Here is a 55,616-nt window from a genome sequence, read left to right on the forward strand (position 1 = left end):
CAGTCGTCATGGGCTGTCACCCATGCCTGAACACATAGGGCATGTGGAGGGAACGAGGGGAAGTGAAACATCTCAGTACCCTCAGGAAGAGAAAACAACCGTGATTCCGGGAGTAGTGGCGAGCGAAACCGGATGAGGCCAAACCGTATGCGTGTGAGACCCGGCAGGGGTTGCGCATGCGGGGTTGTGGGATCTCTTTTTCACAGTCTGCCGGCTGTGAGACGAGTCAGAAACCGTATGGATAGGCGAAGGACATGCGAAAGGTCCGGCGTAGAGGGTAAGACCCCCGTAGCTGAAATTCATGCGGCTCGTTTAAGAGACACCCAAGTAGCACGGGGCCCGAGAAATCCCGTGTGAATCTGGCGGGACCACCCGCTAAGCCTAAATATTCCCTGGTGACCGATAGCGGATAGTACCGTGAGGGAATGGTGAAAAGTACCGCGGGAGCGGAGTGAAATAGTACCTGAAACCGTGTGCCTACAAGCCGTGGGAGCGTCGGACATAGCTTGCTATGTCTCGTGACTGCGTGCCTTTTGAAGAATGAGCCTGCGAGTTTGCGGTGTGTTGCGAGGTTAACCCGTGTGGGGAAGCCGTAGCGAAAGCGAGTCCGAATAGGGCGGTTCAGTAGCACGCTCAAGACCCGAAGCGGAGTGATCTAGCCATGGGCAGGTTGAAGCGGAGGTAAGACTTCGTGGAGGACCGAACCCACCAGGGTTGAAAACCTGGGGGATGACCTGTGGTTAGGGGTGAAAGGCCAATCAAACTCCGTGATAGCTGGTTCTCCCCGAAATGCATTTAGGTGCAGCGTCGTGTGTTTCTTGCCGGAGGTAGAGCACTGGATAGGCGATGGGCCCTACCGGGTTACTGACCTTAGCCAAACTCCGAATGCCGGTAAGTGAGAGCACGGCAGTGAGACTGTGGGGGATAAGCTCCATGGTCGAGAGGGAAACAGCCCAGAGCATCGACTAAGGCCCCTAAGCGTACGCTAAGTGGGAAAGGATGTGGAGTCGCAGAGACAACCAGGAGGTTGGCTTAGAAGCAGCCACCCTTGAAAGAGTGCGTAATAGCTCACTGGTCAAGTGATTCCGCGCCGACAATGTAGCGGGGCTCAAGCGTACCGCCGAAGTCGTGTCATTGCAGCAATAAGCCCCAACGGGTGCTGTGATGGGTAGGGGAGCGTCGTGTGCCGGGTGAAGCAGCCGCGGAAGCGAGTTGTGGACGGTTCACGAGTGAGAATGCAGGCATGAGTAGCGATACACACGTGAGAAACGTGTGCGCCGATTGACTAAGGGTTCCTGGGTCAAGCTGATCTGCCCAGGGTAAGTCGGGACCTAAGGCGAGGCCGACAGGCGTAGTCGATGGACAACCGGTTGATATTCCGGTACCCGCTTTGAAACGCCCAATATCGAGCCCATTAATGCTAAGGCCGTGAAGCCGCCCCGGAGCCTTCGGGCAAAGGGGAGTGGTGGAGCCGCTGACCCAAGGTGGTAGTAGGTAAGCGATGGGGTGACGCAGGAAGGTAGTCCAGCCCGGGCGGTGGTTGTCCCGGGGTAAGGGTGTAGGCCGTGTGATAGGCAAATCCGTCACACATTAAGGCTGAGACCTGATGCCGAGCCGATTGTGGTGAAGTGGATGATCCTATGCTGTCGAGAAAAGCCTCTAGCGAGTTTCATGGCGGCCCGTACCCTAAACCGACTCAGGTGGTCAGGTAGAGAATACCGAGGCGTTCGGGTGAACTATGGTTAAGGAACTCGGCAAAATGCCCCCGTAACTTCGGGAGAAGGGGGGCCATCACTGGTGATCGGATTTACTCCGTGAGCTGGGGGTGGCCGCAGAGACCAGCGAGAAGCGACTGTTTACTAAAAACACAGGTCCGTGCGAAGCCGTAAGGCGATGTATACGGACTGACGCCTGCCCGGTGCTGGAACGTTAAGGGGACCGGTTAGCTCTGTTTCGACAGGGCGAAGCTGAGAACTTAAGCGCCAGTAAACGGCGGTGGTAACTATAACCATCCTAAGGTAGCGAAATTCCTTGTCGGGTAAGTTCCGACCTGCACGAATGGCGTAACGACTTCTCGACTGTCTCAACCATAGGCCCGGTGAAATTGCACTACGAGTAAAGATGCTCGTTTCGCGCAGCAGGACGGAAAGACCCCGGGACCTTTACTACAGTTTGATATTGGTGTTCGGTTCGGCTTGTGTAGGATAGGTGGGAGACTTTGAAGCCGTGACGCCAGTCATGGTGGAGTCGCCGTTGAAATACCACTCTGGTCGTGCTGGATGTCTAACCTCGGTCCGTGATCCGGATCAGGGACAGTGTCTGATGGGTAGTTTAACTGGGGCGGTTGCCTCCCAAAGGGTAACGGAGGCGCCCAAAGGTTCCCTCAGCCTGGTTGGCAATCAGGTGTTGAGTGTAAGTGCACAAGGGAGCTTGACTGTGAGACCGACGGGTCGAGCAGGGACGAAAGTCGGGACTAGTGATCCGGCGGTGGCTTGTGGAAGCGCCGTCGCTCAACGGATAAAAGGTACCCCGGGGATAACAGGCTGATCTTCCCCAAGAGTCCATATCGACGGGATGGTTTGGCACCTCGATGTCGGCTCGTCGCATCCTGGGGCTGGAGTCGGTCCCAAGGGTTGGGCTGTTCGCCCATTAAAGCGGTACGCGAGCTGGGTTTAGAACGTCGTGAGACAGTTCGGTCCCTATCCGCTGTGCGCGTAGGAATATTGAGAAGGGCTGTCCCTAGTACGAGAGGACCGGGACGGACGAACCTCTGGTGTGCCAGTTGTCCTGCCAAGGGCATGGCTGGTTGGCTACGTTCGGGAGGGATAACCGCTGAAAGCATCTAAGCGGGAAGCCTGCTTCGAGATGAGTATTCCCACCTCCTTGAGAGGGTAAGGCTCCCAGTAGACGACTGGGTTGATAGGCCGGATGTGGAAGCCCAGTAATGGGTGGAGCTGACCGGTACTAATAGGCCGAGGGCTTGTCCTCAGTTGCTCGCGTCCACTGTGTTAGTTCTGAAGTAACGAACTCGCCCCTCCTATGGGGGTGCGGCTTGAGTTCAACTTCATAGTGTTTCGGTGGTCATAGCGTTAGGGAAACGCCCGGTTACATTCCGAACCCGGAAGCTAAGCCTTTCAGCGCCGATGGTACTGCAGGGGGGACCCTGTGGGAGAGTAGGACGCCGCCGAACAATCATTGTGGGAAAGCCCCGCACCTTATGGTGCGGGGCTTTTCTGCGTTCACGGGCCACCCCTGTGCATCCGGTGGCCATGGCTGAGGGTAAGGTCATGGGGCACATCGTCAACTTGCTCCCACAGGAGGCCCCCGGGTGGAGGTCCAGGAGACTCGCGTTCAGACGGACCGGGTCCTCACCATCCCCAACATCCTCAGCATGGCTCGCCTCGTCGGCGTGCCACTCTTCCTGTGGTTGATCCTCCGGCCTGTGTTCGGCGGACCCAACAGCGACGGCTGGGCGCTGCTCGTCCTGGCCCTGAGTGGTGTCAGCGACTATCTCGACGGGAAGCTGGCCCGGCGCTGGAATCAGATCAGCAACCTCGGCCGGCTGCTCGACCCCGCCGCCGACCGGCTGTACATCCTTTCCACGCTCGTGGGCCTCACCTGGCGGGAGATCCTTCCGCTGTGGCTGACCGCCGTCCTTTTGGCGCGTGAGCTGATGCTGCTGGTCGCTGTGGCGATCCTCCGCCGGCACGGGTATCCGCCGCCGCAGGTGAACTTCCTCGGGAAAGCTGCCACTTTCAACTTGATGTACGCGTTCCCGTTGCTGCTGCTCAGTGACGGAACCGGCTGGCTTTCGTCACTCGCTGAAGTTTTCGGGTGGGCCTTCGCCGGATGGGGTACAACTCTGTATTGGTGGGCAGGGATCCTCTACGTGGTCCAGGTCCGTCGACTCGTGAAGGCGGATACCGCGGCCGATTGAGCCCGTCCGTCCCGTGCCGTGCAGCGTCGCCGGCAGGAACGAGGACGCCTGAGGGCCGAAAGCGGACAGGTGAAGTCGGCAGGACCGTCGTCTCTTCAAGGAGGACGCTTCCGACATGAAGGCCGTCGTGATGGCCGGTGGCGAGGGCACCCGCCTGCGCCCCATGACCTCGAGCATGCCCAAGCCTCTCTTGCCGGTCGCCAACCGGCCGATCATGGAGCACGTGCTGCGGCTGCTCAAAAGGCACGGTCTCAACGAGACCGTCGTCACCGTGCAGTTTCTCGCCTCCCTCGTCCGGAATTACTTCGGTGACGGAGAAGAGCTCGGAATGGAGCTCACGTACGCGAACGAGGAGAAACCGCTCGGCACCGCGGGGAGTGTGAAGAATGCCGAGGAGGCGTTGAAGGACGACGCCTTCGTCGTCATCTCCGGGGACGCGCTCACCGATTTCGACCTCTCCGATCTGATCGCCTTCCACAAGGAGAAGGGCGCGCTCGTCACGGTCTGTCTGACCCGGGTGCCCAATCCGCTGGAATTCGGCATCACGATCGTCGACGAGGAAGGCAAGGTCGAACGATTCCTGGAGAAGCCGACCTGGGGGCAGGTCTTCTCGGACACGGTGAACACGGGCATCTACGTCATGGAGCCCGAGGTCTTCGACTACGTCGAGCCGGACGTTCCCGTCGACTGGTCGGGTGACGTCTTCCCGCAGCTGATGAAGGAAGGCAAGCCGATCTACGGCTATGTCGCCGAGGGATACTGGGAGGACGTCGGCACCCACGAGAGCTATGTGAAGGCCCAGGCCGACGTCCTGGAGGGCAAGGTCCAGGTCGACATCGACGGCTTCGAGATCTCGCCGGGCGTCTGGGTCGCCGAAGGGGCCGAGGTCCACCCCGACGCCGTACTGCGCGGGCCGCTCTACATCGGCGACTACGCCAAGGTGGAGGCCGACGCCGAGATCCGCGAGCACACCGTGATCGGATCCAACGTCGTGGTCAAGAGCGGAGCCTTCCTGCACAAGGCCGTCATCCACGACAACGTCTACGTAGGGCCGCAGAGCAATCTGCGCGGCTGTGTCATCGGCAAGAACACCGATGTCATGCGGGCGGCCCGGATCGAGGACGGGGCGGTCATCGGCGACGAGTGCCTGATCGGTGAGGAATCGATCGTGCAGGGCAACGTCCGGGTCTACCCGTTCAAGACGATCGAGGCCGGTGCCTTCGTCAACACCTCCGTCATCTGGGAGTCGCGCGGCCAGGCGCACCTCTTCGGCGCGCGCGGGGTGTCCGGCATCCTCAACGTGGAGATCACACCCGAGCTGGCCGTGCGGCTGGCGGGCGCGTACGCCACCACGCTCAAGAAGGGCGCGACGGTCACCACCGCCCGCGACCACTCGCGCGGTGCGCGGGCGCTCAAGCGGGCGGTGATCTCCGCCCTGCAGGCCAGCGCCATCGACGTACGGGACCTGGAGAACGTGCCGCTGCCGGTGGCGCGGCAGCAGACGGCACGCGGAAGCGCCGGCGGGATCATGGTGCGGACGTCGCCGGGCGTGCCGGACTCCGTGGACATCATGTTCTTCGACGAGCGGGGTGCCGACCTGTCGCAGGCGCGACAGCGCAAGCTGGACCGGGTCTTCGCGCGGCAGGAGTACCGGCGGGCGTTCCCCGGAGAGATCGGCGACCTGTCCTTCCCGGCCAGCGTCTTCGACTCGTACACCGGCTCGCTGTTGCGGAACGTGGACACGACCGGCATCGACGAGGCGGGGCTCAAGGTCGTCGTGGACGCCTCCAACGGCAGTGCGGGGCTCGTGCTGCCCAGCCTGCTGGGACGGCTCCAGGTGGACTCGCTGACGATCAACCCCGGTCTGGACGAGTCCCGGCCGACCGAGTCGGCGGAGAGCCGGCGGGCCGGTCTCGTGCGGCTCGGGGAGATCGTGGCGTCGGCCCGGGCCGCCTTCGGGGTGCGGTTCGACCCGGTGGGCGAGCGGTTGTCGCTGGTCGACGAGCGCGGGCGGATCATCGAGGACGACCGGGCGCTGCTGGTCATGCTCGACCTGGTGGCGGCCGAGCGGAGGTCCGGGCGGGTCGCGCTGCCGGTGACGACCACGAGGATCGCCGAGCAGGTCGCCGCGTACCACGGCACCCAGGTCGAATGGACGACGACGTCCCCCGACGACCTCACCAGGGTCGGGCGCGAGGAGTCGACGATCTTCGGCGGGGACGGCCGGGGCGGGTTCATCGTGCCGGAGTTCAGCAGCGTCTTCGACGGCGCGGCCGCGTTCGTCCGGCTCATCGGACTTGTCGCGCGGACCCAGCTCACCCTCAGCCAGATCGACGCGCGGATCCCGCGGGCCCATGTGCTGAAGCGGGACATCGCCACGCCGTGGGCGGTGAAGGGCCTGGTGATGCGCCGGGTGGTGGAGGCGGCCGGGGACCGGTCCGTGGACACCACCGACGGGGTCCGGGTGGTGGAGGCCGACGGGCGCTGGGTGATGGTGCTGCCCGACCCGGCCGAGGCCGTCACCCATCTGTGGGCGGAGGGCCCGGACGACGCCTCCGCGCAGGCCCTCCTCGACGAGTGGTCGGCAGTCGTCGACAGCGCAGGTCAGTAGGGGGAGAGGGGACGCGCGGGCCCGCCGGGCCGGGAGGTGCCTGGGGGCGCCGCCCGGCCCGCCGGAGGGGCCATTCGGCGGTAGGCCGTGCGACGTGCGACGATGTGCGGCATGTCGCAGCAGCCCCCCGTTCGGAGCACAGGATCGCCCCCGCCGCGTCCGGACGCGTCCATGTCGCTGCTGAACAACGTGATCGACCACGCGCTGGACGACGGATACGCGGAGGCCTCGGCCCGTCGTGCCGCGGAGGGCGGCGGGCTGCCCCGGACGATCCGGGCCAAGCTGGGTCTCGCGGCCGGCCTGGTGCTGGCGGCGGCCGTGGTGACGCTGGGCGCGGCCGAGGCGCGGGTGTCCGCGCCGGTCGTCGCCAAGGAGCGGCAGGACCTGATCGACCGGATCGAGTCGGAGACCTCGGCGGCCGACAAGCTGGAGCAGGACGTCGAGCGGCTGCGCGGCGAGGTCGGCGAGCGGCAGCGCAAGGCGCTGGAGCAGCACGGCGGCGACCAGGGCGAAGTGGTGGCGCTGCTGTCGGGGGCGACCCCCGTGCACGGCCCCGGGGTGAAGCTGGTCGTGGACGACGCCAAGGGCGCGGACTCGGGTGGCGGCGGTCCCCGTGAGAGTGCCGGCTTCTCGGACACCGGACGGGTGCGGGACCGCGACATGCAGCGGATCGTCAACGGGCTGTGGGAGTCGGGCGCGGAGGCCGTCTCGATCAACGGGCAGCGGCTGACCGCGCTGTCGGCGATCAGGGCCGCGGGCGACGCCATACTGGTCGACAACAAGCCTCTGGTGCCGCCGTACACCGTCCTCGCCGTGGGCGACGGACAGCGGCTGAGCACCGCGTTCCAGGACAGCGCCGACGGCCAGTACCTGCACGCGCTGCAGGAGAACTTCGGGATCCGCACGAGCATCTCGGCCGAGGGCGACGTCCGTCTGCCGGCCGCGCCGAGCCTGATCGTACGTACAGCAGAGCCGAGGGGAGCCGGGGCGGCCAAGGCCACCGGGCGGGCCACGGCCGATACAGGGAAGGGCACATCTTGATCGCCGTACTGGGCCTGATCGTGGGAGTCGTGGTCGGACTGTTGGTCCGGCCCGAGGTTCCGGCGGTGGTCGAGCCCTATCTTCCGATCGCCGTGGTCGCCGCCCTGGACGCGGTCTTCGGCGGCCTGCGCGCCATGCTCGACGGGATCTTCGTCGACAAGGTCTTCGTGGTGTCGTTCCTGTCGAACGTGGTCGTGGCCGCGCTGATCGTCTTCCTCGGCGACAAGCTGGGCGTGGGCGCGCAGTTGTCGACCGGTGTGGTCGTCGTCCTCGGCATCCGGATCTTCTCCAACGCCGCCGCCATCCGGCGGCACGTGTTCCGGGCGTGAGGCCGATGAGCGACAACCACAGCAACGAGGGCAACGAGGGCAACGACCCGGCCGACAGGGAGGAGCGGGCCGACAAGGCCGGCGCCGACCGGGCCGACGGGGCTCCGGTCGTCCCGGGTCCGGACGCACGGCCGCTCGGGGCCGAGGGCGGGGGACCGCGGGACGAATCCGCACCCTCGGCGCCCTCCGCATCCTCCGCGGCTCCGTCCCGGCCGGAGGCGTCCGGACGGGCGCGGCTCGCGGCGAGCCTGTGGCCGCCGCGGGTGACCCGGGCCCAACTGGTGGTCGCGCTGCTGCTGTTCGTGCTGGGTCTCGGGCTGGCCATCCAGGTCCGGTCCACCAGCGACAACAGCGCGCTGCGCGGCGCCCGCCAGGAGGACCTGGTGCGGATCCTCGACGAGCTCGACGACCGCACCCAGCGCCTCGAGGACGAGAAGACCCGCCTCGACAGCCAGCGCTCGGAGCTGGAGTCCAGCTCCGACCAGGCCGAGGAGGCCCGCAAGCAGACCCAGGAGAAGCAGCAGCAGCTCGGCATCCTGGCCGGTACGGTCGCCGCGGAGGGCCCCGGCATCACCCTGACGATCACGGACTCCACGGGCGCCATCGAGTCGGACATGCTCCTCGACGCGATCCAGGAGCTGCGCGCCGCGGGCGCGGAGGCGATCCAGGTCAACGGCGTCCGGGTGGTCGCGGACAGCTACTTCTCAGGAAGTGGAAGCGACATGCGGATCGATGGAACGAAGGTGGCCGCTCCGTACGTCTTCAAGGTCATCGGCAAGCCGGAGGATCTCGAGCCCGCGCTCAACATCCCCGGTGGCGTCGTCCAGACACTGGAGAAGGAGCAGGCCACGGCCACGGTGCAGCGTTCCGGGAAGATCGTCGTCGACGCCTTGCGGCCTGCGAAGCGGCCTGACTACGCTCAGTCGTCCTCGCAGTGAGGCGGGGGGCGATGACGGTCACGCGGCAAGGGCATGACGTTGCGGGGGGTCGCCGCACCACAAGGGTGGTGCGTGGTGGAAACTGTCGAGTGGTTACGGACGTTGTGAAGATGTCCGGGTCGGCAGGTGTGTTGAGTCAGGGTTCGTCCTGCCCCACGGGCGGGTCTGTTTCGGTCAAGGGGAATCGCCCGTGAAGTGGTTTTCGAAGTTGTTCGGCAAGAGCGCAAGCGAGGACGGCGGCAACGCCAGGCACCGCGCGCCGCGCCACGCCCAGAGCGAGGAACAGGGCGGCGAGCGCCCGCTCTTCCGCGACGAGGTCGGCGGCCGGGGCGGTGACATTCCGGGCGCACAGGGCGCGTCGTCTGTTGACCCTGCCGGTGCCGCGCGCATAGGTTTCGGAGAACCATCAACCTCAGGTACGGGTGGAGGGTTTGCGCCCGATCCGTACGCGACGCAGACCTCCGCGGGGCAGCCGCGACAGGAGGACGGCATGCCGGTGTGTACGAGGTGCGGTCACCGCAACACGGCGGACAGCCGCTTCTGCTCCCACTGCGGTGCGCCGCTGCGGGGCGGGGTGGCTCCGGAGCGGGCCTCCGAGACCACCTCGACGATCTCCATCTCGGGTCTCGAGGCCTACGACTCGGAGGTCACCGGACAGACCGCGCTCCCGTCGCTGTCGGCCGAGGCGCTGGCCGCGGTCGAGGCCCTGCCGGGCGGTGCGGCGCTGCTCATCGTGCGCCGCGGCCCGAACTCGGGCAGCCGCTTCCTGCTGGACGGCGAGCTGACCACGGCCGGCCGTCACCCGCAGAGCGACATCTTCCTGGACGACGTGACCGTCTCGCGTCGCCACGTGGAGTTCCGTCGGCAGCCGGACGGCACCTTCCAGGTGTCGGACGTCGGCAGCCTCAACGGCACCTATGTCAACCGGGAGCCGATCGAGTCGGTCTCGGTCGTGCTGTCCAACGGCGACGAGGTGCAGATCGGCAAGTACCGGCTCGTGTTCTTCGCGAGCCAGCGGGGCGTGTGACGCCCCGGAGAACCTTCAGGGAAGGTCCATGCTGCGAACACCGACGGGCGGTGCCGGACACGGCACCGCCGCCGCGGGCGAGCTGGTCAGCATCGGTACGGTGCTGAGCCGGCTGCGCGACGAGTTTCCCGAAGTGACCATCTCCAAGATCCGGTTCCTGGAGGCCGAGGGGCTCGTCGAGCCCCAGCGCACGGCCTCCGGGTACCGGAAGTTCAGCCCGCGGGACGTCGAGCGGCTCGCTCAGATCCTGCGGATGCAGCGGGACCACTACCTCCCGCTGAAGGTCATCCGCGAGCACCTGGACGCGCTGGAGCGCGGTGAGCAGATCAAGCTGCCCTCGCCCAGTCCGCAGCGGGACCTGCTCGACGGGGCCTGGGAGACGGAGGGCGAGCGCCCCACCGCCGCCCGGATCGGCCGCTCGGAGCTGCTCGCCGCGGCGGAGGTCACCGAGGCGGAGCTGGTCGAGTGGGAGTCGTACGGCCTGATCGCGCCGGTCGAGGGCGGCGGGTACGACGCCGAGACCGTCACCGTCGCCAAACTGGTGGCGGATCTGGGGAGATTCGGCCTGGAACCCCGCCATCTGAGGGCCGTCAAGGCGGCCGCGGAGCGCGAGGCCGGGCTGGTCGAACAGATGGTCGCCCCGCTGCGCCGGCACCGCAATCCGCAGACCAGGGCCCATGCCGAGGCGACCGCCAAGGAGCTCGCCGGGCTCTCCGTACGCCTCCACGCGGCACTGGTCCAGACCGCCCTGGGACTGCGGCTGCAGTGATCCGCGGACGGCCCGACTACCCAAACCGGTCGGGCACGTCCTAGGGTTGCTGTGTGAACGAGCTCGACGTTGTGGGTGTCCGGGTGGAAATGCCCTCCAACCAGCCGATCGTGCTCCTGCGTGAAGTGGGAGGCGATCGGTACCTCCCCATCTGGATCGGACCCGGAGAGGCGACCGCGATCGCCTTCGCCCAGCAGGGCATGGCCCCTGCCAGGCCGCTGACGCACGACCTCTTCAAGGACGTGCTGGAGGCCGTGGGGCAGGAGCTCACCGAGGTCCGCATCACGGATCTGCGTGACGGGGTCTTCTACGCCGAGCTGGTCTTCGCCAGCGGCGTCGAGGTGAGCGCCCGGCCGTCCGACGCGATAGCCCTCGCACTGCGCACCGGGACGCCGATCTACGGCAGCGACGGGGTGCTCGACGACGCGGGGATCGCGATTCCGGACGAGCAGGAGGACGAGGTGGAGAAGTTCCGCGAGTTCCTCGACCAGATCTCGCCGGAGGACTTCGAGACCGGCAACCAGTAGGCCCCATGCGGCCGTGGCCGCGGGCCGCCCTCGGCGCATTCGAGTAGCCTTTCCCCGGAGAGGGGCACGTGAAACCACTCTCAGGGTGATTATCACTCGGCGTGCCGAGTGTGGCGATCGTTGACGCACCCCGAGTGACTGCCTACCTTCGAGTGGGCAGGTCAAGGACGGAGGGTCGGCGTGATGAGCAGCGGCGACGGTACGGCAGGGGGCTTCCTGGGGCGTGCCCCCGGGGAGAAGGGCCCGTATCCGCTTCACGGCAGTGTGGGCGACCTCGGCGGGGACGTGAGCGCAGGCCCGGAGGACGTCGGCTACCGCGGCCCCACGGCCTGTGCGGCGGCCGGCATCACCTACCGGCAGCTGGACTACTGGGCGCGCACCGGGCTCGTCGAGCCGAGCGTGCGGCCCGCGTACGGCTCCGGCACGCAGCGGCTGTACAGCTTCCGCGACGTCGTGGTCCTCAAGATCGTCAAGCGTTTCCTGGACACCGGGGTCGCGCTGCAGAACATCCGGGCCGCCGTGCAGCACCTGCGCGCCCGGGGCTTTCGCGACCTCGAGCGGATGACGCTCATGAGCGACGGCGCCACCGTGTACGAGTGCTCCTCGCCGGACGAGGTCGTGGACCTGCTCCAGGGCGGCCAGGGCGTCTTCGGCATCGCCGTCGGAGTGGTGTGGCGGGACGTCGAGGCGGCGCTGTCGCAGCTGCACGGCGAGCGCATCGACACGGGCGAGACGCTGATCGGGCACAATCCGGCGGACGAGCTGGCGCGGCGGCGGCGGGACCGGGCGGTCTGAGTCCGTCTGCGGGGCCGTCCGCCTCCGGGCGGGCCCGTCGCTCCGGTCGGGACGGACGCGTGGCGCGCGTGCGGGGGCGTTGTCAGTGGCGTAGGGCAGCATCGGAGACGTGAGAGCCGCGCCCACGATCCTGCATCTCGACATGGACGCCTTCTTCGCCGCGGCGGAGCAGGCGTCGAAGCCGAGCCTGCGCGGGAAGCCGGTCGTCGTGGGCGGCCTCGGGCCCCGCGGGGTGGTGGCGACGGCCTCGTACGAGGCGCGGCGCTTCGGGGTGCACTCGGCGATGCCCATGGCGCAGGCGCGGCGGCTCGCGCCGAACGCGGCCTATCTGGTGCCCCGCTTCGCCTTCTACCGGGCGATCAGCGGGCAGGTCATGGAGCTGCTCGGGCGGCTCTCCCCGCTCGTCGAGCCGCTCAGCCTGGACGAGGCCTTCGTGGACCTGGAGGCCGGGGGACTCGCCGACGACAGCGCGAGCGCGCGGGCCACGGGGGAGCGGCTGCGCCGGGACATCCTCGGGACGACCGGGCTGACCGGGTCGGTCGGTCTCGCCGGGTCCAAGATGCTCGCGAAGATCGCCTCGGAGGAGGCGAAGCCGGACGGGCTGATGCTCATCGAGCCCGGCACCGAGCGGGAGCTGCTCGGACCGCGTTCGGTGCGGATCATCCCCGGCGTCGGGCCCGCCACCGGGGAGCACCTGCGGCGGGCCGGGATCACGACGGTCGCCGAGGTGGTCGAGGCGGGCGAGGACGAGCTCGTACGGCTGCTGGGACGGGCGCACGGGGGTTCGCTGTACCTGATGGCCCTCGGGCACGACGACCGGCCCGTGGTGGCCGAGCGGGACGCGAAGTCGGTCTCCGTGGAGGACACCTTCGACGTGGACCTGCACGACCGGCTGCGGATCCGGCTGGAGGTGGAGCGGCTCGCCGAGCGGTGCGTGGCGCGGCTGCGGGGCTCCGGGCACTCGGGGCGGACCATCGTCCTGAAGGTGCGCCGGTACGACTTCTCGACGCTGACCCGCTCCGAGACGCTGCGGGGGCCCACGGACGACCCCGTGGTGGTGCGGGAGGCGGCGGCGCGGCTCCTCGACCTGGTGGACACCACGGGCGGGGTGCGGCTGCTCGGGGTCGGGGTGAGCGGGCTCGCCGACTACACGCAGGAGGACCTGTTCGCCCAGGCGGAGGCGGAGGCCCGGGCGGAGGCCGTCGCGGAGGCCGAGGCGGGCCCCGAGCCCGCCGAGCCCGCGCCGCCCGGGGCCGGGGCCGCGGAGAGCGCCGAGCGGCACTGGGCGCCCGGGCGGGACGTGCGGCACGCGGAGTACGGGGCCGGCTGGGTGCAGGGGAGCGGGGTCGGGCGGGTCACCGTCCGGTTCGAGGAGCCGGGGGCGGTGGTGCCGGGGCGGGTGCGGACCTTCTCCGTGGACGACCCGGAGCTGGAGCCCTCGGACCCGTTGCCGCTGGTGCCGGGCGGGGTGACGGGCGCGGCGGCCTGAGGGGCTGCGGGGGCTCCCGGTCTTCGGCCGGGCAGGGGGTACCCCACCCGCGCCCGTCGAGCCGCCGGTGCTCGGAGGTGCGGGTGGTCCCGTGGAATGCCGACGCTACGCGTCCTCCTGGCCCGCCAGACGGCCGAAGTCCCGGGGGGTGGTGTCCGGGGGCGGGGGCGGGAGGGCGAGGCTGTAGTGGCGGTAGAGCTGGAGTTCCTGTTCGGGGGAGAGATGGCGGCCCACGCCGAAGTCGGGGGCGTCCTTGATGAGGGCGCGCTCGTACGGGATGTGAAGGCCGTCGTTCACCAGCTCGCTCGGCTCCAGGGGGACGAACGCGTCGCGGCTGAACAGGCCGGTCCGCACCGCCGCCCATTCGGGGACGCCCGTCGCGTCGTCCAGGTACACCTCGTCCACGGTCCCGATCTTGTGTCCGTTCCGGTCGAACGCCTTGCGGCCGATCAGGCTGCGCGGATCGATGTCGGTCTGCACGGTCCCTCCAACTGGTCGCAACTGCTCTACACCCCTACGAAAGTGCACAACTGGGATGTCGGCCACTTGAGCGACTGCAGGCTCAACCGCGCTGGTAGGCTGGCTGTGGCTGTCGACCCTGCGCGGGAGAGTCCTCCGAAGAAACCTTTCGGAGGCGCCGAAGGAGCAAATCCTCCCCGGAATCTCTCAGGCCCCCGTACCGCGCGGACGAGGTCACTCTGGAAAGCAGGGCGGGCGTCGACGGCATCCGCTCTCACCGACGGTGAAAGCCGGTCCTGCCGTCAGGCATGCCCGGTGAAGCTCTCAGGTTGAGATGACAGAGGGGGAGGCCGTCCGGGCACCCGCGCCGTGGTGCCCCTCGCAGGTCGTGACGACCAGGAGGCCCCCGCAGCATGACCGCCAACCGCATTCCGCTCTCCGAGCTCGAGCAGGGCATTCCCTTCGAGCAGCGGCACATCGGGCCCGACGCCGAGGCGCGGGCGAAGATGCTCGCCCAGGTCGGTTACGGCTCCCTCGACGAGCTGACGGCCGCGGCCGTGCCGGACGTCATCAAGAACGCCGAGGCGCTCGGCCTGCCGGCCGCCCGCACCGAGGCCGAGGTGCTGGCCGAGCTCCGCGAGCTGGCCGACCGCAACCAGGTGCTCGCCCCGATGATCGGGCTCGGCTACTACGGGACCTTCACCCCGCCGGTCATCCTGCGGAACGTGATGGAGAACCCGGCCTGGTACACGGCCTACACCCCGTACCAGCCGGAGATCTCCCAGGGCCGCCTGGAGGCCCTGCTGAACTTCCAGACCATGGTCGCCGACCTCACCGGTCTGCCCACCTCCGGCGCCTCGCTGCTCGACGAGGGCACCGCGGCCGCCGAGGCCATGGCGCTGTCCCGCCGGGTCGGCAAGGTGAAGAACGGCGTGTTCCTCGTGGACGCCGACGCCCTGCCGCAGACCATCGCCGTCATCGAGACCCGTGCCGAGCCCACCGGGGTCGAGGTCGTCGTCGCCGACCTCTCGGCCGGCATCCCCGCCGAGATCGCCGAGCGCGGCGTCTTCGGCGTGCTGCTCCAGTACCCCGGTGCCTCCGGCGCCGTGCGCGACATCAAGCCGGTCATCGACCAGGCCCACGAGCTCGGCGCGATCGTCACCGTCGCCGCCGACCTGCTCGCGCTGACCCTGCTCGCCTCGCCCGGCTCGCTCGGCGCCGACATCGCCGTCGGCACCACCCAGCGCTTCGGCGTCCCGATGGGCTTCGGCGGTCCGCACGCCGGCTACATGGCCGTCCAGGACAAGCACGCCCGCTCGCTCCCCGGCCGCCTGGTCGGCGTCTCCGTCGACGCCGACGGCAACAAGGCGTACCGCCTGGCCCTGCAGACCCGCGAGCAGCACATCCGCCGCGAGAAGGCCACCAGCAACATCTGCACCGCCCAGGTGCTGCTCGCCGTCATGGCCGGCATGTACGCCGTCTACCACGGTCCCGAGGGGCTGAAGGGCATCGCCCGCCGCACCCACCGGTACGCCGCCATCCTCGCCGCCGGTCTGAGGGCGGGCGGCGTGGAGCTGGTCCAGGGCGCCTTCTTCGACACCCTCACCGCCCGCGTGCCGGGCCGCGCCGACGCCGTCGTCGCCGCCGCCCGCGAGGCCGGCGTCAACCTGTACCGCGTCGACGCCGACCGCGTCTCGCTGTCCTGCGACGAGACCACGACGCGCGCGCAGCTCGCCGCCGTCTGGGCCGCCTTCGGCGTCACCGCCGACATCGACGCCCTGGACGCCGCCACCGAGGACGCGCTGCCCGTCGACGCGCTGCGCTCGGACGCGTTCCTGACCCACCCGGTCTTCCACGCGCACCGCTCCGAGACCTCGATGCTGCGCTACCTGCGCCGCCTCTCCGACCGCGACTACGCGCTCGACCGCGGCATGATCCCGCTCGGCTCCTGCACCATGAAGCTGAACGCGACCACCGAGATGGAGCCGGTGACCTGGCCCGAGTTCGGCCAGATCCACCCGTTCGCCCCCATCGAGCAGGCCGGCGGCTACGTCACGCTCATCACCGAGCTGGAGGAGCGCCTCGCCGAGGTCACCGGCTACGACAAGGTCTCCATCCAGCCGAACGCCGGTTCGCAGGGTGAGCTGGCCGGTCTGCTCGCGGTCCGCGCGTACCACCGCGCCAACGGCGACCTGCAGCGCACCGTCTGTCTGATCCCGTCCTCCGCCCACGGCACCAACGCCGCCTCCGCGGTGATGGCCGGCATGAAGGTCGTCGTCGTCAAGACCGCCGACGACGGCGAGGTCGACGTCGCGGACCTGCGCGCCAAGATCGAGCAGTACCGTGACGAGCTGTCCGTGCTGATGATCACCTACCCGTCCACGCACGGCGTGTTCGAGGAGCACGTCGCGGACATCTGCGCCGAGGTGCACGAGGCCGGCGGTCAGGTGTACGTCGACGGTGCCAACCTCAACGCGCTGGTGGGTCTCGCCAAGCCGGGCAAGTTCGGCGGCGACGTCTCGCACCTGAACCTGCACAAGACCTTCTGCATCCCGCACGGCGGCGGCGGCCCGGGCGTCGGCCCGGTCGGCGTCCGGGCGCACCTCGCCCCGTACCTGCCGAACCACCCGCTCCAGCCCACCGCGGGCCCGGAGACCGGCGTCGGCCCGATCTCGGCGGCCCCGTGGGGCTCGGCCGGCATCCTGCCGATCTCCTGGTCGTACGTGCGCCTGATGGGCGGCGAGGGCCTCAAGCGCGCCACCCAGGTGGCCGTCCTCGCGGCGAACTACATCGCCAAGCGTCTGGAGCCGCACTTCCCGGTGCTCTACACCGGTCCGGCCGGCCTGGTGGCCCACGAGTGCATCGTGGACCTGCGCCCGCTGTCCAAGGCGACCGGTGTCAGCGTCGACGACATCGCCAAGCGTCTGATCGACTACGGCTTCCACGCGCCGACCATGTCCTTCCCGGTGGCCGGCACGCTGATGATCGAGCCGACCGAGTCCGAGGACCTGACCGAGCTCGACCGCTTCTGCGACACGATGATCGCGATCCGCGCGGAGATCGAGAAGGTGGCCTCCGGCGAGTGGCCGCTGGAGGACAACCCGCTGAGCAACGCCCCGCACACCGCGGCGGCGCTGGGCGGCGAGTGGAACCACCCGTACACCCGTGACGAGGCGGTCTTCCCGGCCGGCGTCTCGGCCGCCGACAAGTACTGGCCGCCGGTCCGCCGGATCGACGGCGCGTTCGGCGACCGCAACCTGGTCTGCTCCTGCCCGCCGCTGGACGAGTACGACAACTGAGCACGACCCTGAGCACGGCATGAGGGCCGGTCCGGAGCATTCTCCGGGCCGGCCCTCGGCGTTTCGTCAGGGTGGCTCAGGCCGCCGTCGTCACACTGGCCGCCGTCAGCGGCCGGTGCGGGGCGATGATCTGGCCGTCCGGCAGCAGCTCACCGGTGTCCTCGAAGAGCAGGACCCCGTTGCACAGCAGGCTCCAGCCCTGCTCCGGGTGGTGTGCCACGAGTCGTGCCGCCTCACGGTCGGCGGAGTGGGCGGTGGGACAGGCAGGCTGGTGCTGGCACATGGGTGGGTTCTTTCGCTGCGTCGTGGTGGATGTCCTGCGGCTCTTCGGATGCATCGCCGCCCCCGTCGGTCGGTTCGGTTCCGGTCCAGTCTTGCCCCATGGACGGCCTTCCGCAGGTATTTCACGGCAGCTCGTCCTCTCCTGGGAAGACGCATCACCCTCAGGGGCGGTTCAGGTCAACTGCACGGTCTCTTCGGGGGGTTCGGGGTGGTCCGAGCGGGCTAGTCCGAACGGGAGGGGTGCTCGGACAGCAGTGCGCCCCGGGACCGTCGGGTCCCGGGGCGCGGGCTGCGCGTGCGGTGGATCAGGCGGGCGCCGCGGAGCCCAGCAGGGGCGGCGGCGCGAGGCGCAGGCTGAGCACGGGCAGGAGGTCGGCGACCCGGTAGGGGTGGTTGGCCGCGATGCCGGGGGGTGCGGGGGAGAGCGGCACGAGGAGGTCGGCCGGACCGGGGACGGTGGTGTGGCCGTCTGCGTCCGGGTCGGCGTGCAGCCACAGGGTCAGCATGTACAGCTCCGGTACGGACAGCAGCCGCGGCTGGTACGCGGTGCACAGCGCCTCGGCCTGGATCAGGGCCCGCTCGGTGGAGGAGACGTAGGGACCCTCGAAGAAGTGGGAGAAGGACCAGCCGTCGGGAGTGAGCATGGTGTCCGCGGCGGCGATGGCGCGGTCCCCGCTCCTGATCAGGAAGCGCCACCCGGCCAGCCGGGTGCGGGGCCGGCCCGCCGGACCGGTGGCACCGGCCACTCCCAGCACGTGCACGGGCAGGGGCAGTTCGGGGCTCAGCGGTCCTTGCGCGGCTCGCAGTGCGGGGGTGCGGGCCTCACAGACGGCCGTCGGCGAGCCGAGGGCCGTGAGGACACTGCGAAGGGCCGGCGCGGGGGCCGGGGAGGGTCGGAGCATGGTGGGTCGCCTCTCACTCAAGAGACACGGTGACGCATGGGCAGGTACGACGGCGCTGTCGGCGGCGGGGTCAGAGAGGGGGGGCCATGAGGCCATGGCCGGGCGCCAACACTCTGCCTCGTTCGCGGAGTTTATACGACACGTGTTCACACAGTGTTTCCGCTAGACGGCGCCGATATTCCTGACAAGGAGTCATTCGGTCGTATTTCCACGGCGATTCGGTGGAATGCCCGCGTCCGGCGGAACGCCTGCCTGCACTTTCTCGCGGGAGGCGGTCGGCCGAATCCCGATCCCCCGGTGCCGGACAATATGACATTGGTATATGTCGATTGCCCGTTGCTCTCGGGTACTGCCGCTGGAGAGTCGGTCCAGACTATCCGCCAACCCATCCGTACCGCAGGAGTTATGGATCAGTCGGGTGGGCATCATCGTCCGTGACGCTCGCGGCCGTCGTGGCGGCTGCCCACTCGGGGAGGGACCCTTCGATGGGGGAGAAGGTCGTGACGGACGGGTTCGGCCCGTCCGACCGACAGCGCTACCGCCGAAAGCTGCAGCAGTGTCTCGCGGGACTCGCGAGGCTCCTGGCGGAGAAACGATTCGACCGGCCGCGCAATCTCATGGGCATGGAGATCGAACTCAATCTCGCGGGCGAGGACGGCCTGCCCAGGATGCTCAACGCGCCGGTGCTCGACCGTATCGCGAGCCCGGATTTCCAGACCGAACTCGGTTTGTTCAACCTGGAAGTGAACATCACTCCGCACCGGCTCGGCGGCCATGTTTTCGACCGGCTCGCGGAGGAACTCAGGACCGGGCTCGGATATGCCGACCGCAAGGCCGCCGAACTCGGCGCCGGGGTCGTCATGATCGGCATACTGCCGACCCTCACCCGGGACGACGCGGTGCTCGACAACCTCTCCGCCGCCGACCGCTACCTGCTCCTCAACAACCAGATCCTCGCCGCCCGCGGCGAGGACTTCACGCTCGACATCCACGGGGTGGAGCGCCTGCTCTGCACCTCGTCCTCGATCGTGCCGGAGGCGGCCTGCACGTCGGTGCAGCTGCACCTGCAGGTGACCCCGCCCCGCTTCGCGGCGGTGTGGAACGCGGCGCAGGCCATCGCCGGGGTCCAGATAGCCGTCGGCGCCAACGCGCCCTTCCTCTTCGGCCGGGAGCTGTGGCGGGAGTCCCGGCCGCCGCTGTTCACGCAGGCCACCGACACCAGGACCCCGGAGCTCCAGGCCCAGGGGGTGCGCCCGCGCACCTGGTTCGGGGAGCGCTGGGTGGACTCGGCGTACGACCTCTTCGAGGAGAACCTGCGCTACTTCCCGTCGCTGCTGCCGCTGTGCGACGACGAGGACCCGCTGCGCGTCCTGGACGAGGGCGGGGTGCCCAGGCTCCAGGAGCTGGTCCTCCACAACGGCACCGTCTACCGCTGGAACCGGCCCGTGTACGGCTGGGTCGACGGCGTCCCGCACCTGAGGGTGGAGAACCGGGTACTGCCGGCCGGGCCGACCGTCACCGACGTCGTCGCCAACGCGGCCTTCTACTACGGGCTGGTCCGGGCGCTCGCGGACGACTCGCGTCCGGTCTGGAGGCGGATGGCGTTCCAGGACGCCGAGCACAACTTCGACACCGCGTGCCGCCACGGCATCGAGGCCGAGCTGCGCTGGCCCCGCTCCGGCCGCTCGGGCGGCCTCGCGACCGTACCGGCGGTGCGCCTGGTCCTGGACGAGCTGCTGCCGCTGGCCGCCGCCGGGCTCGACGCCTGGCACGTGGAGCCGCGGGACCGCGACTTCTACCTGGGCGTGATCGAGGAGCGCTGCCGGCGGCGGGTCAACGGGGCCTCGTGGCAGGCCGACACCTTCCACCGGGCGCTGGACTCCGGCCTCGGCCGCGAGGCGGCGCTCGCGGCCACCACCCGCCGCTACCGCGAGCTGATGCTGACCGGCGAGCCCGTGCACAGCTGGCCGGTGGGGGTGGAGGCCGCCTCGTAGGTAGGGTTCCCGTACCCGGATCGCCGTGGGGAATGGGAGACAGGTGTGGTGTCTGAGCAACGAGTGGTGGACGCTTCCCTGCCCCCGGACGGGCTGCCGCGCCGGGTCCTGCGCGACGAGACGCTGATCGTCCTCGCGCTGTCGCTCGGCGCGAGCGGGGTCTCCGCCCTCATCAGCTTCATCGGCTCGCTGACCAAGCCGGGCGCGCTCAAGGAGCAGGCCGCCACGCTCAACGGCTCGTACGCGCCGGGGCGGCCCTGGCTCGACCTCGCCTGGCAGCTCTTCGGCATCGCCAGTGCGCTGGTCCCGGTCGTCCTCGTCGCGCATCTGCTGCTGCGCGAGGGCGCCGGGGTGCGCGGGCTGCGGGCGATCGGCTTCGACCGCACCCGGCCGTGGCCGGACCTGGGGCGCGGGGCGCTGGTCGCGGCCGGCATCGGCAGCGCGGGCCTCGCCTTCTACCTGGGGGCCCGGGCGGCCGGGTTCAACCTCACGGTGGTGCCCGAGTCGCTGCCCGACGTGTGGTGGAAGTACCCGGTCCTGGTGCTGTCGGCGATCCAGAACTCCGTGCTGGAGGAGGTCGTCGTCGTCGGCTACCTGCTGCGCCGGCTGGACCAGTTGGGCTGGTCGCCGCGGGCCTCGATGGCGGCCAGCGCGGTGCTGCGCGGTTCGTACCACCTCTACCAGGGCATCGGCGGCTTCATCGGCAACATGGTGATGGGCGTGGTCTTCGTGTGGCTGTACCGCCGCTGGGGCCGGGTGGGGCCGCTGGTGGTCGCGCACGCACTGCTCGACATCGTGGCCTTCGTCGGATACGGGCTGCTCGCCGGGAAGGTGGGGTGGCTGCCGACCCCGTGAGGCGGCAGCCCGGCCGCGTGCGGCGGGTGACACGAGGAGGGGCGTACGGCATCGGCCGTGCGCCCCTCCTCGTGTTCTCGGCCCTGTCCTGTCCGGGCTCAGCCGTGCAGTTCGCCGTCGATGACGGTGACCGCGTGGCCGTTCAGGAGGGTGCGGTCGCCGCGCAGCCGGGTGCGGACGATCCCGGTGCGCGCGCCGCCCTGGAAGCCGGTCAGCTCGTCGCGTCCGAAGCGGGCGGACCAGTAGGGCGCGAGGGCGGTGTGGGCGCTGCCCGTCACCGGGTCCTCGTCGATGCCCACGGCGGGGAAGAAGCCGCGCGAGACGAACTGGTAGGCGCCCTCGGGCCGGTCCGCGATCGCGGTGGCGATGATCCCCCGCCCGGAGAGGACGGCGAGGGCGGCGAAGTCGGGGGCGAGGGCGCGCACGGTCCCCTCGTCGCGGAGCTCGACGACGAGGTCGCCGATGTGGGAGGCGGTGTCGTGGACCGCGACGGGCTCGGCGCCGAGCGCCTTCGCCAGGCCCTCGGGGGTGTCCACCCGGGTCAGCGATGAGGTCGGGAAGTCCAGCGTGAGGGTGCCGTCGGGCTCCGCGGTCGCGCTGAGGATCCCGCAGCGCGCGGCGAAGCGGACCGTGCCGGTGGCGGTGCCCGTGGTGTGCAGGACGTGCGCGGTGGCCAGGGTGGCGTGGCCGCACATGTCGACCTCGGTGGTCGGGGTGAACCAGCGCAGCGCCCAGTCCGCCTCGCCGCCCGGCGGCAGCGGGTGGGCGAAGGCGGTCTCCGAGAGGTTGACCTCGGCGGCCACTTGCTGGAGCCAGGCGTCCTCCGGGAACGAGTCGAGGAGCAGGACTCCGGCGGGGTTGCCGGAGAAGGGCCGGTCGGTGAAGGCGTCGACGATACGAATCCGCATGAGCCGGACCGTACCGGAGCCGCGGAAGCACCGGCCAAGGCCAATCCCGGAGCACTGGACCGGTCGGGGCGGGATGGGAGGGGAGGCCGGGTCGGGAGGGGCTCGCGGCGTACGGACCCCGCCCGGCCGGCAAGGGCCCCTGGTCGGGGCCGCAGGGGGGCCGCCTTTCGTTCGGGTGTTGCTCGACGAACTGTTCCGATATATCGTTGAGGCATCGCGACAGTTCAACGATGAATCTCGATGGAAGGAGCGTTGCGATGCGTACCTACGGACATGAGCACGGACACGGCCACGGAGGCGGGCGCGGAGACTGCGGACCCGGACCTCGTGGTGAATTCGAAGGGCGCCGTGCCGCCTTCGGGCCCTTCGGGCCCGGGTTCGGCGGCGGTGGCCCCTGGGGTGCCGGCGGCTTCGGCGGGCGGGGGCGCGGCGGAGGCCGCGGCCGGGCCCGGCGGGGCGACGTGCGGGCCTCGATCCTGGCGCTGCTGAAGGACCGCCCGATGCACGGCTACGAGATGATCCAGGAGATCGTCGAGCGCAGCGGCGGGGCCTGGAAGCCGAGCCCCGGTTCGGTCTACCCGACCCTCCAGATGCTGGAGGACGAGGGGCTGATCGCCAGCGAGAGCGAGGGCGGCAAGAAGCTGTTCACGCTCACCGACGCCGGGCGCGCCGAGGCCGAGGCGGGGCCCGAGGCCCCGTGGGAGGAGGCCGGGCGGGGCGTCGACTGGGAGGCCGTGAACGAGATCCGGCAGGCCGGCTTCGGTCTGATGGAGGCCTTCGGGCAGGTCTGGAAGACCGGCACGCCCGATCAGCGGCAGAAGGCCGTCGAGGTCATCAACGAGGCCCGCAAGAAGCTGTACCTGATCCTGGCCGACGAGCGCTGACCGGGGCGGCAGGAGCGAGGGGCCCCGCGGCGACGCGCCGCGGGGCCCCTCGTCGTACGGAGCGCGCCGGTCAGGCGACCAGGCCGGCCAGCTTGCGCAGCGACTCGGTCAGCGCCGCCGTGGCCGAGTCCTTGAGCTTGCCCGCCATCAGGGACACGGCCGCACCCGTGAACTCCCCGTCGATCCGTACCGTGGTGGCCCCGCCGTCCGCGGCGAGGGAGTAGCGGGTCCCGACGATCACGCCCATCGGCCCCTTGCCGCGGATCGCGAACACCCGGCCCGTCTCCAGCTCCTCGACCGTCCAGGTCACCTCGGCCGGGAAGCCCATCAGCTTCATGTTCTCGGCGAAGGTGGCGCCCGCCTCGAGCGCGGCCGGGCCGCCGTTCGGGAAGTTGGTGTGGGTGGCGTTCCACTCCCCGTACGAGGCGAAGTCGGTGAGCTGCGCCCACACCTTCTCGGCCGGCGCCTCGATCCGTGCCTCCGCGCTGACTTCGGCCATACGACCACCCCTTCACGCGTACCAGTCGGCTTTCGGTGTCGCGGAACGTAGCCGCAGCGGCGCCAACATTCAATACTGATGAACCGTCAGTTCTGCTGTCTCGTCGCCGATCCACCAGATCTGCGCGGAGTCGAAGAGGTCGGAGACGCGCGGACCGCCGCTCTCGTCGTGGCAGTGGAAGGCGGCCCAGAAGAGGTCGGCCGGCAGCGCCGCCCGCGGTGCGTACACGCGGTAGACGTACTGCCGCCCGTCGAGCGCGAGGAGAGCCACCATCCAGAACATGCCTGGAGGACGATACGGGACGGTCCCGTGGTTGCGTACGGGGCGTATGGCAAGGCGGCGCGCGCCCCTGGGGGAGAACTCGCGCGATCTCATCCGTAAGGAGGAGGAACCGATCGCCCGTGCCCAACTCCGGTGGGATGTGCACATGCTTCTCGCCGGGGATGCCCCGGCTTGTCGGGGCTGATGAGGTGGGAGGGTGCGATCTCCCGTCCCTCCCGACCCCCGCGCCCGGCGTGTCCCGCGGCTCCCGCGCCCCGGAGCCCCGTGCCCCGGAGCCCCGTCGTGCCCCGGAGCCCCGCGGCGCCCTGCCCGGCCCCTCGCTGCCCCGGCTGCCCGCCACCCGCCGCGCCGAGCTGGAGGACGGGCTCGCCGCCGAGCTGGTGACCGCGGTGACGGGCGCCCGTCGGCGGGCGCTGCGGGACGGGGACCGGCAGGTCGACACCGCCCATCTGCTGCACTCCCTCGTCGAGGGCGACCCGGAGAGCGCCGCCGCCCTCGGCGGCCCGGCAGAGCAGGCCCGGGTGCTCGGCTATCTCGTCCAGCTTTCCATCGGGTACGGGCTGCGCTGGCAGCGCTCCGTCGAGGACACCGGGTCGGAGCTGCCCGTCCTCCGGGGCGTCGAGGCCGCCGCCGCGGGCTGGTCGCCGGCCGCGGCCGCCGCCCTCGCCGGGGCCTTCGAACGGGCCGCGCTGCGCGGGGACCACCGGGTCCGCGGCCTCGATCTGCTCGCCGCGCTCGCCGCCGACCCCGCCGGCCGGGCCGCCGAGGTGCTCCGCCGGGCGGGCGTCGACCGCCACGATCTGGCCGTCCGGATCGGGGAGCCGTCTCAACAGGTGTGACGGGGGTTACGCACCTGACCGCGTCCTGTCATGATGGCCCGATGCACGCGTCTCAGGAGAAAAGCGCTGGCCTGGGACTCGCCCTGGTCTCCGCCTTCGCTTTCGGTGGTTCAGGAGTGGCGGCCAAGCCGCTCATCGAGGCGGGACTCGACCCGCTCCACGTGGTGTGGCTCCGGGTGGCCGGCGCCGCCCTCGTCATGCTGCCGGTGGCCTGGCGCCACCGCGACCTCGTCCGTCGCAAGCCCGCCCTGCTCGCCGGCTTCGGCCTGCTCGCCGTGGCGGGCGTCCAGGGCTTCTACTTCGCCTCCCTCTCCCGCATCCCGGTCGGGGTCGCGCTGCTCATCGAGTACCTGGCCCCGGCGCTGGTCCTCGGCTGGGTCCGGTTCGTCCAGCGACGGCCGGTGACCCGGCGGGCGGCCCTCGGCGTCGTCCTGGCCGTCGGCGGGCTCGCCTGCGTCGTCCAGGTCTGGTCCGGACTCACCTTCGACCTCCTCGGGCTGCTCCTCGCGCTGGCCGCGGCCTGCTGCCAGGTCGGCTACTTCGTCCTGGCGGACCAGGGCAGCGACGAGGCCGAGCCGGTCGACCCGATCGGCGTCATCGCGTACGGACTCCTCGTCGGCGCCCTCGTCCTCACCGTCCTCGCCCGCCCCTGGCAGATGGACTGGGCGGTGCTGGGCGGCACCGCCGACCTCAACGGCACCGCCGCCCCGGCCTGGCTGCTGCTCGGCTGGATCGTGCTCGTGGCCACCGTGCTCGCCTATGCCACCGGCGTGGTCTCGGTGCGCAAGCTCTCCCCGCAGGTCGCCGGGGTGGTGGCCTGCCTCGAAGCCGTCATCGCGACCGTCCTCGCCTGGGTGCTGCTCGCCGAGCACCTGGGCGCGCCGCAGATCATCGGCGGCGCGGTCGTCCTGGTGGGCGCCTTCATCGCCCAGTCGGCCACGCCCAAGGCGGCGCCCTCCGGGGCGGTCGCCCAGGGGGGCGGGGCGGGCGCCGGTCACGGTGGTGCGGAGGACGACGTGCGGGTCTCCGCCGGGCGCGCCTCCGGCGGCGACGAAAGCCGGTTGTCGGCCGAGCGGTCCGCCCCCTAGGGTGCCGATCATGCACGCGACCGTCCTCCCGCCTCCCGCCGCCTAGCGCGGGCGGCGAGACTCTCCCCGACGAAGACCGGGCTCGGGCGGGCCGACACAGGCCCCCGAGCAGGTCGTCGACGCCCGCCCGCGGACCTCGGCGACCCCTTCTTCCCCGTCTTCCTCGCGGAGTGCACCACGTGTCGAACACCCCTGTCACCGGCCCGGCCCCTCTCTCGACCGGTCCTTCCACCGGTCCTTCCACCGGTCCGTCGAGCGGTCCTTCCACCGGTCCTTCCACCGGTCCGTCGAGCGGTCCTTCCACCGGTCCGTCGGGCGGTCCTTCCTCTGGTCCCTCGACCGGCCCCTCGACCGGTCCTTCCACCGGCCGGAGCCTCGTCTATCTGATCGTCGCCGGAATCGCCTGGGGCACGGCGGGCGCCGCCGCCTCGCTGCTCTTCCGGGTCAGCGACATCGGCCCCCTCGCCCTCTCCTTCTGGCGCTGCGTCGGCGGGCTCGTCCTGCTGCTCGGGGCGCTCGCGCTGCGCCGCCGGCCGCGGCCCGCGACGCCCGAAGCCCGCGGGCGGCGGCTGCTGCGGATCCTCGGCACCGGCGTCGGGCTCGCCGTCTTCCAGAGCGCCTACTTCGCGGCCGTGGACCTCACCGGACTCGCGGTCGGCACCGTCGTCACCCTCGGCGCGGGACCCGTGCTCATCGCGGTCGGCGCACGGCTCCTCATGGGCGAGCGGATCGGGGCCGGGGGCGCCGCGGCCGTCGCCGGGGCACTGGCCGGACTCGCCGTCCTCGTGCTCGGCGGCGGGGGCGCGGAGGTCCGGCCGCTCGGCGTGCTGCTCGCCGTCGTCTCCGCCGCCGGATACGCGGCGATCACGCTGCTGACCCGATGGCTCGGCCGCGACGGCGGCGGCGCGGACGCGCTGTCGACCACCACCTGGGCCTTCGCGGTCGGCGCCGTCGGACTGCTGCCGATCGCCGCGGCCGAGGGGCTCGTGCCGCACACCGGCGCCCCCGCCCAGGTGCTGCTCCTGCTCGCGTACGTCGCCGCCGTGCCCACCGCGCTCGCCTACGCCCTCTACTTCGCGGGGGCGGCCGTGGTCCGCGCCGCCACCGTCTCCGTGATCATGCTCCTCGAGCCGGTGAGCGCGGCGGTCATCGCCGTCGCCCTCCTCGGCGAACGGCTCACCGCCGCGACCGTCGCGGGCACCCTGCTGCTGCTCACGGCGGTGACGGGACTCGCCTTCGCCGAGGCCCGCTCGGCGGCGGTGGCCAGGCGGCGGGTGCCGGCGGCGGTGCCGGCAGGAGGCTGAGGGCGGGGACGGCCGGCCGTGCGGCGAGCCGGGTGCCCCGCGGGGTGCGGGCTTGCGCGCCCCGCGGGGTGCGGGCCGCGCGCCGGGCCGCCCGCGGGGCTCGGCGGGCCCGCGGGTCAGGCCTCCGGGGCGCGGCGGCGCAGCTGGTGGGTGCGGGCGGCGGTGTCGCCCGGGCCCGCGCGTTCGGCGAGGCGGGCCGCCACCCGGTCCTGGACCTCCTGGGGCTTGTTGCCCGCGTACTTGAACTTCGCCCGCACCTCGGTCACGTCCAGGCACAGCACCCGGAGGCCCGGCAGCATCCGCCCGAAGGGCGCCTCGCCGGGGCGCACCTCGGCGGTGCCGCCCTCCGGCTGGAAGTGCGCCACCTGGCGGTTGAGGAGCTCCGCCTTCTCGGCCGGGTCGTCGACGATCCGGGCGGTGCAGCGGAGCTGGACGGCCGCGTAGTACGAGGTGGGGGTGCCGTGCTCCGCGGGGGGCGCCCTCGGGGGCGGTCCAGTGGCCGGGGACGAAGACGTGGTCGCCGACCACGCTCAGCAGCACGGCGGGGTTGCGCTCCAGGTCGCGCCAGAGCGGGTTGGGGCGCGCGAGATGGGTGATGACCCGGCCGTGCGGGCCGGGCTCCGGCTCGTACCGGAAGTGCGTCGGCTGCACCCACGGCGGTTCGCCCGGCGCGCCGTTGACGGCGAGCTGGCCGAAGTCGTGGGCGGACAGCCAGGTGCGCCACTCGGCGTCGCCGCGCGGGGAGTCCCAGGGGTGGATCAGCACGGTCGTCCCCTCACAGCGCCGCGAGGTAGTCCGGCAGGGCGATGGCCGGGTCGAGGTCCGCGGCCGGGACCGGGGTGCCGTAGCGGCGCTGGACGGGGACGACGCCCGCCCAGTGGGGGAGCGCGGCGTCCTCCGGGTCGTCGTTGGGGCCGCCGGTGCGGACCTTCGCCGAGACCTCGTCGAGGTCGAGGCGCAGGACGGCGGTCGCGGCGAGCTCCTTGGCGTTTCCGGGGCGGGAGTCGTACGAGCGGCCGGGGACGACGTGGTCGACGAGCGCGTCCAGGGCGGTGCGCAGCTCCTCCGGGTCGGTCACCGGGTGGGCGGTGCCGTGCACGACGACGGAGCGGTAGTTCATCGAGTGGTGGAAGGCGGACTTGGCGAGGACCAGGCCGTCCACGTGGGTCACGGTGAGGCAGACCGGCAGGCCGGGGGCGGTCTCGCCGCGCCCGGCCATGCGCAGCGGGCGGGAGCCGGTCGATCCGTGGACGTAGAGGCGCTCGCCTATCCGGCCGTAGAGGGTCGGCAGCACGACGGGCGCGCCGTCGCGGACGAAGCCGAGGTGGCAGACGTAGCTCTCGTCGAGGATCGAGTGCACCAGCGCGCGGTCGTACGAGGCGCGCTGCGCGGAGCGGGTGGGGACGGTGCGGTCGGTGGGGGTGTAGGGACCCGGCTGGGTGTCCGTCTCCGGCATTGCGTTCTCCATTGCACTAGTGCATAGTGGTGTTTGTGCTAGGAGAGTATCGGATCGAAGGCCGCCGCGCATCGGAGATCGCCGCCAGCGTCGAGCGGGGGGTGGGCGGCGGATTCCTCGCCCCCGGACAACTGCTCCCGCCCATGAGGGAGTTGGCGGCATCCCTCGGGGTGAATCCCAATACCGTCGCCGCCGCCTACCGCACCCTGCGCGAGCGCGGGGTGATCGAGACCGACGGGCGGCGGGGCAGCCGGGTGCGGTCCGCGCCCGCGACGACGGCCCGCGGCTCGATCCGGGTCGAGGCCCCCGAGGGCGTGCGGGACGTGAGCGAGGGCAGCCCGGACCCGGCGCTGCTGCCGGCGCTCGGGGAGGCCCTCGCCGAGGTCGCGCGCGGCTACGCCGAGCGGCCGCCGATGTACGGGGAGGCCCCGGTCGACGAGGAGTTCGCGCGGCTCGCGCGGGCCGCCTTCGATGCGGACGGCGTGCCGGCCGGACCCGTCGGCGTCGCATCCGGCTCCCTCGACGCCATCGAGCGGGTGCTCGCCGCGCACCTGCGGCCGGGAGACGCGGTCGCCGTCGAGGACCCCGGCTGGGGCAGCCTCCTCGACCTCGTGCCGGCGCTCGGGCTGCGGCCCGTGCCGGTCGCCGTCGACGACGAGGGGCCGCTGCCGGACGCCGTGGCCCGGGCGCTGCGGGGCGGCGCGCGGGCGGTGATCGTCACCGACCGGGCGCAGAACCCGACCGGCGGCTGCGTGGGCGAGCGGCGGGCCGCGGAGCTGCGCGCGGTCCTCGCCGCCCACCCGGACGTCCTGCTGATCGAGGACGACCACGGGCACGGGATCGTCGCGGAGCCGCCGCACCCCCTCGCCACCGGCGCCGGGCGGTGGGTCTTCGTGCGGTCGGTCGCCAAGGCCTACGGGCCGGACCTGCGGATCGCCGCCTTCACCGGGGACCCGGAGACCGTCGACCGGGTGCTCGGGCGGCAGCGGCTCGGCCCCGGCTGGGTCAGCCGGCTGCTCCAGCGCACGGTCGTGCGGCTGTGGACCACGGGGGCCGTCGACCCGGTGGCCGTATCGGCGGCGTACGGGGAGCGGCGCGACGGCCTCGTCCGGGCGCTCGCCCGGCGCGGGGTCGAGGCGCACGGCCGCGGCGGCATGAACGTCTGGGTGCCGGTCGCCGACGAGACCGGCGCCGTCGCCCGCATGCTCGCCGCCGGCTGGGCGGTCGCCCCCGGTGCCCGCTTCCGCATGGAGACCGGCCCGGCGATCCGGGTCACCGTCTCCGGGCTCACGCCCGCCGACCTCGAACCCCTCGCCGACGCCGTCGCGTACGCGGCGGGGCCCGCGCCGGCCAGGAGTTGGGGGTGACGGCCGTCCCGGGGGCGGGGGCGCGGCCGGCCCGGGCCCCGCCCCCGGGACGGCCGTCCGGGCGGACTCAGGAGACGGTCGGCCGGGACCCCGCGGGCTCGGGCGCGGAGCCTGCGACCGGAGCCACGGCGGCCCCGGCCGCCGGGCTCGGGACCGTGGCCGCCGGGCCAGGGGCGGTGGTGCCCGCGGCCGTCATGGGGCGGGCCGCCGCGGTCGGGGCGGTGGGGGAGGCCGTGCCGCGGCGGCGCGGGCCGCGGGTCTGGGTGAGCGCCGCGCCCGCGAGGACGATCACCGCGCCCACCGGGGTGTTCCAGGCGAGGTGCTCACCGAGCAGGGCGACACCGGCGGCCGTCGCGATCACCGGGATGAAGTACGTGACCATGGACGCCGTCGTCGGGCCGACCTCGGCCACCACCCCGTACTGGAGCAGCATCGCGTAACCCGTGCCCAGGGCGCCCAGTGCGATCACCGCCAGCAGCGGCAGCACCTCGACGTGGGTCGGCAGGCGGGTGAACAGCGGGGTGACCACCGCGAGCTGGAGGGCGGCGAGGCCGACCTGGGAGCCCGCGAGGGCTAGGTTCGACGCGCCGGTGCCTGACAGGGTGCGGCGGACGTATATCCAGCCCACCGCGTAGCTGAACGAGGCCAGCAGGGCCAGCGCCGTGCCCGTCACGTCCAGGCCCGAGAAGCCCTGCCAGGCGCCGAGGACCGTCAGGACGCCGATGAACCCGATGCCCAGGCCCGCCGCCCGCACGCGGGTCGGACGGTCCTCGGAGAGCGCGACGAGCGACAGGAGCATGCCCCACAGCGGAGTCGTGGCGTTGCAGATCCCCGCGAGGGTCGAGGGGATGGTCAGCTCGGCGTACGAGAAGAGGGAGAACGGCAGGGCGTTCAGCAGGAACGCCGCCACCGTCAGATGGCCCCAGGTGCGGGCGCCGCGCGGGAGCCGGTCCCGCTTCACGGCGAGGGCGACGGCGAGCACCGCCGTGCCGAACAGGAGGCGGCCGAAGGTCACCTGGAAGGGGGCGAAGCCCTCCGTGCCGACCTTGATGAAGAGGAAGCTGAAACCCCAGATCAGGGCCAGTACGCCGAAGCGGACGCGCCAGTCGAGCGAGGGCCGGCGGCGGGACGGGGACGGGAGGGCGGGGCTGCTCATGGGGTTCAGCGTGACCGACCCCATCTCTTAGTACAAGTGAGAATTCCTGGACCTGTTGTCTTAGCATTGCTTACATGTGGAATCTGGAGCGCCTGCGCACCCTGGACGCCGTCGCCCGGCACGGCTCCGTCAGCGGTGCCGCCGACGGGCTGCACGTCACCACCTCCGCCGTCTCCCAGCAGCTGTCGAAACTGGAGCGGGAGGTCGGCCAGCAGCTCCTCGCCAAGAACGGGCGCGGGGTGCGGCTCACCGACGCCGGGCTGCTCCTCGCCGAGCACGCCTCGCGCATCCTCTCCCAGGTCCAGCTCGCCCAGGCCGACATCGAGGCGCAGCGCGGCCAGGTGGTCGGCGAGGTGCGCATCGCCGCCTTCCCGACGGCGATGCGCGGCCTCTTCCCCACCGCGATCCGCGCCCTGCGCACCGCCCACCCCGACCTGCGCGTCCACACCGCCGAGCTGGAGCCCGACCTGGGGGTCCGCGAGGTGCTGCGCGGCGACAGCGACCTCGCCGTGGTCCTGGACTGGAACAACAAGCGGGCGCCCGTCCCGGCCGGCCTGGAGCGGGTCAGTCTGCTCGACGACTCCGCCGACGTGGCCCTGCCCGCCGACCACCCGCTGGCCGGGCGGGCGGCGGTCGAGCTGGAGGACTTCGCCGACGAGGACTGGGTCTCCTGGCCCGCCGGAGAGTTCTGCCACGACTGGCTGATGTTCACGCTCCGCTCCAAGGGCGTGGAGCCGCGCATCGCGCACGTCGCCGGGGACCACCACACCCAGCTCGCCCTCGTCGCCGCCGGGCTCGGCATCTGCGTGGCGCCCCGGCTCGGCCGGCCCGCGGCGATGGACGGCGTCGCCTTCGTGCCCGTACGCCAGCCGGTGCGGCGGCACATCTACGCGACCTGGCGCACCGACGCGGGCCGCCGGCCCTCCATCCGCGCGGTGGTCGAGGCGTTGCGGGAGGCGGCGGGCCCGCTGGGGGAGTGAGCGCCGCGGGGGCGGTCGGCTCGCGTCGGGCGGCCTGCCCCGGCCGCCCCCGCGGCTACCCCAGCTTCCGGAAGTCCCAGGAGGCCACCGCCTCCGGGGTCAGGCGCATCCAGGCGTGCCGGCCGTCGTGCGGCATCGCGTCCAGGCCGAAGTTCTTGGCCGCGAAGAGCCGCTCGACGGGCTCCAGTTCGGGGCAGGGCTCGCCCGTGCGCGGGGCCTCGCCCACGAACTCCACGGTGCCCGACAGCTCCGCCCCGCGCAGCTCCCCGTACTCCACTCCGTCGTCCACCACCACCGCGATCCGCGGCCGGGCGCGCAGCTCGGCCCAACGGCGGCTGCGGGTCAGGGAGTAGAGCCAGAGCGAGCGGCCGTCCCAGGCGAACCACAGGGCGCTGACGTGCGGCCTGCCGTCGGCCGACACGGTCGCCACCCGGCAGGTGCGCTGTTCGGCGAGGAAGCTGTCGAGCTCCGCCGGGGTCATCATGATCCGGCGTCCACGGCGCTGTGCGACGGTCATCGTCCGCACCCTTCTGGATTTCTGATGAGGTGTCAGAAATCATGGGGGGTCCCGTCGCCCCGTGGCAAGGAGTGCGCGGAGCGGACCGGGACCGAGCCGGAACCGAGGAGGAGACCGTGGGGCACGCGGAACAACTCAGGGAACAGCTGGCCCCCGACGGCGCCGTGCTGCTCACCGTCGAATGCCAGCAGGGCGTCGTCGGCCGCGACAGCGCGCTGCCCGAACTCGCCGCCGTCGCCCGCTCGTCGGGCGCCCTGCGCAACGTGGCCCGGCTGGTCGCCGCCGCGCACGGGGCCGACGTCCAGGTGCTGCACGCCGTCGCCGAACGGCGCCCCGACGGGCGCGGCGCCAACCGCAACGCCCGGCTCTTCCGCGCCGCCGCCCGGCTCCCCGTACAGCAGCACAGCGGAAGCACCGCGGTACGGATCGCCGAACCGATCGAGGTGGCCGACCAGGACCTCGTCGTACGGCGGCTGCACGGACTCTCGCCGATCGCCGGCACCGACGTGGACGCCCTGCTGCGCAACCTGGGCTGCCGGACCCTCGTCGTCACCGGGGTCTCCGCCAACGTGGCCATCCCCAACGCCGTGTTCGACGCCGTCAACCTCGGCTACACCGTCGTCGTGCCGGCCGACGCCATCGCGGGGGTGCCGGCCGACTACACCCCCGCGATGGTCCGCAACACCCTCGCCCTGGTCGCCACCATCGCGAGCACCGACGAGGTGCTCGGCTGCTGGAAGGCCCCGCGCCGGGCCCCGGCGCCGCGCACCGGACCCGGCGGGATCAGCCCAGCCTGATCGCGTCCCCCGTCACCTCGATCGGGGTCGGCTCCAGCGGGCTGGGCGCGGGCCCGCCCTTGACGCTGCCGTCCGAGACGTCGAACCGGCTCTGGTGGCAGGGGCAGACGATGACGCCGTCGGCGACCGAGGCCACCGTGCAGCCCGCGTGGGTGCAGCGGGAGGAGAAGGCCTTGAACTCGCCCGCCTTGGGCTGGGTGATCACCACGCCCCGGTCGGCGAGCACCTTGCCGCCGCCGACCGGGATGTCACCGGTCTTCGCCAGCGGCGGGGTCTGCGGGGTGCCGCCCGAGGCGTCCGTGCCACCGGTCTCGTCCGCGCCGCTCGACGCGTCCGCGCCCCCGGTGTCGCCCTTGCCGCCCGTGCCTCCCGCCGCGCCGCCGCCCCCGTCCCCGCCCGCGGAGCCGCCGCCGCAGGCCGCGAGGGCCGCGACGAGACCCGCGCCGCCCGCCGCCGACACCACTGTCCTGCGCCCCACACCGCTCATGCCTCACCCCTTGTGATCCGCCGCTCCCCGGATTCCCGGACGACCCGCGCCATGTTTCCCGAAGAAGGCGGCCACCCGCCACGGTTGGTGCCGGTTCACCGGGCGGAAAAGGGGACGACCCGGCGGGACCGGGTGCCCGGAGCGGAACCACGTCCTCGTCGAGGGCGTGCCCGCCGGCCCGGGCGGGGCGGGCCTCAGAGCAGGCCGGCGCAGGCCTCCCGGGTCGCCCGGTGCACCGCGCGGGCGAGCCGGGCGCCCCAGAGCGAGCGGGGGCCGGCGAACGGCTCGGCCGCCGCCCCGGCGCCGGGGGCGGGGCAGGCGACGCAGACCGCGTCCGTGGGCGTGCCGGAGGCGTCCGCGCCCAGCTCCACCAGGGCCTGGACCTTCGCCTCGGTGGCCGTCGCGACGGCGTTGACCAGAGCGGCGTCCGTGAGCGGCACCGGCAGCGACACGATGATGTTGATGGTGCCGGGGCGCGGCGCGCCGACCGCCCCGGCGTCCGGGACGGCCGCCCAGCCCCGTACCCCGATGCCCGCCGTGACCACGGCCTCGGCCCCGCCGTCCGCCGCGAACCGGCGGTCGCCGACCGACGCGGCCGTCATCAGACCCACCCCGGCGCCGACGAGTCCCGCCCCGGCGGCCAGCGCGCCCAGGTGGGCGACGGGGTCGCGGCGGGAGTACCCCGGGGGCACCTGCGCGTTGACCACCCAGTCGCGGGCGCCGATGCCGCCGCCGAGGACGGCGCTCGACACCATCCGGGTGCCGGGTCCGGGCGCCCACACCAGCAGGGGCCAGCGTCGGCCGTCCTCCTCGTGGCCGAGCAGGAGAGCGTCGGCGAGCGCGGGCGGGGCGGGAGGGGTTCTCAGGAGCACCCCGCACCTTAACGCGCGGCCGGGCGCGGGTCCGGGGCGCGCCGGGCGGCCGGGCGGCCGGGCGGCCGGGGCGCGCCGCCCGCCGCGCCGAGCGGGTCCGGGCCGGACGATCACGCCGCCTAGGGTGGTGGCGGAAGCCCCAGCGGCAGCGAAACGATTGGACAGCCTCGGACCATGCTTACAGAGGTGACGGCGACCCGTTACGTCACGCCCTTGCGTGAGGGCGGGTCGCTCCCCGGGATCGTCGAGGCCGACGACCTCGGCACGTACGTCATGAAATTCACCGGCGCCGGACAGGGGCGCAAGACCCTCGTCGCCGAAGTGATCTGCGGGCAGCTCGCCCGGCGCCTCGGGCTGCGGGTGCCGGAGCTGGTCACCCTCCAGCTCGACCCGGTCATCGGGCTCTCCGAGCCCGACCAGGAGGTGCAGGAGCTGCTCAAGGCGAGCGGCGGGCTCAACCTCGGCATGGACTTCCTGCCCGGCTCGCTCGGCTTCGACCCGCTCGCCTACGAGGTGGACCCGAGGGAGGCCGGCAAGGTCGTCTGGTTCGACGCCGTGATCAACAACGTCGACCGGTCCTGGCGCAACCCCAACATGCTGGTCTGGCACGGCGACCTGTGGCTCATCGACCACGGCGCCACCATGATCTGGCACCACAACTGGCCCGGCGCGCAGGCCTCCGCCGCGAAGCCCTACGACGCCTCGGACCACGCCCTGGCCCCGTTCGCGCCGGACGTCGCCGCCGCGGCCGCCGAGCTGGCGCCGCTGGTGACCCGCGAGCTCCTCGAAGAGGTCGCCGCCGACGTGCCCGACGAGTGGCTGGTCGACGAACCCGGCTTCGGGGCCACCGACGCGCTGCGCGCCGCGTACGTGGAGGCGCTGCTGCCGCGCGCCGCGACGATCCACGAGCGGATCACCCTGGGCCCCCGCACCGAGCGGCGGGCCTCGCAGCCCCCCGGCTGGCTCGCCGAGCGCCTCGCGCCCCGGCCGCAGGCCGTCGAGAAGGACCGTACCGAGACCGGCAAGGACAGCACCACGTGACCGATCGCGATGTCTTCGAGTACGCGCTCCTGCGCGTCGTGCCCCGGGTGGAGCGCGGCGAGTGCTTCAACGCCGGCGTGGTGGTCTACTGCCGGGCCCGGTCCTTCGTGGCCGCCCGCACCCATCTGGACGAGGCCAAGCTGACCGTGCTCGACCCGGCCGCCGACGTCACCGGCGTGCGGGCCGCGCTGCGCGCGGTCGAGGGCGTCTGCCTCGGCGGCGAGGACGCCGGCCAGGCCGCCGGGGACGACGCCGGGCGGCGCTTCCGCTGGCTGATCGCGCCCCGTTCCACGGTGGTCCAGCCGGGACCGGTGCACACCGGTCTGACGGCCGACCCCGAGGCCGAGGTGGAACGTCTGCTCGACCTGCTGGTGCGCTAGCCGTACGGGAGTGGGCCGGTGCACCCGGTGGGCCGTTGACACCGGGTGCCAGGGCTTCTAGCGTCTCGTCTGCGGACGATACTAAGCGGTCGCTCATGTGCGGGAGAGCGAGCGGGCCGCCGGTACGGACCGCATCCAGGGATGACCCAAGGGCGAGGAGAACCAAGCATGTCCACCACCGAGCAGCGCGTAGCCGTCGTCACCGGTGCGGCTCGCGGCATCGGAGCCGCCACCGCGATCCGGCTCGCCGCCGAGGGCCGCGCGGTCGCCGTACTCGACCTCGACGAGGCGGCCTGCAAGGACACCGTCGAGAAGATCACCGCCGCGGGCGGCACCGCGCTCGCCGTCGGCTGCGACGTCTCCGACGGCGCCCAGGTGGAGGCCGCCGTCGCGCGCGTCGCCGCCGAGCTCGGCGCGCCGACCATCCTCGTCAACAACGCGGGCGTGCTCCGCGACAACCTGCTCTTCAAGATGTCCGAGTCGGACTGGGACCTCGTGATGAACGTGCACCTCAAGGGCGCGTTCCTGATGGCCAAGGCCTGTCAGAAGCACATGGTGGACGCCGGCTTCGGGCGGATCGTCTCGCTCTCCTCCTCCTCGGCCCTCGGCAACCGCGGCCAGGCCAACTACTCCGCCGTCAAGGCCGGCCTGCAGGGCCTGACCAAGACGCTCGCCAAGGAGCTCGGCAAGTTCGGCGTCACCGCCAACGCCGTCGCCCCCGGCTTCATCGTCACCGAGATGACCGCGCAGACCGCCGAGCGGGTCGGCATGGGCTTCGAGGAGTTCCAGGCCGCGGCCGCCTCGATGATCCCGGTCCAGCGCGTCGGCCGCCCCGAGGACGTCGCCAACGCCATCGCCTTCTTCACGGGCGACGACGCCGGCTTCGTCTCCGGCCAGGTCATGTACGTGGCCGGCGGCCCGCTCAACTGACGCACGGGCGCGGGAGGAGAACGCGATGAGCGCGCAGGAACTGCCCGAGCTCTCGGGCAAGGTCGCCCTGGTCACCGGCGCGAGCCGGGGCATCGGCTACGGCGTCGCCGAGGCCCTGGTCGCCCGCGGCGACCGGGTCTGCATCACCGGACGGGGCGAGGAGGCCCTCAAGGAGGCCGTGGAGCGCCTCGGGGCCGACCGGGTGATCGCCGTGCCCGGCAAGGCGCACGACGAGGCCCACCAGGCCGCGGCGGTCGCCGCCACCATGGAGGCCTTCGGCCGGGTGGACTTCCTGGTCAACAACGCCGGCACCAACCCGGTCTTCGGGCCGATCGCCGAGCTGGACCTGAACGTGGCCCGCAAGGTCTTCGAGACCAACGTGGTGTCCGCGCTCGGCTTCGCCCAGCAGACCTACCGGGCGTGGCAGAAGGAGCACGGCGGGGCGATCGTGAACATCGCCTCGATCGCCGGCCTCGCCCCGTCGCCGTTCATCGGCGCGTACGGGATGAGCAAGGCGGCCATGATCAACCTGACCGTCCAGCTGGCGCACGAGTTCGCCCCGTCGGTCCGGGTCAACGCCATCGCCCCGGCCGTCGTGAAGACGAAGTTCGCCGCGGCGCTCTACGAGGGGCGGGAGGCCGAGGCGGCCGCCCCGTACCTCCTCGGGCGGCTCGGCGAGCCGCAGGACATCGGCGGTGCCGCGGCCTTCCTGACCTCGGCGCAGTCGGACTGGATCACCGGCCAGACGCTCGTCGTCGACGGCGGTCTTTTCCTGAACGCCGGTGTCGGGTGACCGCTATCCGGACACTTTCCTGAATTCGTGACCGGTTTGGACCCGATTGCAAGCGGAATGCCTCAAGTGCCCCGCCAGGGTCGAACATTGACCTGGCGGGGCGCTGCGGTATCGTTCGCCGACCCCAGGCTGAACGAGGAGCGTGCACGTGTTCAACCGGACCAGTCTGCAGGCCGCTGCAGCCCTTGCGTCCATATCCCTCCTGTCCGGATGCAGTGTGTTTTCGGACGGTGAATCCGCAGGGGATCAAAGAATCGTCGTCGGTACGACGAGTTCTCCGTCCACGCTTGATCCGGCGGCCGCCTGGGACAATTCCTGGGAGCTTTTCCGGAATGTCTTCCAGACGCTCGTGAGTTTCCCGACCGGCAGCACCAGCCCGCAGTCCGACGCGGCCGACTGCAAGTTCAAGGAGGGGAGCTCGAGCCGGGTCTTCGAGTGCGTCCTCCACGACGGTCTGACCTTCTCCAACGGGCACAAGCTGGACGCCGAAGCCGTCCGCTACTCGATCGACCGGATCCGGAAGATCGACGTCAAGGGCGGCCCCAACGGCATGCTCGGCTCGCTCGACAAGGTCGAGGCGATCGACGACCGCACGGTGGTCTTCCGGCTGAACAAGTCGGACGCGACCTTCCCGTTCATCCTCGCCACCCCGGCCATGTCCATCGTCGACCCGGCCGAGTACCCGGCGGACCAGCTCCGCAAGGACGGCAAGCTGGTCGGCTCCGGTCCGTACGTCCTCGACTCCTACGCCGAGGGCCAGAAGGCCGAGCTCACCCGCAACCCCAGCTACAAGGGCTTCGCCGACCGCAAGAACGGCGGCGTGACCATTCGGTACTTCAAGGAGTCCGAGCCGATGGTCACCGCGCTGAGGAAGAAGGAGATCGACGCCACCTACCGCGGCCTCACCGCGGCCGAGGTCGTCGCCCTCCAGGCCGACACGCCGGAGAACAAGGGGCTCCAGCTCGTCGAGTCCACCGGTGCGGACATCCGCTACCTGGTCTTCAACAGCCGTGACGACTCGGTCGACCGGCTCCCCGTCCGCAAGGCCATCGCGCAGCTCGTCGACCGCGACGAGCTCGTGAGCAAGGTCTACCAGGGCACGGCCGAGCCGCTGTACTCCATGGTGCCCAAGGGCATCTCGGGCCACACCACGAAGTTCTACGACCGCTTCGGCTCGCCCGACCCGGCCAAGGCCAAGTCCATCCTGCGCGCCGCCGGCATCACCAAGCCGGTCAAGCTGGACTTCTGGTACACCACCGACCGGTACGGCTCCTCGACCGCCGCCGAGTTCGCCGAGCTCAAGCGGCAGCTGGAGGAGAGCGGCCTCTTCGCGATCACCCTCCACGGAAAGCCGTGGAAGGAGTTCCAGGCGGGCTACCAGAAGGGCCAGTACCCGGTCTTCGGCCGCGGCTGGTTCCCGGACTTCCCGGACCCGGACAACTTCGTCGCCCCCTTCGTGGGCAAGGAGAACGTCCTCGGCACCCCGTACGTCAGCCCGAAGATCACCAACGAGCTGATCCCGAAGTCCCGGCGCGAGAGCGACCGCGCGGCCGTCACGGACGACTTCGTGGAGGCCCAGGAGATCATGGTGCAGGACGTCCGGCTGCTCCCGCTGTGGCAGGGCAAGCTGTACATCGCCGCCAGCGACGACATCGGCGGCGGCGAGCGGGCGCTCGACCCGCAGACCGTCATGCAGATGTGGGAACTCAGCCGCCGCACCAGCTGGTAGGACCCACGGGCCGCCGGACCCCCGGGAGGGGGCCGGCGGCCCGAGTGCTTCGGGGGCGTCGGCGGCGGCGGCCCCGTTGTCAGTGGGGCCCGGTAGGTTCTCGTACGTAACGACGAAACACCCACCGGAGGTTGTTGACGTGACCGACACCGACATGCTGCCCGAGTCCTGGCGCGGCGTCCTCGGCGACGAGCTGCAGAAGCCCTACTTCAAGCAGCTCACCGAGTTCGTCGAGGAGGAGCGGGCCAACGGGCCGGTCTACCCGCCGCGCGAGGAGGTCTTCGCCGCCCTCGCAGCGACCCCGTTCGACAAGGTGAAGGTCCTCGTCCTCGGCCAGGATCCGTACCACGGCGAGGGCCAGGGCCACGGGCTCTGCTTCTCCGTCCGCCCCGGCGTGAAGACCCCGCCCTCGCTGCGGAACATCTACAAGGAGATGCAGGCCGAGCTCGGGCACCCGGTCCCCGACAACGGCTATCTGATGCCGTGGGCCGAGCAGGGCGTCCTGCTGCTCAACGCGGTGCTCACCGTCCGCGCCGGCGAGGCCAACTCGCACAAGGGCAAGGGCTGGGAGAAGTTCACCGACGCGGTGATCACCGCCGTGGCCTCCCGCCCCGACCCGGCCGTCTTCGTGCTGTGGGGCAACTACGCGCAGAAGAAGCTGCCGCTCATCGACGAGGAGCGGCACGTCGTGGTGAAGGGCGCCCACCCCTCGCCCCTGTCGGCGAAGAAGTTCTTCGGCTCCCGCCCCTTCACCCAGATCGACGAGGCCGTCGCCGCCCAGGGGCACGAGCCGATCGACTGGCGCATCCCCGACCTCGGCTGAGCCTCGGCCGGATCCGGCGCGGCTGCGGCTAGCGTCGGATCCGGCCCGTTTCGTACCGGGGGCCGGATCGACAGCGTGGAGGCCGCAGTGACCGGGCAGCAGGTGTCGGAGGACGGCGTCATGACCAGGATCGGGCAGGCGATGATGCTCCTCCACGGCGGGGACAGGGAAGAGGCCCGCAACCGCTTCGGCGAGATCTGGACGCAGCTCGGCCCGGACGGCGACCCGCTGCACCGCTGCACCCTCGCCCACTACATGGCCGACGCGCAGGACGACCCCGACACCGAGCTGGCCTGGGACCTGCGGGCCCTGACCGCCGCCGAGGGGCTCGACGAGGACCGGCTGGCCCGCCACGGCTCGGCGGTGGCCCTGCGCGCCCTCTACCCCTCGCTCCACCTCAACCTGGCCGCCGACTACGTGAAGCTGGCCCGCCCGGACGCGGCCCGCGTCCACCTGGACCGGGCCCGCGCCGCCTCCGAGGTCCTGGACGACGACGGCTACGGCAACGGGGTGCGGGCCGCGATCGAGCGCCTGGAGGTGCGGCTGCGGGGTCAGCGCCCGTAGCTGCCACGGCAGATCCTCGCCTGCTCGCTCTCCGGGCTCCAGCCTCCGTACCGCGCGCCCAGTTCGCACACCTCGGCCGCGGAGCGCGGCGGCTTGCCGAGGAGCCCGGGCAGGTCGACGGCCGGGTGGCGGTGATGCTGCCCGGCGCCGGCGGACGGGTGCTTCTTCTCGTGGTGCGCCGGGGCGTCGTCGCCGTTCCGGCCGCGCCCCCCCGCCCGCGTCGCTCCCGCCGTCGGCGGTGCTCCGCCGCTCGGCGGACGCGCGGGGCTCGGGGGCCGGGGGATCGGGCATCGCCGCCTCCAGGGCCTCGCGGGCGGGTCCCTGGACGATCTGCGGCGCGACGTCCTGACCGGGCCGCGCGTCGGCCGGGCTCGGGACCGGGAGGGGGGCCGCGGGGGGCGGCTCCACCGCGACGCAGCCCGAGAGGGCGGCCATCGCGACCCCCGGCCAGGATCCTCACTGTGGTTCTGGTTCCATGCACCCGGGCAACTCTGCTGGTCGGACGGGGTTCCTCACACCCCTACTCGCGGGGAATGCCCCGCATGAGTGATCACCCCGGCGCGGGCTGACCCGGCCTCTCCCGGGTGCGGGATCAGTCCCCGGTGGCGCCGTCGATCCGCTCCCGGATCAGGTCCGCGTGACCGTTGTGGCGCGCGTACTCCTCGATCATGTGGAGGTAGATCCAGCGCAGGTTGAAGGTCTTCCCGCTGCGGTGCGTGCCGCTGCCCGGCTCGTCGAGGCCGCGGCCGGCGGCGTTGGCCCGGGCGTGGGCGATCTCGGCCTGCCAGGTGGCGTAGGCCTCCGCCCAGGTGTCCTCGGAGGTGACGTGGACGTCCGCGTCGTGGTCCTCCTTGGTGGTGTAGATCCAGCCGGCCTCGCTCTCGCCGGCCAGGACGCGGCGGAACCAGCCGCGCTCGACCTCGGCCATGTGGCGGACCAGGCCCATCAGGTTGAGGTCCGAGGGCGGGGCGGAGGGGGTGCGCAGCTGGGCGTCGTCGAGGCCCTCGCACTTCGTCGCGAGGGTCGCGCGGTGGAAGTCGAGCCACTGCTCCAGGGCCTCGCGCTCGCCGGTGAGGGTGCCCGGGTCGACGCGGGAGCCGGTGTCGGTCTGTTCGGTGGTCATGCCCCGCATCGTCGCCCATGATCGTCCGGCGGGCCAGCCCTTTGCGGCGGGGCGCCCGCGGTGCGCGGGCGAGCGGTCCGCGGGCGGGCCGTTCAGCGGCCGAGCAGGCCGCGCAGCAACTCGTCGAAGCCGGTCCGGAGTTCGGCGAGGGCGGGCACGGCGGCGTGGAAGGAGCCGGCCGCGCAGGAGAACATCAGCCCCTCGCACCAGGCGATGAGCGAGAGCGCGTGCCGTTCGGGCGCGGGGGATCCGGCCCCGGCCATCATCGCCGTCACCGGCCCGTGGAAGACCGAGCCCGCGGAGTCGAAGAAGGCGCGCAGCTCGGGGCGGCGGGTGGCCTCCAGGGCCAGTTCGTAGCGGGAGACGAGCAGGGCCCGGTGGTCGGTGAGGTAGCGGTGCAGGGCGAGCGCGAGGGCGTCGACGAGCGCCTCGGGCCCGGCGTCGGCCGCGGGCAGCTCGTCCGGGGTGAGCACGGCCGCCTCGCGCTCCACCTGGCGGCGGACCGCGGTCTCCAGGAGGGCCTGCCGGGTGCGGGCGTGGTTGGAGGTGGACCCCTGGGGGAGCCCGGCCCGCTCGTCGACGGCGCGGTGCGTGAGCCCGCGCATCCCGCGCTCGACGAGCAGGTCGAGGGCGGCGTCGCCGATGCGTTCGGCGCGGGTGGGCGGGGCGTCGGGGGTCCGTGCGGCGGTCATGGGGACAACCTACCGAGCCCCCGTGCGGTGGGGGACTACGCATGTAGTCAGGGGGTCGGGGGTGCCGGACGAGGGGTCCCGGGGCGGGGCGTGTGGGGGGATTCGGCCGGTGGTCTGTTCTCGGGACTACGGCTGTAGTACGGTCGCGGAGTCACTACAACTGTAGTCCCCCGGGGCGGTCCGGCGACGGGGGAGCCGTCCGAGGGGGAGCCATGGAACAGCACCGCGCCGTCGTCGTCGGAGCCGGCATCGGCGGCCTCACCGCCGCGATCGCCCTGCGCGCCCGCGGCTGGGACGTCACCGTCCTGGAGCGCGCCGGCGACCTCACCCCGGTCGGCGCCGGGATCGCCCTCGCCCCCAACGCCCTGCGCGCCCTCGACGCGATCGGCCTCGGCGACCCGGTCCGCGCACGCGCCGCCTGGCAGGGCGACGGCGGGATGCGCCGCCCGGACGGCCGCTGGCTCGCCCGCACCGACGCCGAGGCCGCCGCCGCACGCTTCGGCGGACCGGTCGTCCTGCTGCACCGCTCGACCCTCGTCGACCTCCTCCGCTCCGCCCTCCCGGCCACCGCCGTGCGCACCGGGAGCGCCGCCGTCCTCGCCGACCCCGGCGGCGACCGGCGGCCCGCCCGCCTCACCACCCCGGACGGCACCCACGAGGCCGAACTCGTCGTCGCCGCCGACGGGATCCGCTCCGCGATCCGCGGCACCCTCTTCCCCGCCCACCCCGGGCCCCGCTACTCCGGCTTCACCACCTGGCGGGTCGTCGTAGCGGCCCCCGCCGAACCCTTCGCCCCGCACGAGACCTGGGGCCCCGGACGCCTGTGGGGCAGCCAGCCCCTCAAGGACGGCCGCGTCTACGCGTACGCCATGGCCGCCGCGCCCGCCGGGGCCCGCACGCCCGACGGCGAGAAGGCCGCGCTCCTGCGCCTGTTCGGCGACTGGCACCACCCCGTGCCCGCGATCCTGGAGGCCGCCGACGAGTCCGCCGTCCTGCGCCACGACGTCCACCACCTCATCGACCCGCTGCCCGCCTTCCACCAGGGCCGTACGGCGCTCCTGGGCGACGCCGCCCACGCCATGCAGCCGACCCTCGGCCAGGGCGGCAACCAGGCCGTCGAGGACGCGATCGTCCTCGCCCACCACGCGGGCCCCGGCCTGCCCGTGCCGGCCGCGCTCGCCGGCTACACCGCCGACCGGCTCCCGCGCACCAGCGGCCTGGTCCGCAAGGCCGCCCGCACCGGCCGGCTCGCGCTGCTCTCCGCCCGTCCCGCCGTCGCCCTGCGGAACGCGGCCGTCATCGCCGTCTCGCGCTTCGGCCCCGGGCTCGTGCTGCGCGGCTTCGACGGCATCGCGGACTGGTGCCCGCCCGCCGACGCCGAACGGCCGCGCGTAAGCTGACCGGCGCGTACGGCCCTTCGGGCGGACCCGGCCCCCGGGGACCACGGCCCCTCGGGCGACGGAAGCGAACAACGGCAAGGAGCACCCGTGAAGGTTGGCTGCATCGGACTCGGCGACATCGCGCAGAAGGCCTATCTGCCCGTCCTGTCCGCCCTTCCCGGGGTCGAACTCCACCTGCAGACCCGCACGCCCGCCACCCTCGAACGGGTCGCCGACGGCTACCACCTGCCCGCCGCGCGCCGGCACACCGACCTCGACTCGCTGCTGGCCGTCGGGCTGGACGCCGCCTTCGTGCACGCCTCGACCGCCGTGCACGCCGAGATCGCCGGCCGGCTCCTGGCGGCCGGAGTGCCGACCTACGTCGACAAGCCGCTCGCCTACGAGTACGCCGACTCGGAGCGGATCGTGGAACTGGCGGAGAAGAACGCCGTCAGCCTCGCCGTCGGCTTCAACCGCAGGCTCGCCCCCGGCTACGCCCAGTGCCTGGAGCAGCCCCGCGAGCTGATCCTGATGCAGAAGAACCGCGTCGGACTGCCCGAGGACCCGCGCACCTTCGTCCTCGACGACTTCATCCACGTCGTCGACACGCTGCGCTTCCTGGTCCCCGGCGACGTCGACCACGTCGACGTGCGCGCCCGCGTCCGTGACGGCCTCATGCACCACGTCGTGCTCCAGCTCTCCGGCGACGGCTTCACCGCGATCGGCATGATGAACCGTCTGAACGGCTCCACCGAGGAGGTCCTGGAGGTGTCCGGGCAGGACAGCAAGCGCCAGGTCCTCAACCTCTCCGAGATCGTCGACCACAAGGGCCAGCCGACCGTGCGCCGCCGCGGCGACTGGGTGCCGGTGGCCCGCCAGCGCGGCATCGAGCAGGCGGTCCTCACCTTCCTCGACGCCGTGCGCGAGGGGCGGCTGCTCAGCGCACGGGACGCCCTGCTGACCCACGAGCTGTGCGAGCGGGTGGTACGCGAGGCCCTCGCCCAGGCCTCCTGAGCGTCCGCGCGCCCTCCGCCGCGCACAGCGCGCCGATCACCAGGAGCGCGCCGTACACCGGCCAGTCGCCGAACCGGTCGTAGAGCGTGACCCCGTGCGCGAGCGGGAGCGCGTAGACCGTGGCGGCGCTGCGGTCGGTGCCGAGCGCGGTGCCGGTCCGCCGCCCGTCGGGGCCGTACGCGGCGCTGATCCCGGTCAGCGTCGCGTGCACCACCGGCCGCCCCGACTCCGCCGCCCGCAGCGCCCCCAGCGAGGCGTGCTGCGCCGGGGCCCAGGTGTCCTGGAAGGTGGAGGTCGCCGACTGCACGACCACCACGTCCGCGCCGTCCCTGACCAGCCGGCGGCTCATGTCGGGGAAGGCCGACTCGAAGCAGACCAGCGGCCCGATCCGCAGGCCGGGCCCGCCCGCCTCCGGGGCGGGCAGCGTCATCACGACCGGCCGGGTGCCCCGCCGCCGGTCCTCGCCCGCGGCCCCCTTGCCGACGGAGGTCGCCCAACCGAGCAGGGCACGGGCCGGGACGTACTCGCCGAAGGGCACCAGGCGCATCTTGTCGTAGCGCTCGCCGGTCGGGCCCCGGGGGCCGATCAGGATCGCGCTCTTGTAGATCCCGGGCCGGTCGGAGCGGCGCGCGTCCACGTTGACCAGGAGCGGGGCCCCGACCGTCCGGGACAGCGCGGTGAGCCGGGCGGTCAGGTCGGGCCGGTCCCCGAGGTCCGCGCCGACGCTGCTCTCGCCCCACACCACCAGGTCGGGCCGTTGGCCGGCGAGCGTCCTGGTCAGCTCCTCGGCACGGGCGAAGCGCCGGTCCGCGCCGCCCGGCCCGTCGAACACGCCCGGCTGGACCACCGCGATCCGTGCCGTGCCGTCGGTGCGCGGCGGGGCGGCGCCCCACCAGGCCAGGCCCAGGACGAGGGCGCAGCCCACCAGCCCCACCAGCGCGGTCCGGCGCACCGGCCGCACCGCCACGAGCAGGGCCAGGGCCGTGTTCACCGCCACCACCAGCAGGCTCACCAGCCAGACCCCGCCGACCGAGGCGAGCCGCAGCGCGGGCGGCACCTGCCACTGGCCGGCCCCGAGCAGCCCCCACGGCCCGCCCAGGCCCTCCCAGGACCGGGCCAGTTCCACCAGGAGCCAGCCCGAGGGCACGACGACGAGCGCGGCGGCCGCCCGCCCCGCGGACGGCTCCCCGCCCAGCATCGCCCGCACCAGCCAGCCCCACGGCAGCCACAACAGCCCCAGCAGCGCCGCGATGACGAGCAGGAAGACATGGAGGCTCGGCAGCAGCCACTGGTGCGCGCCGAGCATGAAGCCGAGCCCGCCCAGCCAGCCGTCCAGACCCGCGCGGCGCGCGCTCGGCGCCGTACGGATCAGCAGCAGCCAGGGGACGAGGGCGACGTACCCGAACCACCACAGCGACGGCGCGGGGAAGGCGAGGGCGGGCAGGGCCCCCAGGAGCACGGCGAACGCGGACCGGCCGAGCCCGGACCGGGGCCCCTGACCCGCGAACGGATTGCGCATGCCGTGCCTCCGGGTGTCGCTCCCCCGGACGTCGTCCGGGGGGACCCCCACCAGTGTGCGCGCGGCCCGGCCGGTGGACCTCACATGCGGCGCCACTTCTCCTCGACGACGACCGAACGCAGCAACCAGCCGCCGCCCGAGCGGCGCAGCGCGAACGTGTAGCGCCCGCCGCACACGAAGTCCTCGCCCGACTCGAAGCGCATGGGGTTCACGTAGTCGGCGCGCACGGTCGCCGTGTCGCCCGGGTAGCCGCCCAGGTCCTGGATGCGCACCCGCCGGTTGACGATGAGGTGCTGGCGTACGGGGAAGAGGCGCATCGTCTCCGCGAGCCAGGCGGCGACCTCCGCGGCCGGGCCCTCGACCCCGCCGGAACCGCGGTAGTCGGCGCGCCCGTCCGGGGTGAACAGCGCGCGGTACGCCGCCCAGTCGGAGTCGTCCACGGCCACCGCGTAGCCGGTGATCAGGTCGTCGATGGCGAGCCGGTCCATCACGGTCGCGAGGTCCACGCGCTGCGTCATCGGTTCAGTGTCGGGCAGAGCGGGCCCGGGGCCAAGGGGCGTGCGGGCGGGGCTTGGTACGACATCCGTCATACTTTCGGGCATGCGCATGAACTTCGATCCGGAGCGGACCGACCGGAACTCCTTCTACCGGCTGCTCACCGCCACCGTCGTGCCCCGGCCCATCGCCTGGGTGTCGACCACCGCCGCCGACGGGACCGACAACCTCGCCCCGCACTCCTTCTTCACGATCTCCTCGGTCGTGCCGCCCGTCGTGCAGTTCACCTCGGTGGGGCGCAAGGACTCGCTGCGCAACGTGGAGGAGACGGGGCAGTTCGTGGTGAACCTCGCCCCCGAGGGGCTCTTCGAGCGGATCAACGCCACGGCGACCGACTTCCCGCGCGGGACGAGCGAGTTCGACGCGTGCGGCGTCGAGCGGGAGCCGAGCCTGCGGGTGCGGCCGCCCCGGGTCGCCGCGTCACCGGTGGCGCTGGAGTGCGAGCTGCACAGCACGCTGCGGATCGGCGACTCGACGGTGGTCTTCGGCAGGGTGGTGCACGCGGCGGTCGACGAGGCGGTGCTCGTCGAGGGGCACCCGGAGATGGCGCTGATGCGGCCGCTGTCCCGGCTCGGCAAGAACGAGTGGGGCACGCTCGGCGGGATCACGGAGCTGGCGCGGGTTCCGTACCGGGGCTGAACCGCGGCGACGTACGAGCTGCCACCCGGACGACCGGCGCCCGGACGACCGGCGCCCGGACGGACGCGGGGCCGGTCGTACCCGGCCCCGCGTCCCGGCTCAGCCCGCGGACTCGCCCGCGTGGGGGCTGAGGACGTCGGTGCCGACGAGGACCAAGAGCACGATGCCGAGGACGATCCGGTAGATCACGAAGGGCATGAAGCTCTTGGTGGTGATGAACTTCATGAACCAGGCGATCACCGCGTAGCCGACGGCGAAGGCGATGACCGTCGCGAAGATCGTCGGGCCCCAGGAGACGTGTCCCTCGCCCGCGTCCTTCAGCTCGAACACGCCGGAGGCGAGCACCGCCGGGATGGCGAGCAGGAACGAGTAGCGGGCGGCCGCCTCGCGGGTGTAGCTCATGAACAGACCGCCGGAGATGGTGGCGCCGGAGCGGGAGACGCCGGGGATCAGGGCCATCGCCTGGCAGAAGCCGAAGATCAGGCCGTCCCGTACGCCGAGCTCCTTGAGCGACTTGCGCTCGCGGACCACCCGGTGGCGCCCGCCGATCTCGTCGCGGGCCGCGAGCCGGTCGGCGACGCCGAGCACGATGCCCATCACGATGAGCGTCGTGGCGATCAGCCGCAGGTCCCGGAAGGGGCCCTCGATCTGGTCCTTGAACGTGACGCCGAGGATGCCGATGGGGAGCGAGCCGACGATGACCAGCCAGCCCATCTGCGCGTCGTGGTCGGACCGCATCGACTTGTCGAAGAGCGAGCGGAACCAGGCCGAGACGATCCGCGCGATGTCCTTGCGGAAGTAGATGAGGACGGCGGTCTCGGTGCCGATCTGGGTGATCGCCGTGAACGCCGCGCCGGGGTCCTGCCAGCCGGCGAACGCGGCGGTGAGCCGCAGGTGCGCGCTGGAGGAGATGGGAAGGAACTCCGTCAGCCCCTGGACGAGTCCGAGGATGAATGATTCGAACCAACTCATGGGGCCAGGGCCGTCCCGTATGTACGTGTGCGGTCAGAAGGTCGCTGCGCAGCGTACCGCCCCAAGATGACGGGCTCCCCCGAGGGGCGGGAGTCCGCGGCGGTCAGCCCTCCACGGGCCCCGTGGTCGTCCAGCCCGGGGCCTGGACGAGGGTCCTGAGGCTCGCCGTGTCCGCCTCGTCGCCGCAGCTCGCGCAGATCACGCGCGGGCTCAGCACCTCGCCGCAGCTGTGCTCCAGGAGCGTCGGACGCCGCTCCGCGTTGAGGTGGCGGTCGCCCCAGGCCATCAGCGTGACCAGCACCGGCTGCAGTTCCTCTCCGGCCGGGGTCGCGCGGTACTCGTAGCGCCTGGGGCGCTCGCTGTACTCGACCTTCTCCAGGATCCCGGCCTCGACGAGCCGCTTGAGGCGGGCGGTGAGGATGTCGCGCGGCGCGCCCGTGTTGCGTGCGATGCGGTCGAAGCGGCGGACGCCGAGCGAGACCTCGCGCAGGACGAGGAGGGCGTACTTCTCACCGACGAGCGCAAGGGTGTCGGCGATGGAGCAGGGGCGGGGGGCGGCCTTCATGGGCCCAAGGGTAAGGCAGACGGGCGGGGAAGGGTTTGAAAATCCAACTCACTGGGCTATGTTACCGACAGGTGTTGGTCCAGTTTTCCAACTCACCCTCCTGGAGCCGTGTCATGCGCGACGCCGTCATCGTCGAAGCCGTCCGTACGCCGATAGGGAAGGGCAAGCCCGGCGGAGCCCTCGCCGACGTCCACCCCGTCGCCCTCCTGTCCCACACCCTGCGGGCCCTGGTCGACCGCACCGGCATCGACCCCGCCCTCGTCGACGACGTCATCGGCGGCACCGTCGACCAGGTCGGCGAGCAGGCCATGAACACCACCCGCTACGCCTGGCTGGGCGCCGGACTTCCGGAGACCGTGCCCGCCACGACCGTCGACCGGCAGTGCGGCTCCTCGCAGCAGGCCGTCCACTTCGCCGCCCAGGGCGTGCTGTCCGGCGCCAACGACATCGCGATCGCCTGCGGGGTCGAGTCCATGAGCCGGGTCCCGATGTGGTCCAACGTGCCGCCCGGCGCCGACCCCTTCGGGCCCGGCGTCGCCGCACGCTACCCGGAGGGCCTGGTCCCGCAGGGCATCAGCGCGGAGCTCATCGCCGCGAAGTACTCCCTCGGCCGCGCGGCCATGGACGAGTTCGCGGCGGCCTCGCACGCCAAGGCCGCGCGGAGCTGGGCGGCCGGACTCTTCGACGCCGAGGTCGTCCCGTACGGAGAGGTGCGCCGCGACGAGTCCGTGCGGCCGGCGACCACCCCCGAGGTCCTCGCCGGCCTCCGGCCCGCCTTCCGTGACCCGGGCTTCGCGGAGCGTTTCCCGCAGATCGACTGGTCGGTGACCGCGGGCAACAGCAGCCCGGTCAACGACGGCGCCTCCGCCGTCCTCGTCATGGAGGCGGACACCGCGCGCCGCCTCGGGCTGCGCCCGCTCGCCCGGCTCCACTCCTTCGCCGTGACCGGTTCCGACCCGCTGCTCATGCTGACCGGGGTGGTCCCGGCCACCGAGAAGGTGCTGCGGCGGGCCGGTCTCGGCCTCGCCGACATCGACCTCTTCGAGATCAACGAGGCCTTCGCGAGCGTCGTCCTCGCCTGGCGCCAGGAGACCGGCGCCGACCTCGACAGGGTCAACGTGCACGGCGGCGCCATCGCCCTCGGCCACCCCCTGGGCGCGAGCGGCACCCGTCTGACCGCGACCCTGGTGCACGCGCTGCGGGCGCGGGGCGGCCGGTACGGGCTGCAGGCGATGTGCGAGGCGGGCGGGCTCGCCAACGCGATGATCGTCGAAGCGATCTGAGGGGGCGGGGCGGCTGGATCCCCCGCGCTCCTCCCCCCCCCGGAGACTCCCACCCCCCCCCGCGCTCCTACGCGAACGGACGGTCAGGCCGAGTTCGAAGAGGACCGAACCGGTGGTGGAGATGCGGGCCACCGGGGCGGTGGCGTCCTCCCAGGGCGCGCTGACCAGCAGCTCGGCACCGCGACGGTCACCACCGGCTGATCAGGCCGGCACCGACTCCACCGGACGCTCCGCCTCCGCGGGCTCCCCCACGGAACCGCGGAGGCGGTGCCGTTTGCGCCAGCCGACCACCGCGGCGCCGGCCACCGACAGGACGATGAAGCCCGCGGAGATCAGGAAGGCAGGGGAGGACGGCGAGGTGGCCTCACTGCCCGCCACCGCGTAGGCGGCCGTGTTCGGGATCGAGCCGAGGCCCGTGGCGAGCAGGAAGGGCGCGTACTTCATACGGGAGATGGCGGCGCAGTAGTTGGCCACCGCGAACGGCATCCCCGGGAACAGCCGGATCGCCAGCATCGACCGGAACCCGTGCCGGCTCAGCTGCCCGTCCGCCGCCAGCGCCCAGCGCCCGCGCACGTACGGCCGCAGCGCGTCCTGGCCCAGGGCCCGCCCCAGCGCGAAGGAGATGCCCGCGCCCAGCACCGTGCCACCGAGGGCCGCGGCGAAGCCCGCCGGGGCGCCGAAGAGGGCACCGGCCGCCAGGTTCAGCAGCGGCCGCGGGACGAGGGCCGCCGTGCACACCCCGTACGCCAGACCGAAGACCACCACCGCGCCCACGCCGCTCAGCTGGGGCGGCCAGCCGGCCGAGAGCAGCCGCTGCGGCTCGAAGAGCAGCACCGACGACCCCGCGGCGAGCAGGATCACGGCGAGATACGTCAGCCGGGCCTTGGGCGCGAGCAGCACCCTGGAGCGGCGGACGGACACGGGCTCGAACATCCGGGGAGAGTAACCGAAACCGGTGTGTGATCGCCGTAATGAGCGCCATGCCCGATGCGCTCCCCCCGTCCCTCCTAGAGTGGGGCGGTGACCCCCGCCGCGTCCCCCGCAGTCCCCGACAGCGCCCTCGCCGACACCGTGCTCGCCCGGCTGACGGAGGTCTACCCCACCGGCGGCGACCCGTTCCGGGCGCAGGAGATGATCGCGTACATGAAGGGCGTCGCGCCCTTCCTCGGGCTGCGCACCCCCGAGCGCCGCGCCCTGTCCCGCACCGTCCTGGCCGGCACGCCCGCCCCCGACGAGGCCGACTGCACCGCCGTCGCGCTGCGCTGCTTCGCCCTGCCCGAGCGGGAGTACCACTACTTCGCCGTCGACTACCTGCGCCGCCACGTGAAGCGCTGCTCGTCCGGCTTCCTGCCGGTCGCCCGCGCCCTCGTCACCACCGTCTCCTGGTGGGACACCGTCGACCACCTCGCCGCCCACGTCGTCGGCCCGCTCGTCGCCGCCGATCCCGCGCTCGCGGCCCGGATGGACGAGTGGATCGCCGACGAGGACCTGTGGGTGGCGCGCACCGCGCTCCTGCACCAGCTGCGCTTCAAGGAGTCCACCGACACCGAGCGCCTCTTCTCGTACTGCCTGCTCCGCTCCGGCCACCCCGACTTCTTCATCCGCAAGGCGATCGGCTGGAGCCTGCGCGAGTACGCGAAGACCGACCCGGCCGAGGTGCGCGCCTTCGTCGCCGCCCACGCCTCCAGGCTCTCCCCGCTCTCCGTGCGCGAGGCCCTCAAGAACCTCTGAGCGGGCGGAAATTCGGTCGACCCGGACGCTCCGGGCCGCCATGATCGTGGGCATGTCCCGGTACGCCTTCCCCGCAGCGCCGTCCGCAGTCGCGGACGCGCCGAAGGCTGCCGTTCCCGTCTCCGTCCTCGTCTCGGCTCCCGCTCCCGCCCCCGTCCCGGTCTGCGCGTTCTGCGCGGCCGTGCCGACGCTCGGCGGCGACCGAAGCTGACCCTCCCCGGACCGTCCGGCGGACCCCACAGGGGGAGGGTCGGTCCGGCCCCGGGGTCCCCACACACGCTTCGAGCACCGAAACGAGCGATTCAGCCATGCCCAAGCAGGCATACGCGCGCACCAAACCGCACCTCAACATCGGCACCATGGGCCACGTCGACCACGGCAAGACCACCCTGACCGCCGCCCTCACCAAGGTCCTCAGCGAGCGGACCGCCGGCGGCCCGACCGCGTACGTCCCCTTCGACCGGATCGACCGCGCCCCCGAGGAGGCGCGCCGCGGCATCACCATCGACGTCGCGCACGTCGAGTACGAGACCGAGACCCGCCACTACGCCCACGTCGACATGCCCGGGCACGCCGACTACATCAAGAACATGGTCACCGGAGCGGCCCAGCTCGACGGGGCGATCCTCGTCGTCTCCGCGCTCGACGGGATCATGCCGCAGACCGCCGAGCACGTCCTGCTCGCCCGGCAGGTCGGCGTCGACCACGTCGTCGTCGCGCTCAACAAGGCCGACGGTGCGGACGACGAGCTGGCCGACCTGGTCGAACTGGAGGTACGGGAGCTGCTGACCGCGCACGGCTACGGCGGCGACGGCGTGCCCGTGATCCGGGTCTCCGGCCTGCGGGCCCTGGAGGGCGACCCGCGCTGGACCGCGTCCGTGGAGGCCCTGCTCGACGCCGTGGACACGTACGTGCCGGTGCCGGAGCGGTACGTGGACGCGCCGTTCCTGATGCCCGTCGAGAACGTGCTCACCATCACCGGCCGCGGCACGGTCGTCACCGGGGCCGTCGAGCGCGGCAGCGTCCGGGTCGGCGACCGCGTCGAGGTGCCCGGCGCGGGCATCGACACGGTCGTGACCGGCGTCGAGACCTTCGGGAAGCCGATGGAGTCGGCCCAGGCCGGCGACAACGTGGCGCTCCTGCTGCGCGGGGTGCCGCGCGGCGAGGTGCGGCGCGGTCACGTGGTGGCGCAGCCGGGCAGTCTGGTGCCGCGCCGTCGTTTCACGGCGCGGGTGTACGTGCTGTCGGCCGCCGAGGGCGGCCGCAGCACGCCGGTCGCGACGGGCTACCGGCCGCAGTTCTATCTGCGCACGGCCGATGTCGTCGGCGCCGTCGACCTCGGCGACCGGGCCGTCGCCCGGCCCGGCGAGACGGTCACGATGACCGTCGAGCTCGGCCGGGACCTCCCCCTGGAGCCGGGGCTCGGCTTCGCGATCCGCGAGGGCGGCCGGACGGTGGGGGCGGGGACGGTGACCGAGGTGCTGTGAGCGCGCGGCACCGACCGGTGCCGCGCCGCTCGGCCCGGGGCCCGCGTCTCCGTCCCCGGCGGGACGCGGCCCCTGGTCCCGGGCCACCCTCCCCGCGCGGGACCGGGTGATCGTCCGGGCACAATGAGGGCGTGAACGAGCAGATTCCCGTCATCCGCGACGTCGACTGGGGCACCGCGCGGCTCATGCCCGACGTGGACACCGAACGGGGCTGGCTGCTCACGGTCGACGGCGCCCCGCAGTCCTACGTCGACCTCGACGACCCGACGCACCTGGAGTTCGAGTACGCCCAGCGGCTCGCCCACGTCGTCGACCACGCCGCCGAGGAGGGCGCCCCGCTCGACGTGCTGCACCTGGGCGGCGGGGCCCTCACCCTGCCCCGGTACGTCGCCGCCACCCGGCCCGGCTCGCGGCAGGACGTCGCCGAGGCGGACCGGGGGCTGCTCGCCCTGGTCGCCGAGCACCTGCCGCTGCCCGAGGAGGCGGGGATCGCCGTGCACGGGGCGGACGCCCGGGAGTGGCTGGAGGCGGCTCCGGACGACTCCGCGGACCTGCTGGTCGCGGACGTGTTCGGCGGCTCGCGGGTGCCGGCCCACCTGACCTCGGTCGAGTACGCCCGGCAGGCCCGGCGGGTGCTGCGGCCCGGCGGGACCTACGCGGCGAACCTCGCGGACGGGGCGCCGTTCGGCTTCCTCCGCTCCCAGCTGGCGACCTTCGCGGCCGTCTTCCCCGAACTCGCGCTGATCGCCGAACCGGCGGTGCTGCGCGGCCGGCGCTTCGGCAACGCGGTGCTCGTCGCCTCCGACCGGCCGATCGACACCGCGGGCCTGGCCCGGCGGACGGCGGCCGACGTCTTCCCGGCGCGCGTGGAGTGGGGCGAGCCGCTGGCCCGCCTCACCGGCGACGCCCGCCCGGTGCGGGACGCGGAGGCCGTACCGTCACCCGTGCCGCCGGAGGGTGCCTTCGGCATCGGCTGAGGCTCCGGCCAGATCGTGACGTTCGGATCAGGCCGGATCAGCCCGGATCAGCCGGCGGAGCCAGGCGTCGCGGGCCCGGTCTGATCCGAACGACACCCTAGGCCGACCCGGGCGTGCCCGGAGCCTCCACGCTCGCCGGCGTCTCGGCGGTCGCGGGCCTCTCCGGTGCTCCAGGCGCTCCAGGCGTCCCAGGGACACCCGGCGCCGAGCCCGACACCCGCTTCGTACGCCGGGTCAGTCGGCGCACGTCGGGGACCAGCAGCACCAGCGCGGTCACGAGCACGATCAGGGCGGCCGAGCCCCACAACGCGTTGCTGCGGCCGAAGACGCCCTCCGCGGGCCCGGCCAGCGCGGTGGACAGGGGGAGCATCGCGGTCGAGCCGAACCAGTCGTAGGCCGAGACCCGGGACAGCTTGTCCTCCGGGATCTCCTGGTGCAGCGCGGTCATCCATGAGACGCCGAACACCTCGATCGCCACGCCGCTGACGAACATCGCGGCCGACAGGCCGACCACGTCGAGCGGTACCGCGAGCGCCGCCGAGGGCAGCGCGATGGGGAAGACGCACAGGGTGCCCACGAGCAGCAGCCGGCGCGGTTTCCAGCGGATCATCAGGAGCGCACCGGCCACGGTGCCCACGCCGAACGCGGCGAGCGCCAGTCCCCACGGCCGCGCGCCGCCGAGTTCGTCCTGCGCCACCAGCGGTCCGTAGACCGACTCGGCGGCGCCGAC

Annotated in this window: 54 protein-coding genes, 2 rRNA genes, 1 pseudogene and 1 riboswitch (2 of these 58 cut by a window edge); of the genes and pseudogenes, 37 read left to right on the forward strand and 20 right to left on the reverse strand. The window is 72.3% G+C overall.

Annotation, left to right across the window (positions count from 1 at the left end):
- The 12 genes from ABD981_RS33175 to ABD981_RS33230 form a co-directional block, all read left to right on the forward strand.
- Positions 1 to 2,988 (forward strand): 23S ribosomal RNA (locus ABD981_RS33175) (it extends 132 nt beyond the left edge of the window).
- 85 nt (positions 2,989 to 3,073) lie between these two features.
- Positions 3,074 to 3,190 (forward strand): 5S ribosomal RNA (rrf, locus tag ABD981_RS33180).
- A 138-nt stretch (positions 3,191 to 3,328) separates the two neighbouring features.
- Positions 3,329 to 3,937 (forward strand): cardiolipin synthase ClsA, encoded by a 609-nt coding sequence (gene clsA / locus ABD981_RS33185; protein WP_046912041.1) that lies wholly within the window; start codon positions 3,329 to 3,331, stop codon positions 3,935 to 3,937.
- A 115-nt stretch (positions 3,938 to 4,052) separates the two neighbouring features.
- The gene (locus ABD981_RS33190) at positions 4,053 to 6,548 is read left to right on the forward strand and encodes a mannose-1-phosphate guanyltransferase (protein WP_046912040.1); all 2,496 of its coding nucleotides are present in this window, start codon (positions 4,053 to 4,055) and stop codon (positions 6,546 to 6,548) included.
- A 111-nt stretch (positions 6,549 to 6,659) separates the two neighbouring features.
- Positions 6,660 to 7,589 (forward strand): DUF881 domain-containing protein, encoded by a 930-nt coding sequence (locus ABD981_RS33195; protein WP_046912039.1) that lies wholly within the window; start codon positions 6,660 to 6,662, stop codon positions 7,587 to 7,589.
- A complete protein-coding gene (locus tag ABD981_RS33200) occupies positions 7,586 to 7,918 on the forward strand; it encodes a small basic family protein (protein ID WP_015032176.1) in 333 nt (110 codons plus the stop codon). Before ABD981_RS33195 ends, ABD981_RS33200 begins: the two co-directional genes overlap by 4 nt.
- Before the next feature lie 5 nt (positions 7,919 to 7,923).
- Positions 7,924 to 8,856 carry a DUF881 domain-containing protein gene (locus tag ABD981_RS33205; protein WP_382747866.1) on the forward strand — a complete coding sequence of 311 codons (933 nt, stop codon included), beginning with the start codon at positions 7,924 to 7,926 and terminating at the stop codon, positions 8,854 to 8,856.
- Positions 8,857 to 8,938: 82 nt separating this feature from the next.
- Positions 8,939 to 9,883, forward strand: coding sequence for an FHA domain-containing protein (locus ABD981_RS33210; protein ID WP_123955212.1), 945 nt, complete (start codon positions 8,939 to 8,941; stop codon positions 9,881 to 9,883).
- A gap of 28 nt (positions 9,884 to 9,911) precedes the next feature.
- A complete protein-coding gene (gene ftsR / locus ABD981_RS33215; RefSeq protein ID WP_046912037.1) occupies positions 9,912 to 10,652 on the forward strand; it encodes a transcriptional regulator FtsR in 741 nt (246 codons plus the stop codon).
- Positions 10,653 to 10,705: 53 nt separating this feature from the next.
- Complete coding sequence (locus ABD981_RS33220) at positions 10,706 to 11,179, forward strand: bifunctional nuclease family protein (protein WP_046912036.1); 474 nt, start codon at positions 10,706 to 10,708, stop codon at positions 11,177 to 11,179.
- A gap of 183 nt (positions 11,180 to 11,362) precedes the next feature.
- Complete coding sequence (locus ABD981_RS33225; protein ID WP_205628318.1) at positions 11,363 to 11,974, forward strand: MerR family transcriptional regulator; 612 nt, start codon at positions 11,363 to 11,365, stop codon at positions 11,972 to 11,974.
- A gap of 109 nt (positions 11,975 to 12,083) precedes the next feature.
- Positions 12,084 to 13,463 carry a DNA polymerase IV gene (locus ABD981_RS33230; protein WP_046912034.1) on the forward strand — a complete coding sequence of 460 codons (1,380 nt, stop codon included), beginning with the start codon at positions 12,084 to 12,086 and terminating at the stop codon, positions 13,461 to 13,463.
- A 105-nt stretch (positions 13,464 to 13,568) separates the two neighbouring features.
- Here ABD981_RS33230 and ABD981_RS33235 read toward each other — a convergent pair whose 3' ends face one another.
- Positions 13,569 to 13,943, reverse strand: a complete 375-nt coding sequence (locus ABD981_RS33235) for a PRC-barrel domain-containing protein (RefSeq protein ID WP_046912033.1) — start codon at positions 13,941 to 13,943, stop codon at positions 13,569 to 13,571.
- A 113-nt stretch (positions 13,944 to 14,056) separates the two neighbouring features.
- Positions 14,057 to 14,155, forward strand: a riboswitch (glycine riboswitch).
- Between the two features lie 180 nt (positions 14,156 to 14,335).
- Between ABD981_RS33235 and gcvP the strand changes: the two genes are divergently transcribed.
- Positions 14,336 to 17,221 carry an aminomethyl-transferring glycine dehydrogenase gene (gcvP, locus tag ABD981_RS33240; RefSeq protein ID WP_046912032.1) on the forward strand — a complete coding sequence of 962 codons (2,886 nt, stop codon included), beginning with the start codon at positions 14,336 to 14,338 and terminating at the stop codon, positions 17,219 to 17,221.
- A 76-nt stretch (positions 17,222 to 17,297) separates the two neighbouring features.
- Here the strand turns inward: gcvP and ABD981_RS33245 are convergent, their stop codons facing one another.
- Both ABD981_RS33245 and ABD981_RS33250 read right to left on the reverse strand, forming a co-directional pair.
- A complete protein-coding gene (locus ABD981_RS33245; RefSeq protein ID WP_046912031.1) occupies positions 17,298 to 17,504 on the reverse strand; it encodes a DUF5999 family protein in 207 nt (68 codons plus the stop codon).
- Positions 17,505 to 17,808: 304 nt separating this feature from the next.
- Positions 17,809 to 18,405: a hypothetical protein gene (locus ABD981_RS33250; RefSeq protein ID WP_046912030.1), complete on the reverse strand. Its 597-nt coding sequence runs from the start codon at positions 18,403 to 18,405 to the stop codon at positions 17,809 to 17,811.
- 485 nt (positions 18,406 to 18,890) lie between these two features.
- Here ABD981_RS33250 and ABD981_RS33255 point away from each other — a divergent pair, with 485 nt between their 5' ends.
- Both ABD981_RS33255 and ABD981_RS33260 read left to right on the forward strand, forming a co-directional pair.
- Positions 18,891 to 20,399 (forward strand): glutamate-cysteine ligase family protein, encoded by a 1,509-nt coding sequence (locus ABD981_RS33255; protein WP_046912029.1) that lies wholly within the window; start codon positions 18,891 to 18,893, stop codon positions 20,397 to 20,399.
- Between the two features lie 48 nt (positions 20,400 to 20,447).
- Positions 20,448 to 21,254 carry a CPBP family intramembrane glutamic endopeptidase gene (locus tag ABD981_RS33260; protein WP_382747860.1) on the forward strand — a complete coding sequence of 269 codons (807 nt, stop codon included), beginning with the start codon at positions 20,448 to 20,450 and terminating at the stop codon, positions 21,252 to 21,254.
- 98 nt (positions 21,255 to 21,352) lie between these two features.
- Here the strand turns inward: ABD981_RS33260 and ABD981_RS33265 are convergent, their stop codons facing one another.
- Entirely contained in the window at positions 21,353 to 22,162 is an 810-nt protein-coding gene (locus ABD981_RS33265) for a PhzF family phenazine biosynthesis protein (RefSeq protein ID WP_046912027.1), read from the reverse strand.
- A gap of 257 nt (positions 22,163 to 22,419) precedes the next feature.
- Between ABD981_RS33265 and ABD981_RS33270 the strand changes: the two genes are divergently transcribed.
- Complete coding sequence (locus tag ABD981_RS33270; protein ID WP_123955209.1) at positions 22,420 to 23,046, forward strand: PadR family transcriptional regulator; 627 nt, start codon at positions 22,420 to 22,422, stop codon at positions 23,044 to 23,046.
- Positions 23,047 to 23,116: 70 nt separating this feature from the next.
- On the opposite strand, the gene ABD981_RS33275 is transcribed toward ABD981_RS33270, so the two are convergent.
- Both ABD981_RS33275 and ABD981_RS33280 read right to left on the reverse strand, forming a co-directional pair.
- A complete protein-coding gene (locus ABD981_RS33275; RefSeq protein ID WP_046912025.1) occupies positions 23,117 to 23,545 on the reverse strand; it encodes a type II toxin-antitoxin system Rv0910 family toxin in 429 nt (142 codons plus the stop codon).
- A gap of 69 nt (positions 23,546 to 23,614) precedes the next feature.
- Positions 23,615 to 23,827, reverse strand: coding sequence for a hypothetical protein (locus ABD981_RS33280; RefSeq protein WP_046912024.1), 213 nt, complete (start codon positions 23,825 to 23,827; stop codon positions 23,615 to 23,617).
- Between the two features lie 233 nt (positions 23,828 to 24,060).
- Here ABD981_RS33280 and ABD981_RS33285 point away from each other — a divergent pair, with 233 nt between their 5' ends.
- From ABD981_RS33285 to ABD981_RS33295, 3 genes are all read left to right on the forward strand, one after another.
- Positions 24,061 to 24,666, forward strand: coding sequence for a Clp protease N-terminal domain-containing protein (locus ABD981_RS33285; RefSeq protein WP_425586513.1), 606 nt, complete (start codon positions 24,061 to 24,063; stop codon positions 24,664 to 24,666).
- Positions 24,667 to 24,707: 41 nt separating this feature from the next.
- Positions 24,708 to 25,754: an EamA family transporter gene (locus ABD981_RS33290; protein ID WP_046912023.1), complete on the forward strand. Its 1,047-nt coding sequence runs from the start codon at positions 24,708 to 24,710 to the stop codon at positions 25,752 to 25,754.
- A gap of 383 nt (positions 25,755 to 26,137) precedes the next feature.
- Positions 26,138 to 27,058: a DMT family transporter gene (locus tag ABD981_RS33295; RefSeq protein WP_046912042.1), complete on the forward strand. Its 921-nt coding sequence runs from the start codon at positions 26,138 to 26,140 to the stop codon at positions 27,056 to 27,058.
- A gap of 116 nt (positions 27,059 to 27,174) precedes the next feature.
- Here ABD981_RS33295 and ABD981_RS33300 read toward each other — a convergent pair.
- Together ABD981_RS33300 and ABD981_RS33305 are read right to left on the reverse strand one after the other, a co-directional pair.
- Positions 27,175 to 27,823, reverse strand: a pseudogene (locus ABD981_RS33300) (FMN-binding negative transcriptional regulator).
- 10 nt (positions 27,824 to 27,833) lie between these two features.
- Positions 27,834 to 28,514: a pyridoxamine 5'-phosphate oxidase family protein gene (locus ABD981_RS33305; protein WP_046912505.1), complete on the reverse strand. Its 681-nt coding sequence runs from the start codon at positions 28,512 to 28,514 to the stop codon at positions 27,834 to 27,836.
- A 35-nt stretch (positions 28,515 to 28,549) separates the two neighbouring features.
- Here ABD981_RS33305 and ABD981_RS33310 point away from each other — a divergent pair, with 35 nt between their 5' ends.
- Positions 28,550 to 29,881, forward strand: coding sequence for an aminotransferase class I/II-fold pyridoxal phosphate-dependent enzyme (locus ABD981_RS33310; RefSeq protein WP_123955320.1), 1,332 nt, complete (start codon positions 28,550 to 28,552; stop codon positions 29,879 to 29,881).
- Positions 29,882 to 29,948: 67 nt separating this feature from the next.
- Here the strand turns inward: ABD981_RS33310 and ABD981_RS33315 are convergent, their stop codons facing one another.
- Positions 29,949 to 31,061 (reverse strand): DMT family transporter, encoded by a 1,113-nt coding sequence (locus tag ABD981_RS33315; protein ID WP_382747852.1) that lies wholly within the window; start codon positions 31,059 to 31,061, stop codon positions 29,949 to 29,951.
- A 50-nt stretch (positions 31,062 to 31,111) separates the two neighbouring features.
- Between ABD981_RS33315 and ABD981_RS33320 the strand changes: the two genes are divergently transcribed.
- Complete coding sequence (locus ABD981_RS33320) at positions 31,112 to 32,017, forward strand: LysR family transcriptional regulator (RefSeq protein WP_046912483.1); 906 nt, start codon at positions 31,112 to 31,114, stop codon at positions 32,015 to 32,017.
- Positions 32,018 to 32,072: 55 nt separating this feature from the next.
- Here the strand turns inward: ABD981_RS33320 and ABD981_RS33325 are convergent, their stop codons facing one another.
- Positions 32,073 to 32,534: a pyridoxamine 5'-phosphate oxidase family protein gene (locus tag ABD981_RS33325; protein ID WP_046912484.1), complete on the reverse strand. Its 462-nt coding sequence runs from the start codon at positions 32,532 to 32,534 to the stop codon at positions 32,073 to 32,075.
- Positions 32,535 to 32,650: 116 nt separating this feature from the next.
- Between ABD981_RS33325 and ABD981_RS33330 the strand changes: the two genes are divergently transcribed.
- Positions 32,651 to 33,331 (forward strand): cysteine hydrolase family protein, encoded by a 681-nt coding sequence (locus tag ABD981_RS33330; protein WP_046912485.1) that lies wholly within the window; start codon positions 32,651 to 32,653, stop codon positions 33,329 to 33,331.
- On the opposite strand, the gene ABD981_RS33335 is transcribed toward ABD981_RS33330, so the two are convergent.
- Both ABD981_RS33335 and ABD981_RS33340 read right to left on the reverse strand, forming a co-directional pair.
- Entirely contained in the window at positions 33,318 to 33,818 is a 501-nt protein-coding gene (locus ABD981_RS33335) for a Rieske (2Fe-2S) protein (protein WP_046912486.1), read from the reverse strand. The two genes, ABD981_RS33330 and ABD981_RS33335, sit on opposite strands and share 14 nt — an antisense overlap.
- Before the next feature lie 194 nt (positions 33,819 to 34,012).
- On the reverse strand, positions 34,013 to 34,690 hold the full coding sequence (locus ABD981_RS33340; RefSeq protein ID WP_382747848.1) for an adenosylcobinamide amidohydrolase: 678 nt from the start codon (positions 34,688 to 34,690) through the stop codon (positions 34,013 to 34,015).
- A gap of 174 nt (positions 34,691 to 34,864) precedes the next feature.
- On the opposite strand from ABD981_RS33340, the gene ABD981_RS33345 reads away from it, so the two are divergent.
- The 7 genes from ABD981_RS33345 (at position 34,865) to ABD981_RS33375 (ending at position 40,950) form a co-directional block, all read left to right on the forward strand.
- The gene (locus ABD981_RS33345) at positions 34,865 to 35,731 is read left to right on the forward strand and encodes a HipA family kinase (protein ID WP_046912304.1); all 867 of its coding nucleotides are present in this window, start codon (positions 34,865 to 34,867) and stop codon (positions 35,729 to 35,731) included.
- Entirely contained in the window at positions 35,728 to 36,111 is a 384-nt protein-coding gene (locus tag ABD981_RS33350; protein WP_046912305.1) for a DUF3037 domain-containing protein, read from the forward strand. Before ABD981_RS33345 ends, ABD981_RS33350 begins: the two co-directional genes overlap by 4 nt.
- 168 nt (positions 36,112 to 36,279) lie before the next feature.
- Positions 36,280 to 37,041: a 3-oxoacyl-ACP reductase FabG gene (gene fabG, locus ABD981_RS33355; RefSeq protein WP_046912306.1), complete on the forward strand. Its 762-nt coding sequence runs from the start codon at positions 36,280 to 36,282 to the stop codon at positions 37,039 to 37,041.
- Positions 37,042 to 37,066: 25 nt separating this feature from the next.
- On the forward strand, positions 37,067 to 37,834 hold the full coding sequence (locus ABD981_RS33360; protein ID WP_046912307.1) for an SDR family oxidoreductase: 768 nt from the start codon (positions 37,067 to 37,069) through the stop codon (positions 37,832 to 37,834).
- 148 nt (positions 37,835 to 37,982) lie between these two features.
- Positions 37,983 to 39,563: an ABC transporter substrate-binding protein gene (locus ABD981_RS33365; protein ID WP_046912308.1), complete on the forward strand. Its 1,581-nt coding sequence runs from the start codon at positions 37,983 to 37,985 to the stop codon at positions 39,561 to 39,563.
- Between the two features lie 139 nt (positions 39,564 to 39,702).
- Positions 39,703 to 40,386 (forward strand): uracil-DNA glycosylase, encoded by a 684-nt coding sequence (ung, locus tag ABD981_RS33370; RefSeq protein ID WP_046912309.1) that lies wholly within the window; start codon positions 39,703 to 39,705, stop codon positions 40,384 to 40,386.
- A 120-nt stretch (positions 40,387 to 40,506) separates the two neighbouring features.
- Entirely contained in the window at positions 40,507 to 40,950 is a 444-nt protein-coding gene (locus ABD981_RS33375) for a hypothetical protein (RefSeq protein ID WP_046912318.1), read from the forward strand.
- Between the two features lie 592 nt (positions 40,951 to 41,542).
- Here the strand turns inward: ABD981_RS33375 and ABD981_RS33380 are convergent.
- Both ABD981_RS33380 and ABD981_RS33385 read right to left on the reverse strand, forming a co-directional pair.
- Complete coding sequence (locus ABD981_RS33380) at positions 41,543 to 42,082, reverse strand: DinB family protein (protein WP_382747843.1); 540 nt, start codon at positions 42,080 to 42,082, stop codon at positions 41,543 to 41,545.
- A gap of 83 nt (positions 42,083 to 42,165) precedes the next feature.
- Complete coding sequence (locus ABD981_RS33385; protein WP_046912311.1) at positions 42,166 to 42,765, reverse strand: TetR/AcrR family transcriptional regulator; 600 nt, start codon at positions 42,763 to 42,765, stop codon at positions 42,166 to 42,168.
- Between the two features lie 212 nt (positions 42,766 to 42,977).
- Between ABD981_RS33385 and ABD981_RS33390 the strand changes: the two genes are divergently transcribed.
- On the forward strand, positions 42,978 to 44,165 hold the full coding sequence (locus ABD981_RS33390; protein WP_046912312.1) for an FAD-dependent monooxygenase: 1,188 nt from the start codon (positions 42,978 to 42,980) through the stop codon (positions 44,163 to 44,165).
- Between the two features lie 87 nt (positions 44,166 to 44,252).
- Entirely contained in the window at positions 44,253 to 45,158 is a 906-nt protein-coding gene (locus ABD981_RS33395; RefSeq protein ID WP_046912313.1) for a Gfo/Idh/MocA family protein, read from the forward strand.
- Here the strand turns inward: ABD981_RS33395 and lnt are convergent.
- Positions 45,082 to 46,677: an apolipoprotein N-acyltransferase gene (lnt, locus tag ABD981_RS33400; RefSeq protein ID WP_046912320.1), complete on the reverse strand. Its 1,596-nt coding sequence runs from the start codon at positions 46,675 to 46,677 to the stop codon at positions 45,082 to 45,084. The genes ABD981_RS33395 and lnt overlap by 77 nt on opposite strands.
- Positions 46,678 to 46,757: 80 nt before the next feature.
- Entirely contained in the window at positions 46,758 to 47,195 is a 438-nt protein-coding gene (locus ABD981_RS33405) for a nuclear transport factor 2 family protein (protein WP_205628331.1), read from the reverse strand.
- Between the two features lie 82 nt (positions 47,196 to 47,277).
- Here ABD981_RS33405 and ABD981_RS33410 point away from each other — a divergent pair, with 82 nt between their 5' ends.
- Entirely contained in the window at positions 47,278 to 47,871 is a 594-nt protein-coding gene (locus ABD981_RS33410) for a flavin reductase family protein (protein WP_046912314.1), read from the forward strand.
- 99 nt (positions 47,872 to 47,970) lie between these two features.
- On the opposite strand, the gene ABD981_RS33415 is transcribed toward ABD981_RS33410, so the two are convergent.
- Together ABD981_RS33415 and ABD981_RS33420 are read right to left on the reverse strand one after the other, a co-directional pair.
- Complete coding sequence (locus tag ABD981_RS33415; RefSeq protein WP_046912315.1) at positions 47,971 to 48,843, reverse strand: undecaprenyl-diphosphate phosphatase; 873 nt, start codon at positions 48,841 to 48,843, stop codon at positions 47,971 to 47,973.
- 103 nt (positions 48,844 to 48,946) lie between these two features.
- Complete coding sequence (locus ABD981_RS33420) at positions 48,947 to 49,408, reverse strand: winged helix-turn-helix transcriptional regulator (protein ID WP_046912316.1); 462 nt, start codon at positions 49,406 to 49,408, stop codon at positions 48,947 to 48,949.
- 113 nt (positions 49,409 to 49,521) lie between these two features.
- Between ABD981_RS33420 and ABD981_RS33425 the strand changes: the two genes are divergently transcribed.
- Entirely contained in the window at positions 49,522 to 50,691 is a 1,170-nt protein-coding gene (locus tag ABD981_RS33425; RefSeq protein ID WP_046912317.1) for a thiolase family protein, read from the forward strand.
- A gap of 201 nt (positions 50,692 to 50,892) precedes the next feature.
- Here the strand turns inward: ABD981_RS33425 and ABD981_RS33430 are convergent, their stop codons facing one another.
- Positions 50,893 to 51,624 carry a TVP38/TMEM64 family protein gene (locus ABD981_RS33430; RefSeq protein ID WP_046911562.1) on the reverse strand — a complete coding sequence of 244 codons (732 nt, stop codon included), beginning with the start codon at positions 51,622 to 51,624 and terminating at the stop codon, positions 50,893 to 50,895.
- An 87-nt stretch (positions 51,625 to 51,711) separates the two neighbouring features.
- Here ABD981_RS33430 and ABD981_RS33435 point away from each other — a divergent pair, with 87 nt between their 5' ends.
- From ABD981_RS33435 to ABD981_RS33450, 4 genes are all read left to right on the forward strand, one after another.
- Positions 51,712 to 52,422, forward strand: a complete 711-nt coding sequence (locus ABD981_RS33435) for a DNA alkylation repair protein (RefSeq protein WP_046911563.1) — start codon at positions 51,712 to 51,714, stop codon at positions 52,420 to 52,422.
- A 52-nt stretch (positions 52,423 to 52,474) separates the two neighbouring features.
- A complete protein-coding gene (locus ABD981_RS33440; protein WP_165591028.1) occupies positions 52,475 to 52,633 on the forward strand; it encodes a hypothetical protein in 159 nt (52 codons plus the stop codon).
- 97 nt (positions 52,634 to 52,730) lie between these two features.
- Positions 52,731 to 53,909, forward strand: coding sequence for an elongation factor Tu (gene tuf, locus ABD981_RS33445; protein ID WP_046911564.1), 1,179 nt, complete (start codon positions 52,731 to 52,733; stop codon positions 53,907 to 53,909).
- 131 nt (positions 53,910 to 54,040) lie between these two features.
- Positions 54,041 to 54,886, forward strand: coding sequence for a spermidine synthase (locus ABD981_RS33450; protein WP_046911565.1), 846 nt, complete (start codon positions 54,041 to 54,043; stop codon positions 54,884 to 54,886).
- A gap of 97 nt (positions 54,887 to 54,983) precedes the next feature.
- Here ABD981_RS33450 and ABD981_RS33455 read toward each other — a convergent pair whose 3' ends face one another.
- A protein-coding gene (locus tag ABD981_RS33455) for an MFS transporter (RefSeq protein WP_046911566.1) crosses the window boundary here: on the reverse strand, positions 54,984 to 55,616 show its end. It continues 705 nt past the right edge of the window; 633 of the gene's 1,338 nt are visible here — the last part of the coding sequence; its start codon lies off the right edge, out of view; its stop codon occupies positions 54,984 to 54,986.

Origin of the sequence: Streptomyces showdoensis (genome assembly GCF_039535475.1) — a bacterium.
GTDB classification, from domain to species: Bacteria; Actinomycetota; Actinomycetes; order Streptomycetales; family Streptomycetaceae; genus Streptomyces; species Streptomyces showdoensis.

Coding starts and splice junctions, on each gene's coding strand:
- ABD981_RS33190 (WP_046912040.1), top strand. CDS start 4,053: ATGAAGGCCGTCGTGATGGCCGGTGGCGAGGGCACCCGCCTGCGCCCC.
- ABD981_RS33195 (WP_046912039.1), top strand. CDS start 6,660: ATGTCGCAGCAGCCCCCCGTTCGGAGCACAGGATCGCCCCCGCCGCGT.
- ABD981_RS33205 (WP_382747866.1), top strand. CDS start 7,924: ATGAGCGACAACCACAGCAACGAGGGCAACGAGGGCAACGACCCGGCC.
- ftsR (WP_046912037.1), top strand. CDS start 9,912: ATGCTGCGAACACCGACGGGCGGTGCCGGACACGGCACCGCCGCCGCG.
- ABD981_RS33225 (WP_205628318.1), top strand. CDS start 11,363: ATGAGCAGCGGCGACGGTACGGCAGGGGGCTTCCTGGGGCGTGCCCCC.
- gcvP (WP_046912032.1), top strand. CDS start 14,336: ATGACCGCCAACCGCATTCCGCTCTCCGAGCTCGAGCAGGGCATTCCC.
- ABD981_RS33245 (WP_046912031.1), bottom strand. CDS start 17,504: ATGTGCCAGCACCAGCCTGCCTGTCCCACCGCCCACTCCGCCGACCGT.
- ABD981_RS33250 (WP_046912030.1), bottom strand. CDS start 18,405: ATGCTCCGACCCTCCCCGGCCCCCGCGCCGGCCCTTCGCAGTGTCCTC.
- ABD981_RS33255 (WP_046912029.1), top strand. CDS start 18,891: ATGGGGGAGAAGGTCGTGACGGACGGGTTCGGCCCGTCCGACCGACAG.
- ABD981_RS33265 (WP_046912027.1), bottom strand. CDS start 22,162: ATGCGGATTCGTATCGTCGACGCCTTCACCGACCGGCCCTTCTCCGGC.
- ABD981_RS33270 (WP_123955209.1), top strand. CDS start 22,420: ATGCGTACCTACGGACATGAGCACGGACACGGCCACGGAGGCGGGCGC.
- ABD981_RS33275 (WP_046912025.1), bottom strand. CDS start 23,545: ATGGCCGAAGTCAGCGCGGAGGCACGGATCGAGGCGCCGGCCGAGAAG.
- ABD981_RS33280 (WP_046912024.1), bottom strand. CDS start 23,827: ATGTTCTGGATGGTGGCTCTCCTCGCGCTCGACGGGCGGCAGTACGTC.
- ABD981_RS33290 (WP_046912023.1), top strand. CDS start 24,708: ATGCACGCGTCTCAGGAGAAAAGCGCTGGCCTGGGACTCGCCCTGGTC.
- ABD981_RS33305 (WP_046912505.1), bottom strand. CDS start 28,514: ATGCCGGAGACGGACACCCAGCCGGGTCCCTACACCCCCACCGACCGC.
- ABD981_RS33315 (WP_382747852.1), bottom strand. CDS start 31,061: ATGGGGTCGGTCACGCTGAACCCCATGAGCAGCCCCGCCCTCCCGTCC.
- ABD981_RS33320 (WP_046912483.1), top strand. CDS start 31,112: ATGTGGAATCTGGAGCGCCTGCGCACCCTGGACGCCGTCGCCCGGCAC.
- ABD981_RS33325 (WP_046912484.1), bottom strand. CDS start 32,534: ATGACCGTCGCACAGCGCCGTGGACGCCGGATCATGATGACCCCGGCG.
- ABD981_RS33335 (WP_046912486.1), bottom strand. CDS start 33,818: ATGAGCGGTGTGGGGCGCAGGACAGTGGTGTCGGCGGCGGGCGGCGCG.
- ABD981_RS33345 (WP_046912304.1), top strand. CDS start 34,865: ATGCTTACAGAGGTGACGGCGACCCGTTACGTCACGCCCTTGCGTGAG.
- fabG (WP_046912306.1), top strand. CDS start 36,280: ATGTCCACCACCGAGCAGCGCGTAGCCGTCGTCACCGGTGCGGCTCGC.
- ABD981_RS33360 (WP_046912307.1), top strand. CDS start 37,067: ATGAGCGCGCAGGAACTGCCCGAGCTCTCGGGCAAGGTCGCCCTGGTC.
- ABD981_RS33375 (WP_046912318.1), top strand. CDS start 40,507: ATGACCAGGATCGGGCAGGCGATGATGCTCCTCCACGGCGGGGACAGG.
- ABD981_RS33380 (WP_382747843.1), bottom strand. CDS start 42,082: ATGCGGGGCATGACCACCGAACAGACCGACACCGGCTCCCGCGTCGAC.
- ABD981_RS33385 (WP_046912311.1), bottom strand. CDS start 42,765: ATGACCGCCGCACGGACCCCCGACGCCCCGCCCACCCGCGCCGAACGC.
- ABD981_RS33390 (WP_046912312.1), top strand. CDS start 42,978: ATGGAACAGCACCGCGCCGTCGTCGTCGGAGCCGGCATCGGCGGCCTC.
- lnt (WP_046912320.1), bottom strand. CDS start 46,677: ATGCGCAATCCGTTCGCGGGTCAGGGGCCCCGGTCCGGGCTCGGCCGG.
- ABD981_RS33405 (WP_205628331.1), bottom strand. CDS start 47,195: ATGACGCAGCGCGTGGACCTCGCGACCGTGATGGACCGGCTCGCCATC.
- ABD981_RS33410 (WP_046912314.1), top strand. CDS start 47,278: ATGCGCATGAACTTCGATCCGGAGCGGACCGACCGGAACTCCTTCTAC.
- ABD981_RS33415 (WP_046912315.1), bottom strand. CDS start 48,843: ATGAGTTGGTTCGAATCATTCATCCTCGGACTCGTCCAGGGGCTGACG.
- ABD981_RS33420 (WP_046912316.1), bottom strand. CDS start 49,408: ATGAAGGCCGCCCCCCGCCCCTGCTCCATCGCCGACACCCTTGCGCTC.
- ABD981_RS33425 (WP_046912317.1), top strand. CDS start 49,522: ATGCGCGACGCCGTCATCGTCGAAGCCGTCCGTACGCCGATAGGGAAG.
- ABD981_RS33430 (WP_046911562.1), bottom strand. CDS start 51,624: ATGTTCGAGCCCGTGTCCGTCCGCCGCTCCAGGGTGCTGCTCGCGCCC.
- ABD981_RS33440 (WP_165591028.1), top strand. CDS start 52,475: ATGTCCCGGTACGCCTTCCCCGCAGCGCCGTCCGCAGTCGCGGACGCG.
- tuf (WP_046911564.1), top strand. CDS start 52,731: ATGCCCAAGCAGGCATACGCGCGCACCAAACCGCACCTCAACATCGGC.